Origin of the sequence: Achromobacter dolens, assembly GCF_902859745.1 — a bacterium.
Lineage (GTDB): Bacteria > Pseudomonadota > Gammaproteobacteria > Burkholderiales > Burkholderiaceae_B > Achromobacter > Achromobacter dolens.
This window is the reverse complement of the sequence record NZ_CADIJW010000004.1, coordinates 54,580-111,662: the sequence shown is the minus strand read 5'-3', so window position 1 is coordinate 111,662 and position 57,083 is coordinate 54,580. Positions and strand designations below refer to the sequence as shown.

The 57,083-nt window shown below is 66.7% G+C and carries 51 protein-coding genes (2 of these 51 only partly in view); 33 read left to right on the top strand and 18 right to left on the bottom strand.

Features of this window, described 5'->3' with window-relative positions:
- On the bottom strand, positions 1-925 hold the 5' portion of the coding sequence (locus HV783_RS05340) for a sensor histidine kinase (protein WP_175188808.1). It extends 452 nt beyond the left edge of the window; the window shows 925 of its 1,377 coding nt (coding positions 1-925); the start codon lies at positions 923-925; its stop codon lies off the left edge, out of view.
- Between the two features lie 115 nt (positions 926-1,040).
- Positions 1,041-1,730: a response regulator transcription factor gene (locus HV783_RS05335; protein WP_006393745.1), complete on the bottom strand. Its 690-nt coding sequence runs from the start codon at positions 1,728-1,730 to the stop codon at positions 1,041-1,043.
- Between the two features lie 380 nt (positions 1,731-2,110).
- On the opposite strand from HV783_RS05335, the gene recA reads away from it, so the two are divergent.
- Both recA and recX read left to right on the top strand, forming a co-directional pair.
- Entirely contained in the window at positions 2,111-3,175 is a 1,065-nt protein-coding gene (gene recA / locus HV783_RS05330) for a recombinase RecA (RefSeq protein WP_054417614.1), read from the top strand.
- 101 nt (positions 3,176-3,276) lie between these two features.
- The gene (gene recX / locus HV783_RS05325; RefSeq protein WP_116791091.1) at positions 3,277-4,014 is read left to right on the top strand and encodes a recombination regulator RecX; all 738 of its coding nucleotides are present in this window, start codon (positions 3,277-3,279) and stop codon (positions 4,012-4,014) included.
- A 68-nt stretch (positions 4,015-4,082) separates the two neighbouring features.
- Here the strand turns inward: recX and HV783_RS05320 are convergent, their stop codons facing one another.
- Positions 4,083-5,000, bottom strand: a complete 918-nt coding sequence (locus tag HV783_RS05320; protein WP_054501368.1) for a LysR family transcriptional regulator — start codon at positions 4,998-5,000, stop codon at positions 4,083-4,085.
- Positions 5,001-5,194: 194 nt separating this feature from the next.
- Between HV783_RS05320 and metE the strand changes: the two genes are divergently transcribed.
- The 13 genes from metE (at position 5,195) to ppa (ending at position 21,496) form a co-directional block, all read left to right on the top strand.
- Entirely contained in the window at positions 5,195-7,492 is a 2,298-nt protein-coding gene (gene metE / locus HV783_RS05315) for a 5-methyltetrahydropteroyltriglutamate--homocysteine S-methyltransferase (protein ID WP_144654918.1), read from the top strand.
- A gap of 161 nt (positions 7,493-7,653) precedes the next feature.
- Positions 7,654-11,625 carry a Pls/PosA family non-ribosomal peptide synthetase gene (locus HV783_RS05310; protein ID WP_175188788.1) on the top strand — a complete coding sequence of 1,324 codons (3,972 nt, stop codon included), beginning with the start codon at positions 7,654-7,656 and terminating at the stop codon, positions 11,623-11,625.
- Between the two features lie 142 nt (positions 11,626-11,767).
- Positions 11,768-12,370, top strand: coding sequence for a DUF2889 domain-containing protein (locus HV783_RS05305; protein WP_049072472.1), 603 nt, complete (start codon positions 11,768-11,770; stop codon positions 12,368-12,370).
- A gap of 10 nt (positions 12,371-12,380) precedes the next feature.
- Positions 12,381-13,541 (top strand): ADP-forming succinate--CoA ligase subunit beta, encoded by a 1,161-nt coding sequence (sucC, locus tag HV783_RS05300; RefSeq protein WP_006388409.1) that lies wholly within the window; start codon positions 12,381-12,383, stop codon positions 13,539-13,541.
- Between the two features lie 25 nt (positions 13,542-13,566).
- Positions 13,567-14,448 (top strand): succinate--CoA ligase subunit alpha, encoded by an 882-nt coding sequence (sucD, locus tag HV783_RS05295; RefSeq protein ID WP_006388410.1) that lies wholly within the window; start codon positions 13,567-13,569, stop codon positions 14,446-14,448.
- 247 nt (positions 14,449-14,695) lie between these two features.
- Positions 14,696-15,394, top strand: coding sequence for a TerC family protein (locus HV783_RS05290; protein ID WP_054501364.1), 699 nt, complete (start codon positions 14,696-14,698; stop codon positions 15,392-15,394).
- A 104-nt stretch (positions 15,395-15,498) separates the two neighbouring features.
- Complete coding sequence (locus tag HV783_RS05285) at positions 15,499-16,218, top strand: TerC family protein (protein WP_049072474.1); 720 nt, start codon at positions 15,499-15,501, stop codon at positions 16,216-16,218.
- Entirely contained in the window at positions 16,205-16,330 is a 126-nt protein-coding gene (locus HV783_RS29585; RefSeq protein ID WP_258955702.1) for a hypothetical protein, read from the top strand. Before HV783_RS05285 ends, HV783_RS29585 begins: the two co-directional genes overlap by 14 nt.
- A 6-nt stretch (positions 16,331-16,336) precedes the next feature.
- Positions 16,337-17,284 (top strand): hydroxymethylbilane synthase, encoded by a 948-nt coding sequence (gene hemC, locus HV783_RS05280; RefSeq protein WP_054501363.1) that lies wholly within the window; start codon positions 16,337-16,339, stop codon positions 17,282-17,284.
- The gene (locus HV783_RS05275) at positions 17,284-18,096 is read left to right on the top strand and encodes a uroporphyrinogen-III synthase (protein ID WP_054501362.1); all 813 of its coding nucleotides are present in this window, start codon (positions 17,284-17,286) and stop codon (positions 18,094-18,096) included. The genes hemC and HV783_RS05275 overlap by 1 nt, the downstream gene beginning before the upstream one ends.
- Positions 18,097-18,133: 37 nt before the next feature.
- Positions 18,134-19,324, top strand: coding sequence for a uroporphyrinogen-III C-methyltransferase (locus tag HV783_RS05270; RefSeq protein ID WP_054501361.1), 1,191 nt, complete (start codon positions 18,134-18,136; stop codon positions 19,322-19,324).
- Positions 19,325-19,329: 5 nt separating this feature from the next.
- Entirely contained in the window at positions 19,330-20,937 is a 1,608-nt protein-coding gene (locus HV783_RS05265) for a heme biosynthesis HemY N-terminal domain-containing protein (RefSeq protein ID WP_064522679.1), read from the top strand.
- A 28-nt stretch (positions 20,938-20,965) separates the two neighbouring features.
- A complete protein-coding gene (ppa, locus tag HV783_RS05260) occupies positions 20,966-21,496 on the top strand; it encodes an inorganic diphosphatase (protein WP_049072482.1) in 531 nt (176 codons plus the stop codon).
- Here the strand turns inward: ppa and HV783_RS05255 are convergent, their stop codons facing one another.
- The 4 genes from HV783_RS05255 to HV783_RS05240 all read right to left on the bottom strand — a co-directional run bounded on the left by HV783_RS05255 (position 21,497) and on the right by HV783_RS05240 (position 24,798).
- A complete protein-coding gene (locus HV783_RS05255) occupies positions 21,497-22,333 on the bottom strand; it encodes an IclR family transcriptional regulator (protein WP_059269646.1) in 837 nt (278 codons plus the stop codon). It abuts the gene before it with no gap.
- Positions 22,334-22,347: 14 nt separating this feature from the next.
- A complete protein-coding gene (locus tag HV783_RS05250; protein WP_054501358.1) occupies positions 22,348-23,112 on the bottom strand; it encodes an SDR family NAD(P)-dependent oxidoreductase in 765 nt (254 codons plus the stop codon).
- Entirely contained in the window at positions 23,109-24,320 is a 1,212-nt protein-coding gene (locus HV783_RS05245) for an ABC transporter substrate-binding protein (protein WP_054501357.1), read from the bottom strand. Before HV783_RS05245 ends, HV783_RS05250 begins: the two co-directional genes overlap by 4 nt.
- A gap of 79 nt (positions 24,321-24,399) precedes the next feature.
- On the bottom strand, positions 24,400-24,798 hold the full coding sequence (locus HV783_RS05240) for a cupin domain-containing protein (protein ID WP_049072486.1): 399 nt from the start codon (positions 24,796-24,798) through the stop codon (positions 24,400-24,402).
- Positions 24,799-25,014: 216 nt separating this feature from the next.
- Here HV783_RS05240 and HV783_RS05235 point away from each other — a divergent pair, with 216 nt between their 5' ends.
- The 7 genes from HV783_RS05235 (at position 25,015) to HV783_RS05205 (ending at position 30,403) form a co-directional block, all read left to right on the top strand.
- Positions 25,015-25,794: an SDR family NAD(P)-dependent oxidoreductase gene (locus HV783_RS05235; protein WP_144654915.1), complete on the top strand. Its 780-nt coding sequence runs from the start codon at positions 25,015-25,017 to the stop codon at positions 25,792-25,794.
- Between the two features lie 10 nt (positions 25,795-25,804).
- Entirely contained in the window at positions 25,805-26,566 is a 762-nt protein-coding gene (locus HV783_RS05230; protein WP_054501355.1) for an ABC transporter ATP-binding protein, read from the top strand.
- Complete coding sequence (locus HV783_RS05225) at positions 26,566-27,258, top strand: ABC transporter ATP-binding protein (RefSeq protein WP_054501354.1); 693 nt, start codon at positions 26,566-26,568, stop codon at positions 27,256-27,258. Before HV783_RS05230 ends, HV783_RS05225 begins: the two co-directional genes overlap by 1 nt.
- Positions 27,259-27,270: 12 nt before the next feature.
- A complete protein-coding gene (locus HV783_RS05220; protein WP_116791084.1) occupies positions 27,271-29,148 on the top strand; it encodes an ABC transporter permease in 1,878 nt (625 codons plus the stop codon).
- Positions 29,148-29,450 (top strand): Dabb family protein, encoded by a 303-nt coding sequence (locus tag HV783_RS05215; protein ID WP_064522687.1) that lies wholly within the window; start codon positions 29,148-29,150, stop codon positions 29,448-29,450. The genes HV783_RS05220 and HV783_RS05215 overlap by 1 nt, the downstream gene beginning before the upstream one ends.
- Positions 29,451-29,533: 83 nt before the next feature.
- Positions 29,534-30,229 (top strand): fumarylacetoacetate hydrolase family protein, encoded by a 696-nt coding sequence (locus tag HV783_RS05210; RefSeq protein ID WP_054501351.1) that lies wholly within the window; start codon positions 29,534-29,536, stop codon positions 30,227-30,229.
- Between the two features lie 42 nt (positions 30,230-30,271).
- Entirely contained in the window at positions 30,272-30,403 is a 132-nt protein-coding gene (locus HV783_RS05205; RefSeq protein ID WP_006388428.1) for an entericidin A/B family lipoprotein, read from the top strand.
- Positions 30,404-30,530: 127 nt separating this feature from the next.
- On the opposite strand, the gene HV783_RS05200 is transcribed toward HV783_RS05205, so the two are convergent.
- The 3 genes from HV783_RS05200 to HV783_RS05190 are packed head-to-tail and all read right to left on the bottom strand — an operon-like array spanning position 30,531 to position 33,215.
- Entirely contained in the window at positions 30,531-32,231 is a 1,701-nt protein-coding gene (locus tag HV783_RS05200; protein WP_054501350.1) for a PhoH family protein, read from the bottom strand.
- Positions 32,232-32,289: 58 nt separating this feature from the next.
- Complete coding sequence (locus HV783_RS05195) at positions 32,290-32,754, bottom strand: peroxiredoxin (RefSeq protein ID WP_006388430.1); 465 nt, start codon at positions 32,752-32,754, stop codon at positions 32,290-32,292.
- A complete protein-coding gene (locus HV783_RS05190) occupies positions 32,754-33,215 on the bottom strand; it encodes an Mth938-like domain-containing protein (RefSeq protein WP_006388431.1) in 462 nt (153 codons plus the stop codon). The genes HV783_RS05195 and HV783_RS05190 overlap by 1 nt, the downstream gene beginning before the upstream one ends.
- Before the next feature lie 340 nt (positions 33,216-33,555).
- Here HV783_RS05190 and alaC point away from each other — a divergent pair, with 340 nt between their 5' ends.
- From alaC to HV783_RS05170, 4 genes are all read left to right on the top strand, one after another.
- On the top strand, positions 33,556-34,740 hold the full coding sequence (alaC, locus tag HV783_RS05185) for an alanine transaminase (RefSeq protein ID WP_054417625.1): 1,185 nt from the start codon (positions 33,556-33,558) through the stop codon (positions 34,738-34,740).
- Between the two features lie 182 nt (positions 34,741-34,922).
- Positions 34,923-36,227 (top strand): homoserine dehydrogenase, encoded by a 1,305-nt coding sequence (locus HV783_RS05180; RefSeq protein ID WP_049072494.1) that lies wholly within the window; start codon positions 34,923-34,925, stop codon positions 36,225-36,227.
- Positions 36,228-36,350: 123 nt separating this feature from the next.
- Positions 36,351-37,760, top strand: coding sequence for a threonine synthase (gene thrC, locus HV783_RS05175; protein ID WP_064524183.1), 1,410 nt, complete (start codon positions 36,351-36,353; stop codon positions 37,758-37,760).
- Between the two features lie 153 nt (positions 37,761-37,913).
- The gene (locus HV783_RS05170) at positions 37,914-38,135 is read left to right on the top strand and encodes a YgdI/YgdR family lipoprotein (protein WP_006388435.1); all 222 of its coding nucleotides are present in this window, start codon (positions 37,914-37,916) and stop codon (positions 38,133-38,135) included.
- 72 nt (positions 38,136-38,207) lie between these two features.
- Here the strand turns inward: HV783_RS05170 and HV783_RS05165 are convergent, their stop codons facing one another.
- On the bottom strand, positions 38,208-39,227 hold the full coding sequence (locus HV783_RS05165) for a class 1 fructose-bisphosphatase (protein ID WP_054417627.1): 1,020 nt from the start codon (positions 39,225-39,227) through the stop codon (positions 38,208-38,210).
- Between the two features lie 10 nt (positions 39,228-39,237).
- Positions 39,238-41,943 carry an aminopeptidase N gene (pepN, locus tag HV783_RS05160; protein ID WP_175188787.1) on the bottom strand — a complete coding sequence of 902 codons (2,706 nt, stop codon included), beginning with the start codon at positions 41,941-41,943 and terminating at the stop codon, positions 39,238-39,240.
- A 151-nt stretch (positions 41,944-42,094) separates the two neighbouring features.
- Between pepN and HV783_RS05155 the strand changes: the two genes are divergently transcribed.
- On the top strand, positions 42,095-42,733 hold the full coding sequence (locus HV783_RS05155) for a DUF4136 domain-containing protein (protein ID WP_054501347.1): 639 nt from the start codon (positions 42,095-42,097) through the stop codon (positions 42,731-42,733).
- An 86-nt stretch (positions 42,734-42,819) separates the two neighbouring features.
- Here HV783_RS05155 and HV783_RS05150 read toward each other — a convergent pair whose 3' ends face one another.
- On the bottom strand, positions 42,820-43,203 hold the full coding sequence (locus tag HV783_RS05150; protein ID WP_054473936.1) for an H-NS histone family protein: 384 nt from the start codon (positions 43,201-43,203) through the stop codon (positions 42,820-42,822).
- 751 nt (positions 43,204-43,954) lie between these two features.
- Between HV783_RS05150 and tldD the strand changes: the two genes are divergently transcribed.
- From tldD to glcF, 6 genes are all read left to right on the top strand, one after another.
- Entirely contained in the window at positions 43,955-45,415 is a 1,461-nt protein-coding gene (tldD, locus tag HV783_RS05145; protein ID WP_054501346.1) for a metalloprotease TldD, read from the top strand.
- Between the two features lie 288 nt (positions 45,416-45,703).
- On the top strand, positions 45,704-46,777 hold the full coding sequence (aroG, locus tag HV783_RS05140; protein ID WP_054501345.1) for a 3-deoxy-7-phosphoheptulonate synthase AroG: 1,074 nt from the start codon (positions 45,704-45,706) through the stop codon (positions 46,775-46,777).
- A 99-nt stretch (positions 46,778-46,876) separates the two neighbouring features.
- On the top strand, positions 46,877-48,286 hold the full coding sequence (locus HV783_RS05135) for an FAD-binding oxidoreductase (RefSeq protein WP_116791078.1): 1,410 nt from the start codon (positions 46,877-46,879) through the stop codon (positions 48,284-48,286).
- A gap of 260 nt (positions 48,287-48,546) precedes the next feature.
- The gene (locus HV783_RS05130; protein WP_054501343.1) at positions 48,547-50,046 is read left to right on the top strand and encodes an FAD-linked oxidase C-terminal domain-containing protein; all 1,500 of its coding nucleotides are present in this window, start codon (positions 48,547-48,549) and stop codon (positions 50,044-50,046) included.
- A 12-nt stretch (positions 50,047-50,058) separates the two neighbouring features.
- Entirely contained in the window at positions 50,059-51,162 is a 1,104-nt protein-coding gene (gene glcE / locus HV783_RS05125) for a glycolate oxidase subunit GlcE (protein WP_175188786.1), read from the top strand.
- Between the two features lie 5 nt (positions 51,163-51,167).
- The gene (gene glcF / locus HV783_RS05120; protein ID WP_175188785.1) at positions 51,168-52,397 is read left to right on the top strand and encodes a glycolate oxidase subunit GlcF; all 1,230 of its coding nucleotides are present in this window, start codon (positions 51,168-51,170) and stop codon (positions 52,395-52,397) included.
- A gap of 81 nt (positions 52,398-52,478) precedes the next feature.
- Here glcF and HV783_RS05115 read toward each other — a convergent pair whose 3' ends face one another.
- From HV783_RS05115 to HV783_RS05095, 5 genes are all read right to left on the bottom strand, one after another.
- The gene (locus HV783_RS05115; RefSeq protein ID WP_054501340.1) at positions 52,479-53,918 is read right to left on the bottom strand and encodes an NAD(P)(+) transhydrogenase (Re/Si-specific) subunit beta; all 1,440 of its coding nucleotides are present in this window, start codon (positions 53,916-53,918) and stop codon (positions 52,479-52,481) included.
- The gene (locus tag HV783_RS05110) at positions 53,915-54,232 is read right to left on the bottom strand and encodes an NAD(P) transhydrogenase subunit alpha part 2 (RefSeq protein WP_049072509.1); all 318 of its coding nucleotides are present in this window, start codon (positions 54,230-54,232) and stop codon (positions 53,915-53,917) included. Before HV783_RS05110 ends, HV783_RS05115 begins: the two co-directional genes overlap by 4 nt.
- A gap of 4 nt (positions 54,233-54,236) precedes the next feature.
- Complete coding sequence (locus HV783_RS05105) at positions 54,237-55,355, bottom strand: Re/Si-specific NAD(P)(+) transhydrogenase subunit alpha (RefSeq protein ID WP_064524173.1); 1,119 nt, start codon at positions 55,353-55,355, stop codon at positions 54,237-54,239.
- Positions 55,356-55,540: 185 nt separating this feature from the next.
- Positions 55,541-56,416: an N-formylglutamate amidohydrolase gene (locus HV783_RS05100; protein WP_047992307.1), complete on the bottom strand. Its 876-nt coding sequence runs from the start codon at positions 56,414-56,416 to the stop codon at positions 55,541-55,543.
- Between the two features lie 70 nt (positions 56,417-56,486).
- A protein-coding gene (locus tag HV783_RS05095) for a Bug family tripartite tricarboxylate transporter substrate binding protein (protein WP_024068252.1) crosses the window boundary here: on the bottom strand, positions 56,487-57,083 show its 3' portion. It continues 393 nt past the right edge of the window; only the last 597 of its 990 coding nucleotides appear in the window; the start codon falls outside the window, past its right edge; its stop codon occupies positions 56,487-56,489.

Genomic DNA, 57,083 nt, shown 5'->3' with positions numbered 1-57,083 from the left:
CCTGTTCGTAGGCGATGGCGTTCAGGTCGGTGGCGGCCAGTCCGATGGCGCTGGGGTTTTCGGCCCGCGCCAGCAGCAGCAACTGGTTCACCAGGCGGGTGGCGCGCTCGGAGCCGGTCACCAACTGGCGCAGGCTGGCCTGCATCTCCTCGGGACTGGCATCGCGCAGGGCCAGCTCGGCCTGGGTGCGCAGGCCCGCCAGCGGGGTTTTCAACTGGTGCGCGGCATCGGCGACGAAGCGGCGCTGCGCCTGGACGTTGTCCGACAGCCTGTCGAGCAGGTCGTTCATGGCCGCGACCAGCGGGGCGATCTCGGAGGGGGCGGCGCGTTCGTCGATCGGCGACAGGTCATCCGGCCGGCGCGCCCGCAGCCGCTGCTGCAGCGCATTGAGTGGCGCCACGCCGCGCGACAGCCCGAACCATACCAGCAGCACCGCGATCGGCAGCACCACGAACTGCGGAATGATCACGCCCTTGATGATGTCGTTGGCCAGTTGGGTGCGCTTTTCGACCGTCTCGGCCACGATCAAGAGCGCCGGCTGGGTATTGGGCAGGTTCAGATCGACCCAGGTGAAGGCCAGGCGCACGCCGAAGCCGCGCAGGGTGTCGTCCTCGTACTGGACCTCGCCGGGGCGCGGCTGGCCGACGGAAGCGGGCAGGGGCAGGGCGCGGTCGCCGCCCAGGTATTCACCGCGGCTGCCGAGCGCCAGCCAGAACACGCTGTCGGTCTCGTCGGCGCGCAGCACATCGCGCGCCGGGTCGGTCATCCGCAGCACCGCGCGGCCATCCTGGGCGTGCACCTGGCGCGTCAGCACGTGCAGGTTGTTGGCCAGCGCGCGGTCGTAGGGCGCGTTGGCGATGTTCTGCGCCACCACGTAGGTGATGGCGACGCTCATCGGCCACAGCAGGAACAGGGGCGCCAGCATCCAGTCGAGGATCTCGCCCAGGAGCGAGCGTTGCGGCGGCGCGAAGCTGGGACCGCGGGCCCCGGCCTGCATCACATCCAGCGCTTCCTGGTTGAGCGCTTCCGGCTGTGGCGATTCAGCTTGCGAGGTAGGCCGCACCCTGGTCCCGTTCGAGGCAATAGCCCAGGCCGCGCACCGTCACGATCTTCACGCCGCTGGGCTCGAGTTTCTTGCGCAGGCGGTGCACGTAGACCTCGATGGCATTGGTGCTGACTTCCTCGCCCCATTCGCACAGGTGGTCCACCAGTTGGGTCTTGCTGACCATGCGCCCGCTGCGGGTCAGCAGGATTTCCAGCAGGCTGACCTCGCGCGCGGACAGGTCCAGCGTCTGGTCGTCGACCATGGCCACGCGCCCGGTCTGGTCGAACACCAGCCGGCCATGCTTGAGCAGCGTGGCGCCGCCGCCCGCGCCGCGGCGGGTCAGGGCGCGCACGCGGGCTTCCAGCTCGGACAGGGCGAAGGGCTTGGCCATGTAGTCGTCGGCGCCCAGGTCCAGCCCCTTGACGCGTTGCTCGATACTGTCAGCGGCGGTCAGGATCAGCACGGGCAGGGCGGAATTGCGGGCGCGCAGCCGGCGCAGGACCTCCAGGCCGGCCAGTTGCGGCAGGCCCAGGTCGAGGATCAGCAGGTCGAAGGCCTGGGCCGCCAGCGCCGAATCGGCCGCCAGGCCGTCGCGGACGGCGTCGACCGCGTAACCGTTGTGGCGCAACGAGCGTGACAGGCCGTCGGCCAGGATGCTGTCGTCTTCCGCGATCAGGATGCGCATGGGCAGTCGAAAAGAAGAAGGGCGCCGGGTGAGCGGCGCACGCGTGCCGCCTTCGGTGGGATGCCGGGGCGGCGTGCCGGGAGCGCAATGGGGACATAGCGCCAGTTTTTTCCTCGATTCTGTCATACGGCACCGGGCTTGCCCACTCAGGGAATACGTGGAAAACTGTGGCACACTGGTTTTTTGTACAGTACAATCCGATGCCATAATCTGCGCTATCGCTTTACCGATCACGCTTGAGCGCCACAGTTTGCACTGCCAGTTTTCTGGCAACAACTGTCAGGCAACGGCCCGATCACCCCTTGCGACAACCCGCGCGCTGACCGACACCCCGTGCCGCGCCCCGATACGTTACAGACCCAGACCTGACAGGACACTACATGGACGACAAAACCACCAAGGCCGCCGCTTCGGAAAAAGCCAAGGCGCTGGCCGCCGCGCTCTCGCAGATCGAAAAGCAGTTCGGCAAGGGCTCGATCATGCGCTACGGCGACAACGAGGTCTCGCATGACATCCAGGTGGTGTCGACCGGCTCGCTGGGCCTGGACATCGCGCTGGGCGTCGGCGGCCTGCCGCGCGGCCGCGTGGTGGAAATCTACGGTCCGGAATCCTCGGGCAAGACCACCCTGACCCTGCAGGTCGTGGCCGAAATGCAGAAGCTGGGCGGCACGTGCGCCTTCGTCGACGCCGAACACGCGCTGGACGTGCAGTACGCCTCGAAGCTGGGCGTCAACCTGGCCGACCTGCTGATCTCGCAGCCGGACACGGGCGAGCAGGCGCTGGAAATCACCGACGCGCTGGTGCGCTCGGGCTCCGTCGACCTGATCGTGGTCGACTCGGTTGCGGCGCTGGTGCCCAAGGCCGAAATCGAGGGCGAAATGGGCGATTCGCTGCCCGGCCTGCAGGCTCGCCTGATGAGCCAGGCGCTGCGCAAGCTGACCGCCACCATCAAGAAGACCAACTGCATGGTCATCTTCATCAACCAGATCCGCATGAAGATCGGCGTGATGTTCGGCAACCCCGAAACCACCACCGGCGGCAACGCGCTCAAGTTCTACGCCTCGGTGCGCCTGGACATCCGCCGCATCGGCTCGATCAAGAAGGGCGACGAGGTCGTCGGCAACGAAACCCGCGTCAAGGTCGTCAAAAACAAGGTTGCGCCTCCGTTCAAGCAGGCCGAGTTCGACATCATGTACGGCGCCGGCATCTCGCGCGAAGGCGAAATCATTGACCTGGGCGTGGCCGCCAACGTGGTGGACAAGTCGGGTGCGTGGTACAGCTACAACGGCAACCGCATCGGCCAGGGCAAGGACAATGTCCGTGAATACCTGAAGGAACACAAGGAACTGGCCATCGAGATCGAGAACCGGGTCCGTGAGAACCAGGGCATCGTCAGCCGCGCCGCGGAATTCGTGCCCACCGCTGAAGACGACAGCGACGAGTAATCGCGTCGTCGCGTCATCGGATAGCGCCGGGCTCGCCAGTCCGGCCGCCAGCGGCAGGCTCCCGTCCCGGGAGGCCTGCCGCTGGCACATAGAGGAAGCGCATGAGCTGGAAACCGCCCGTCACGTCCGCTGATCGCCTGCGCGCCAGGCTGGACGATGAATTCGAGACCGTGGCCAAGCCCGAGGGGCTGCGCCGCACGTCCGACCTGCGGCGGGCGGCCGAATCCACCGCGGCGTCGGGCCAGGATCCAGAGGGCGCGAGCGCCCCGGCGTCGCAGTGGCAGCGCAGCTCCGAACGGCGCGCGGCCAGTGGACGCGGCCGGCGTGGCAAGGACGGTGACGGCGATGGCACGGACGAAGGGGCGCGGACATCCGAAGACAAGCCCCGCACGCCCCCCAAGGGACCCTCGCTGAAAATGCGCGCGGTGGGTTATCTGTCGCGGCGCGAGCATGCCCGCAATGAGCTGGCGCGCAAACTCGCGCCCCATGCCGAAGACCCCGATGAGGTCGAGCGCGTGCTGGACGCGCTGGAAAAGGAAGGCTGGCTGTCGACCGAGCGGTTTGCGCAAAGCCTGGTGCATCGCCGCGCCTCGCGCCAGGGGGCGGCCCGCATCGTGCAGGAATTGCGCCAGCACGGCGTGGATGATGCCCAGGTGTCCGAGCTGCGCGAGCAATTGCGCGCCACCGAATACGAGCGCGCGCTCGAGGTCTGGCAGAAACGCTTCGGCGCCAGGCCCGAGGACCGCGCCTCCTATGCCAAGCAGGCCCGCTTCCTGGCCAGTCGTGGCTTTGCGCATGACGTCATCCGTCGCATCCTGGGGGCGGGCGACGACGACTGAGTCGGCCGCGTGCTTGGCGCGGCGCGCGCCGGCATGCGCCGGCCGCCGCGCCTGTTTTTCTGCCGCGCTTATTTTGCCGACTTGATGCCGCTGAGCGTTTTGAAACAAACGTCGCGCGTCAGCGTCAGGAATTCGTCGATGTACGAAGCGTCGGTATCTTCGCTGCGCACCGTCGCGTACAGCGTTCGCCACACACCCTGCGGGCCGAGGCGGCACAGGCGCAGCCAACCCTGGTTCATGTATTCGGTCAGGGCCCAGTTGGGCAGGGCCGCGACGCCGCGATTGCTGGCCACCAGTTGCGCGATGATGGGCGTGAGTTCGGCCTTGCGGATCGCGGCGGGTTCGACATCAGCGGGATCCAGGAATGCCGTGAAAATGTCCAGGCGCTGCCTGTCCACCGGATAGGTGATGAGCGTCTGGTCGGCCAACTGGTCCGGCATGACGAACTTGCTGCCGGCCAGCGGATTCGATTCGGACACGGCCAGCACGAGCTCGTATTTGAACAGCGGCAGGTATTCGACGGCGTCCAGTTGCTGGGGATCGGACGTGATGACCAGGTCCAGATCGCCGCGCACCAGCGCGGGCAGGGGGGCGAACGAGAACGCCGCCGACAGATCCAGCGCCACGTCCGGCCATTGCGCGCGGAACGCGTCCAGCGCCGGCATCAACCACTGAAAGCAGGAATGGCAGTCGATGGCCAGGTGCAGGCGGCCGGTGCGGCCGGCTGCCAGCCGCTGCAATTCGCGCTCGGTGGCGCGGATGCGCGGCAGCACTTCGTCGGCCAGCGCCAGCACGCGCAGGCCCGCGGTGGTCAGGCGGGCGGGGCGGGTGCGGCGGTTCAGCAGCGGCGTGCCCAGGCGGGTCTCCAGATCGCGCAGTTGGTGTGACAGGGCTGACTGGGTCAGGTGCAGGCGGTCGGCGGCTTCCTGCAGGCTGCCGCCTTCACGGATGGCGGTCAGCGTTTCGAGATGGCGGATTTCCAGCATGGGGCGGCAACGGCGAGGATGAGGGTGTGAAGGGCGTGGCGATCCGCGGCCGGGACTGCCAGCCCCGGAGGGAGTGTGCTCACATTATATGAGGTTTTTTCATCTTATAAATGTAGACATTGATTTTGATTCATTTTGCTTTGGCGTCAGAATGGCTGGCACTTGAACAAATTTTGTCTGACGACGGGATTGCCATGACTACGATTCATAATTTGGGGTTCCCCCGCATTGGTGCCCAGCGGGAACTGAAGCGCGCTGTCGAAGCCTACTGGGCGGGCAAGCAGACCGGCGAAGCGCTGGAGCAGACGGGCCGCGAGCTGCGCGCCCGGCACTGGAAGGTACAGGCCGACGCTGGCGTCAAGTTCGTGCCCGTCGGCGATTTCGCCTGGTACGACCAGATCCTGGAATGGACCACGCTGCTGGGCGCAGTGCCCGCGCGCTTCGGCCAGAAAGACAGCGAGCCGGTCTCGCTGGATACGCTGTTCCGCATGGGACGCGGCCGCGCCCCGTCGGGCAAGCCCGCCGCCGCCTGCGAAATGACCAAGTGGTTCGACACCAACTACCACTACATCGTGCCGGAGCTGGTGCCGGGCCAGAGCTTTCGCATCGCCCGTGAATCGCTGTTCGAGCAGATCGGGGAAGCGCAGGCATTGGGCCACGCCGTCAAGCCGGTGATCCCGGGGCCGCTGACCTGGCTGTTCCTCGGCAAGGGCGACGCTTTCGGCGAGGGCGCGGCCGATACGGCCAAGCTGCAACTGCTGGCTCACCTGGTGCCCGTGTACGAAGAGGTGCTGGCGCGCGTGGCCAAGCTGGGCGTGGAGTGGGTGCAGATCGACGAGCCGATCCTGGTGCTGGACCTGCCGCAGGCCTGGCGCGACGCCTTCAAGCAGGTGTACGCCACGCTGTCGACCAGCCCGGTCAAGCTGCTGATCGCCACTTACTTCGACGGCCTCAAGGACAATCTGAGCACGGCGCTGGCGCTGCCGGTGGCCGGCGTGCACGTGGATCTGGTGCGCGCTCCCGAACAACTGGCCGACGTGCTGGCCGGCCTGGGCTCGGACAAAGTGCTGTCCGCCGGCGTCATCAACGGCCGCAACATCTGGCGCACCGACCTGGACGCCGCCCTCGCCACGCTGACGCCGGTCAGGCAGCAACTGGGCGAGCGCCTGTGGCTGGCGCCGTCGTGCTCGCTGCTGCACGTGCCGGTGGATCTGGCCAACGAAACCGAGCTGGACGCCGAACTCAAGAGCTGGCTGTCGTTCGCGGCGCAGAAGCTGGAAGAACTGAGCCTGCTGGGTCGCGCGCTGGACGGCGCGGCTGATGCCGGCGTGCAGGAAGGCCTGGCCAGGCAGCGCGCCGCCCTGGCCGCGCGTCGCTCGTCGAGCCGCATCCACAATCCCTCGGTGGCGCAGCGCATGGCCGAGTCGGCCAGCGTGTCGCGTGACCGCGCGCCATTCGCCGGCCGCATCGCCCGTCAGCAGGAGGAACTGGGCCTGCCGGCCTATCCGACCACCACCATCGGTTCGTTCCCGCAGACCGCCGAGATCCGTGCGCTGCGCCGCGACTGGAAGTCGGGCGCGCTGACGGACGCGGCCTACGAGACCGCCATCCGCAAGGAAATCGAGGAAGTGATCCGCTTCCAGGAGAAGGTCGGCCTGGACGTGCTGGTGCACGGCGAACCCGAGCGCAACGACATGGTGGAATACTTCGGCGAGCTGCTGGCCGGCTTCGCCTTCACCAAGAATGGCTGGGTGCAGAGCTACGGCTCGCGCTGCGTCAAGCCGCCGATCATCTTCGGCGACGTGGCCCGGCCCGCGCCCATGACCGTCGGCTGGTCCTCGTACGCCCAGTCGCTGACCGACAAGCCGGTCAAGGGCATGCTGACCGGTCCGGTCACCATTCTGCAGTGGTCGTTCGTGCGCGACGACCAGCCGCGCGAACAGACCTGCCGCCAACTGGCGCTGGCGCTGCGCGATGAGGTGGTGGACCTGGAGGCCGCCGGCATCAGCGTCATCCAGATCGACGAGCCGGCGATCCGCGAAGGCCTGCCGTTGCGCCGCGCCGATTGGCAGGCATACCTGGACTGGGCGGTGGACTGCTTCCGTCTGTCGACCGCCGGCGTGCGCGACGAGACGCAGATCCACACGCACATGTGCTATTCGGAGTTCAACGACATCATCGAATCGATCGCCGCCATGGACGCGGACGTGATCACGATCGAGACGTCGCGCTCCAACATGGAATTGCTCAAGGCGTTCGAGGACTTCCGCTACCCCAACGATATCGGCCCGGGCGTTTACGACATCCATTCGCCCAACGTGCCCGAAGTGGACTGGATGGTCGGCCTGATGCAGAAGGCCGCCGCCCGCCTGCCGAAGGAGCGGCTGTGGGTCAATCCGGACTGCGGCCTGAAGACGCGCGCCTGGCCTGAAACCGAAGCCGCGCTGAGCGGCATGGTGCAAGCCGCTCGCGCGCTGCGCGACGCCGCCTGAGCCGCCACGCTCGGGCCAGTCTCCCGGGTCCGGCAGCCCGGAACCCCTGTGTTGTGCGCGGGATGCACACCACAGGGGTTTTTTTCATTGGCGCTTGAACGAATTGGCGCCTTGTGGGTCAATAGGCAAAACATCCCTTCTGCTGGATTGTCGCCGTACCTATGATTCTCCAAGGCCCCTATCGGCCGGATCTGCTTGCCGCGGAGACGCTGCCCGATATTCTGGAAGCCACGATCCTGCGGTATCCCGCCGCCGCGGCCATTCATTGGCTGGATCAGACTCTCACCTACGAAGCGCTCGGGCGGCGCGCCGACCTGGCCGCGCACCACCTGATCGAGGCCGGCGTGCGGCCGGGCGACATCGTCGGCCTGTGCCTGCCGCGCGGCGACGACCTGCTCGTGATGCAGGCCGCCATCGCCAAGGCGGGCGCGGCCTGGCTGCCGTTCGAATCCGACACGCCGCCCGACCGCATGCTGGTTTGCCTGCAGGATGCGGGCGCGCGCGGCCTGGTTGCGGGCGGCGACGTGCGCCTGGACGGCATGATCACCTGGACCACCTGGGAGCTGTCGGTGGCGGTCGATGCGCCGCTGCGCCGGCGCGACGGCCTGCTGCCGGAGCACCCGGCCTACGTGATCTACACCTCGGGGTCGACTGGCAAGCCCAAGGGCGTGCCCATCAGCCAGGCCAGCATCTGCCATTTCCTGCGCAGCGAAAACGAAGTGCTGGGCGTGCGCCACGGCGACAAGGTGTACCAAGGGTTTTCGGTGGCCTTCGACATGTCGTTCGAGGAAATCTGGATCAGCTACCTGGTCGGCGCCACGCTCTGGGTGGCGCCCAAGATGCTGACCACGGATCCCGAGGCATTGCCCGATGCGCTGGTGCGCGAGGGCGTGACTGTGCTGCATGCGGTGCCGACGCTGCTGGCGCTGTTCGCCCGCGACGTGCCTGGCCTGCGCATCGTCAACCTGGGTGGCGAGATGTGCCCGGAATTCCTGGTGCAGCGCTGGGCCACGCCGGGTCGCCGGCTGTTCAATACCTATGGCCCGACCGAGACCACCGTATCGGCCAGCCTGGCCGAGCTGCTGCCGGGCCAGCCCGTGACCATTGGCACCCCGCTGCCCAACTACGGCATGCTGATCCGCGGCGAGGACGGCGCCGTGCTGCCGCAGGGCCAGACCGGCGAGCTCTGTATCACCGGCCCTGGCGTGGCCGGCGGCTATCTGGGGCGGCCCGAACTGACGGCCGAGAAGTTCCTGGCCAATCCGCGTCCGAGCGGCGACCACGACACCCGCATGTACCGCAGCGGCGACCTGGCGCGCATCGACGAAAACGGCCAGATCCAGTGCCTGGGCCGCAGCGACGACCAGGTCAAGGTGCGCGGCTTTCGTGTCGAACTGGGCGAGATCGAGGCCGCGCTGTACCGGCAGGCCGGCATTGGCGCGGCCGCCGTGGTGCTGCGCGACCTGGCGGGCATCGACCAACTGGTGGCGTTCCTGACCCCCGAGGGTGACGCGCGGCTCGATCCGCACGCGCTGCGCGCCGCGCTGGCCGCGGAGCTGCCCGCTTACATGATTCCGGCCCGCTTCGAGTTGGTGGCCGAGGTGCCGCGCCTGACCTCGGGCAAGATCGACCGCAAGGCGCTGAAGGCACGCGAGCTGGCCACCGCCTCCGAGCCCAGCGGCGAAGACGACACGCCGGTCTCGCCCGCCGAGCACGCCTTGTTCGAAGCCCTGCGGCCGTTGTTTCCCGGCCAGCCGCTGCGGCTGGCCAGCGATTTCTTCCGCGACCTGGGCGGCCATTCGCTGCTGGCCGCGCGGCTGGTGTCGTCGCTGCGCAAGCATCCGCAGTTTTCCGCTCTGACCATGCACGAGCTCTACCAGCATTCCGTGCTGGGCGCGCTGGCGGCGCGGCTCGACACGCTGGCGGCCGAATCGGCGGCCGCGGCGGCGCCGCTCCAGCCGACGCCGATCGAGCGCGCGCCGGAATGGCGGCGTTGGGCCTGCGGCCTGGCGCAGTTGGCGGTGCTGCCGCTCCTGATCGGCGTGCGCATGCTGATCTGGCTGACGCCGTTCTTCACGTATCACTACTTCACCGGCGACGAGGGCGACTCGGTCTGGCGCGCGGTGGCGTTGTCGATCGCCAGCTACCTGGCCTGCAACCTGCTCAGCTTCGGCGTCGCGGTGGTCTGCAAGTGGGGCATCCTGGGCCGGCTCAAGGCGGGCCGCTATGCGCTCTATGGCTGGACCTTCTACCGCTGGTGGCTGGTCGACCGCATCCTCGACATTCCGCCGGCGCACCTGTTGGCGGGCTCGCCGCTGCAGGCCTGGTACCTGCGGGCGCTGGGCGCGCGCATCGGCCGTGATACCGCCATCAGCCGCATTTCGGTGCGGGCGCCCGACTTGCTGACGGTGGCCGACGGCGTCAGCGTCGGCGCGGCCGTGAACCTGGAGAATTTCGAGGTCCACGGCGCGCACTGGGAGGTGGCGCCGATCACGCTGGGCGAGAACGCCTACGTGGGCTCGTATGCGGTGGTGCAGGGCGGCGTCACGATCGAGGCCGACGGCCGGCTCGAAGGGCTGTCGTCCCTGGCGGCCGGCGCGCGCATCCCCGCCGGCCAGATCTGGAGCGGCGCGCCGGCGCGGCACGACCCGCTGGCGCGCGCCCCCGAGCTGCCGCCGCGGCCGGTGCGCGAGGGGCGCTGGGCGCGGCTCGACATGCTGGCCTACGCCGCCGGCGGCACGCTGATCGCCGCGCTGTTCTTCATGCCCGTGTTTCCCAGCTTCGTGCTGATCGACTGGATCGACGCGCGCTGGCTCGACCTGATGGGCTCGCGCGTCTGGTGGCCGAATGCGTTCCTGGCCTATCTGCTGCTGGCCTTGCCGGCCAGCGCCTTGCTGCTGCTGCTGACCGTGCTGGTCTCGGCCATGCTGCGCTGGGCGTTGCTGCCGCGCTTGAGCGGCGGGCGCTGGCCGGTCTATGGCCAGATCTATCTGCGGCGCTGGCTCACCAACCAGATCCAGGAGTCCAGCCTGAGCGTGCTGCACGGCCTGTACGCCTCGATCTATGCCGGCACCTGGTATCGGCTGCTGGGCGCGAAGGTGGGGCGCGGCACCGAAATCTCGACCGCGATGGGCATCGTGCCGGACATGCTGACGCTGGGCCGCGACAGCTTCATCGCCGATGGCGTGATGCTGGGCGACGAGGAGGTCGACCGGGGCTGGATGACCATGCGACCCACCGTCATCGGCAATCGCAGTTTCGTGGGCAACGGCGCCTACGTGCCGGACGGCTCGGTGCTGCCCGACGACGTGTTGATCGGCGTGCAGAGCCGGGCGCCGGCCAATGCCCGCATGGCCAGCGGCCAGACCTGGCTCGGCAATCCGCCGCTGGCGCTGCCGGCGCGGGAGCAGGCGGCCGGCTTTCCCGAGCACCTGACCTTCCGCCCCAGCCTGGGCCGCAAGGTGGCGCGCGGCGCGGTCGAGCTGATGCGCATGATTCTGCCGCTGGCCGTGGTGATCGCGGTGGGCTACCTGACGGTCATGAAGGTCATCCCGATCGCGGCGCGCGACGGTTTCGTGGCGGCGTTCGACGAACTGATGCTGGCCGGCGTGCTGTATGGCGTCGGCACCTTCCTGTTTCTGGTGGCGCTCAAATGGCTGCTGATCGGCCGCTACCGACCGCACGCCGAACCAATGTGGACGCCGTTCGTGTGGAAGAGCGAGGCCGTGACCAGCCTGTATGAGTCGATCGCGGTGCCGAACTTCTTCAATTTCCTGCGTGCCACGCCCTGGCTGCCGCTGGCCCTGCGCTGCATGGGCGCGCGGATCGGCAGGCGGGTGTTCATGGACACCACCGACATCACCGAATACGACTGTGTATCAATTGGGGACGATGCCGTGCTGCATGCCTGGTCGGGGCCGCAGACGCACCTGTTCGAGGACCGCGTCATGAAGATCGGGCAGGTCCGTATCGGTAACGGCGTCAATGTCGGCCCGCGCAGCACCATCCTGTATGACACCCGGGTCGAGGACGGGGCCCGCCTGGGCCCGCTGACCCTGGTGCTCAAGGGCGAAAGCATCCCGGCGGGGCAGGCCTGGATGGGCAGTCCGGCCACGCCGTGGACACAACGCTGAGGCGGCGCGGCGCGATCTGCCCTGGCGACGGGCGTTCGCGCCGCGCATTTTGACCGTCGGGGCAGGGCGGGCTGCGCTATACTTTGAAGGTTTTGTTGCCGCGCACCATGCGCCGGCCGTCTTCGCCCCGCAGGCCCCAAGCATGCCCTTGCCACCGCCGGATTGTCCTCGCCAGCCGCTGCACACGCGTTCCATACGCGTGCAGTCGTATGCGCGCGATGACGGCAACTGGGACCTGGAAGCCGAGCTCATCGACGTCAAGGCGTACGATTTTCCCAAGCGCGACGGCGAGATGTTCAAGGCGGGGCAACCCATCCACCATATGCACCTGCGCATCACCATCGATGGCGATTTCACCATCGTGGCCGCGCGGGCCGTCTATGATGCCGCTCCCTATGGCGAGCACTGCATGGCCATCGAATCCGCCTACGCTGACCTGGTCGGCATGAACCTGCTCAAGGGGTTCCGCCGTCAGGTCAAGGAACGCTTCGGCCATGTCGAGGGCTGTACGCACATGACCGAGCTGTCGCAGGTGCTTCCCACCGCGGCGGTGCAGACCATGGCCAATCGCCGGCGGCAGGAAAGCAACCCGAACCGGCGTCCGTTCCAACTGGACGGCTGTCATGCCCTGAGCACCGACGGCCCGGTGGTGGCTGAGCACTATCCCAAGTGGTACACCGGGGGTAGCGCTGAGGCATCGGCCGATTCGACCTCCGATTCACCTTCTCTTTCTCATACGTCCTGACAGGTAACACATGAAAATCCACGAGTATCAAGGCAAGGAACTGCTGAAGCAATTTGGCATCCCGGTGCCGCGCGGGATTCCCGCTCTTTCCGTCGACGAGGCCGTGGCTGCCGCTGAAAAGCTGGGTGGACCGGTCTGGGTCGTCAAGGCACAGATCCACGCGGGCGGCCGCGGCAAGGGCGGCGGCGTGAAGCTGGCGCGCTCGCTGGACGACGTGCGCAAGCTCGCCTCCGAAATCCTGGGCATGCAACTGGTCACGCACCAGACCGGCCCGGAAGGCCAGAAGGTCCGCCGCCTGTACATCGAAGACGGCGCCGACATCCAGAAGGAATACTACGTGTCGCTGGTCACCGACCGCGCCACCCAGAAGGTCGCCTTCATCGCCTCCAGCGAAGGCGGCATGGACATCGAGGAAGTGGCCCACTCCACCCCCGAGAAGATCGTCACCGAATACATCGATCCGCTGACCGGCCTGTCGGCCGAGCAAGCCACCAAGATCGCCAACGCGATCGGCCTGCCCGCCGACTCGACCGCCCAGGCCGTGGACGTGTTCCAGAAGCTCTACAAGTGCTACATGGACACCGACGCCTCGCTGGTCGAAATCAACCCCCTGAACCGCGACAGCAAGGGCAACATCATCGCCCTGGACGCCAAGTTCAACTTCGACTCCAACGCCCTGTTCCGTCACCCGGAAATCGTCGCCTACCGCGACCTGGACGAAGAAGATCCGGCTGAAATCGAAGCCTCGAAGTTCGACCTGGCCTACATCCAGCTCGACGGCAACATCGGCTGCCTGGTGAACGGCGCCGGCCTGGCCATGGCCACCATGGACACCATCAAGCTGTTCGGCGGCGAGCCGGCCAACTTCCTGGACGTCGGCGGCGGCGCCACGGCCGAGAAGGTCACGGAAGCCTTCAAGATCATGCTCAAGAACAAGAGCGTGAAGGCCATCCTGGTCAACATCTTCGGCGGCATCATGCGCTGCGACGTCATCGCCGAAGGCGTGATCGCCGCTTGCAAGGCCGTCAACCTGAACGTGCCGCTGGTCGTGCGCATGAAGGGCACCAACGAAGAACTCGGCAAGAAGATGCTGGCCGAGTCGGGCCTGCCGATCATCAGCGCCGACACGATGGCCGAAGCCGCCACCCGCGTCGTCGCCGCCGTCAAGTAAAGAGAAAAAATCCAAGGATTCACAAATGTCGATTCTGATCAACAAGGACACCAAGGTCATCACCCAGGGCATCACGGGCAAGACCGGTCAGTTCCACACTCGCATGTGCCGCGAGTACGCCAATGGCAAAGCCGCCTTTGTGGCCGGCGTGAACCCCAAGAAGGCCGGTGAGGACTTCGAAGGCGTGCCGATCTTCGCGTCGGTCAAGGACGCCAAGGCCGACACCGGCGCCACCGTGTCGGTCATCTACGTGCCGCCCGCCGGCGCCGCCGCCGCCATCTGGGAAGCCGTCGAGGCCGAACTGGATCTGGTGATCTGCATCACCGAAGGCATCCCGGTCCGCGACATGCTGGAAGTCAAGAACCGCATGAAGGCCAAGGGCAGCAAGACGCTGCTGCTGGGCCCGAACTGCCCCGGCCTGATCACCCCGGACGAAATCAAGATCGGCATCATGCCCGGTCACATCCACCGCAAGGGCCGCATCGGCATCGTCAGCCGCTCGGGCACCCTGACGTACGAAGCCGTGGCGCAAGTCACCGAGCTGGGCCTGGGTCAATCCAGCGCCGTCGGCATCGGTGGCGACCCCATCAACGGCCTCAAGCACGTCGACGTCCTGAAGATGTTCAATGACGATCCCGACACCGACGCCGTCATCATGATCGGCGAGATCGGCGGTCCGGACGAAGTCAACGCCGCCCAGTGGGCCAAGGACAACATGAAGAAGCCGGTCGTCGGCTTCATCGCCGGTGTCACCGCCCCTCCCGGAAAGCGCATGGGCCACGCCGGCGCGCTGATCTCCGGCGGCGCCGACACGGCCGACGCCAAGCTGGAAGTCATGGAAGCCTGCGGCATCCGCACCACGCGCAACCCCTCCGAAATGGGCAAGCTGCTCAAGTCGGTGCTGTAAGGTTGTGCGCATGAAGAAGGCCCGCCTCGGCGGGCCTTTTTTTCGTTCCAGCCTAGGGAAATCCCGTGTCCATGATGCGGCCGGCGAAACATACGGAAAGCTGAACGAAACTATAATGAAAGAAATTCTGCACGTACCCAGCAAGAATGCCGTCGGGCTCGCACCAAGACGGTCAGTACGTCTTTTTGTCTTTTCCACCCATTCATTTGGTTTGTCCTAGGGGGATCACGTCCTAGGAAAGAGAGGTATGGAACTCAGTTCAGCGGCATTCTGGTTAGCGTTGCTCCAGATCATTTGGGTCAACATTCTGCTGTCGGGCGATAACGCCGTGGTGATTGCGCTGGCCGCGCGCTCGCTGCCGCCGGCGCAGCAAAAGAAAGCGATCGTGATCGGCTCGGCCGCCGCGATCATCATGCGTATCGTGCTGACGCTGGTGGCCGCCAAGCTGCTGATGCTGCCGTGGCTCAAGCTCATCGGCGCACTGCTGCTGGTGTACATCGGCGTGACCCTGTTGCTGCCGGAAGGCGAGGAAGAGGGGGACGGCAAGACCCATGGCAATCTGCTGACCGCAATCCGCACTATCATGATCGCCGACCTGGTCATGAGCCTGGACAATGTGGTGGCCGTCGCCGCCGCGGCGATGGGCGACACCACGCTGCTGGTGCTGGGCCTGGCGATCAGTATTCCGCTTGTGATTTTCGGCAGCACGCTGCTGCTCAAGGTCATCGAACGCTTCCCGCTCATCGTCTGGGTGGGCGCGGCGTTGTTGGGCTTCATCGCCGGCGAATTGCTGGTGGGTGATCCCGCCCTGCAGGAGCCGGTGGCGCGCATCGATGCGGCATTGGGCGTGACCCAGCACAGCTTCGCCCTCATGACCGGAGCGTTGGGCGCGGTGCTGGTACTGGCGATCGGCAAAGTTTTGCTGATGCGCCAGAAAGCTGACTGAAAGCTGAACTACAATAATACGTTGTTCCAAGCCCGCCGCCACGGCGGCGGGCCGGCCGGCACGGGGCCGGCCTTTATTTTGATAAATGCCTTCGGGGGTTCAAATTGCTTGAGTTTTTCCAGACGCTGAGTTGGGCAGCGGTATTCCAGATCATCCTCATCGACATCCTGCTCGGCGGCGACAACGCGGTGGTGATCGCGCTGGCGTGCCGCAACCTGGAGCCCAAGCAGCGCATGCAGGGCATCCTGTGGGGCACCGCCGGCGCCATCCTGCTGCGCGTGGTCCTGATCGCCTTTGCGCTGACCCTGCTGTCGATCCCGTTCCTGAAGGTGGTGGGCGGCCTGTTGCTGGTCTGGATCGGCGTCAAGCTGCTGGTGCCCGAGGATGACGCCCATGGCAACGTGAAGGGCGGCACATCCATCATCGCCGCCATCAAGACCATCATCATCGCCGACTTCGTGATGAGCCTGGACAACGTCATCGCCATCGCCGGCGCGGCCCAGAATGCTCACGCTGATCATCAGATCGGTCTGGTAATTTTCGGCCTGGTCGTGAGCGTGCCCATCATCATCTGGGGCAGCACGCTGGTCCTGAAGCTGATCGACCGCTATCCGCTGGTGGTGACTTTCGGCGCGGCGCTGCTCGGCTGGATCGCGGGCGGCATGCTGGTCACGGACGTGTTTGTCGAAGGTCAATTCGGCGTCCAGCCCACTGCGGTTAAAATCGGCGTAGAAATCTTCGGCGCCTTGCTCGTTGTTGTCCTTGGACGGTGGCTGGCAAGCCGCAAAACCGCCTCCAAGGAATCCGTACATGAGTCTGCGTAGATCCGCCGATCCCCAGCAATCCGAATCAGGCCTGAGCCTCCTGCAGGGCCTGTTCGTGCTGGCCATCCTGGGCGTCGTGGCGACGGTCATCGTCTCCCACTTCGTTCGATGACGCCTCGTGTCTCTGCCGCAACGCTTGGTCATCGCGACCCGCGCCAGCCGGCTTGCCCTGTGGCAAGCCGAGCATGTGCGCGATCGACTGCGCACGCTGTACCCGGCGTGCGCGGTTGAACTGCTCACCCTGACGACCCGAGGCGACCAGATCCTCGACCGCACCCTCTCCAAGGTGGGCGGCAAGGGGCTCTTCGTCAAGGAACTCGAAAACGCCCTGCTCGACGGGCGCGCCGATCTGGCCGTGCATTGTCTGAAGGACATGCCGGTCGATCTGCAGGCGCCGTTCGAACTGTGCGCCGTGCTCGATCGCGCCGATCCGCGCGATGCCTTCGTCTCCAATCGCTACGACACGCTGGCCGACCTGCCGGCCGGCGCCGTCGTCGGCACCTCCAGCCTGCGCCGCGAATCGCAGATCCGCGCGCGTTATCCGCACCTGGCGGTCAAGCCGCTGCGCGGCAACCTCGATACCCGTCTGGGCAAGCTCGACCGCGGCGAATACGATGCCATCGTGCTGGCCGCCGCCGGCCTGAACCGGCTGGGCCTGACGGATCGCATCCGTTGCCTGCTCGATCCTTCGGATTGCCTGCCGGCGGCCGGGCAGGGCGCCCTGACCATCGAGATCCGCGACGATCGCGACGATATGCGTGCCTGGCTGGCGCCGCTGAACGATGCCACCGCGACCGCGATCTCGCTGGCCGAACGCGCGGTGTCGCGCCGGCTGGGCGGCTCCTGTCAGGTGCCGCTGGCGGCCTATGCCGAAATCCACGGCGGCAGCCTGACGCTGCGCGCGCTGGTGGCGTCGCCCGACGGCACGCGCACCCTGCGCGCCGAACGCAGCGGTCCGGTGGGCCAGGCGCAGGCGATCGGCGAGGCGGTCGCCGCCGAGTTGTTCGATGCCGGCGCCCAGGCCATTCTCGACGAGCTGTTGCAAGACGCATCCCCCGAGGACTGATGGACAGGGCCGCCGCCCAAGCGCCGCGCGTGGCCGTGCTGACACGGCCCGCCGGTCGCAACGAGGCCCTGGCCGACCGCTTGCGCGCCGCGGGCTGGACGCCCTGCATCCTGCCCGCGCTCGATATCCACCCCCTGTCCGTCGCCGCCACGGACCTGCCGCGGCCGGCGGACTACGACATGGTGGTGTTCGTCAGCGGCAATGCCGCCCGGCAATACCTGGATCAACTGGCCCGAGCGGATGGTCCGGCGCCCTGGCCCGTGGGCGTGGCCGTCGCCACGGTCGGACCGGCCAGCGCCGCAGGGCTGGCGGGGCTGCCGGGTTTTGGCGCGAATACAACAGTCCTGCATCCCGGCGACCAGGCCGCCAGCCACGATTCCGAGGCGCTCTGGGAGGTCCTTTGCGGCCTGCCACGGCTGCCGTCGCGGGTGTTGGTGGTGCGCGGCACGCAGGGCCGGGACTGGCTCAGCGAACAATTGCAGTCACATGGCGTCTCCGTGACACGTCACGCGGCCTACCGGCGCCTGCCGGCACAATGGGACGAGTTCGAGCTTGCGCGCCTGCGGAGCTGGGCCGCGCAGGGCGTGCCGGCCACCTGGCTCATCACCAGCGGCGAGGGCGCGGACTCGGTGCGCGACCAGTTGCAGGCGGCCGGGCTGGCCGCCTGGTGGGGCGGTTGCGGCTTTGTCCTGACCCATCCTTCGCTGGCGCGGCGCGTGCCGTCGCCGGCATCTGATCCGGGTTCGCAAGCAATGGTAAAAATCTGCATGCCCAACGACGAGTCGATTTTCCAGGCTTTTGTTGCTGCTTGATTCGTTGCTTCGGACTGACACCGAATACAATCGCGTCATGACAGACAAGACTCCCGCTACCGATCCGGCCGTTAACCCGGCCGCCCCGGGCGCCAGCGCGCCCGCATCGGCCCCGGCCGATTCCGTCACGGCCCGTCCGGCCAAGCGCGGCAGTGGCCCCCTGGTCACTGCCCTCATCATCGTCATCCTGCTCGCCGTCGGGCTGGGCTATGCCCTGTGGCAGCAACGCACGCAGTTCGTCGCCGCCGGCCGTGAGGTCGCCTCGCGCCTGGACACGCTGGCCGCCGACGTGGCGCAGGCGCGCAAGGACACTCGCGAAGCCCTGGCCCTGGCGCAAGCCCAGGCCGGTCGCCTGGGTGACCTCGAAGACAGCGTGCGCGAGACCCAGAGCCAGTACAACGCCCTGCAACAGGCCTGGCAGAACTTCAACGACAGCGCGAGCGACGAACTGCTGGCCAACGACGTCGAGCGCCTGCTTACCATCGGCAGCCAGCAACTCCGGCTGGCCGGCAACGTCTCCAACGCCATCGTCGCGCTGGAAACCGCGCAATCGCGCCTGGCGCGAGCCGACCGCCCGCGCTTCTCCAGCTTGCAGCAGGCCATCAACGGCGACCTGGACCGCCTGCGCGCCGTGTCCACCGTCGACATTCCGGCGCAGTCAGCCCGCATCGAGCGCCTGACGGCCCTGGTCGGCAAGGCGCCGCTGCTGGTGCCGGACGCCGCCGCGCCCGGCATCGCCGCCGGCGAGACTCGCCCCGCGACCCCGGCCCCCGCCCCGGTCGACCCTCAGGCCGGCCTGCCGGCCGACGCGGCCTGGTGGCAGCGCTGGCGAGCCGAAGTGGCCTCGTGGCCGGGCCGCGCCGGCTCGGCGCTGGCACATGAGCTTGGCGGCCTGATCTCGATCCAGCGCGTTGACGAACCCGCGGCGCTGCTGCTGTCGCCGGAACAGGCCGACCAGGTGCGCGGCACGCTGCGCCAGCGCCTCTTGACCGTGCAACTGGCCATGCTGATGCGCCAGCCCGCGGTCTGGAAAAGCGAGCTCGACAACGTCGGCGCCACGCTGGCCAAGTACTTCGACACCCGTTCGCCTGACACGGTCGCGGCCCAGAACCTGGCCCGCGAACTGGCGCAGACCGATATCGCGGTGCGCATGCCCGACGTGTCCGACAGCCTGAACGCCGTGGCCGCGCTGCGCGCCGCCGGCTTCAAGACCAGCGATCAGGACTGAGGCCCATGCGTACCTGGTTCTGGACACTGCTGCTCGCCGTCATCGCCGTCGCCCTGGCGGTGGTGCTGCGTTCCCATTCCGGCAACGTGCTGCTGCTGGTCTGGCCGTGGCGCATCTCGATGTCGCTGACGCTGGCCGTGCTGCTGATCGTGGCCGCCTTCGTCGTGCTGTACGTCGGCCTGCGCCTGTTGGCCTGGCTGCTTGCCATCCCTGATCGCGTCCGCGCCTGGCGCGGCAAGCGCGCCCAGGCGCGCGATCACGAGTTGCTCGAGCGCGGCTGGATCGGCCTGCTCGAAGGCCGTTATTCGCACGCCGAAAAAGACCTGACCAAGTTGCTCGAGCAGACCAAGGTGCAGACCCGCCGCGTGCTGGCCGCGCTGTCGGCCGCCCGTGCCGCGCATGGCCTGGGGGAATTCGACCGCCGCGACCGCCTGCTGGCGACCGCGCAGGAGCAGGCCGGCACCGACCCCGGCCTGGTGGAAGCCACCGCGACGGTGTCGGCCGACATGCTGCTGGACCAGGGCCGCGCCGAGCGCGCGCTGGCCGTGCTGGCGCCGCTGGCCGACGGCGGCGCGCGCCACCTGCATACCATGCGCCTGCTGCTGCGCGCGCACACGGCCCTGCATCATGACGAACAGGTCTTCACGCTGGCGCGCGGCCTGCTGCGCCGCAATGCCCTGGCGCGCACCGAGGGCGACCATCTGATCGACGTGGCCGGCGCGGCGCGCTTGCGTGCGGCGGCCGCCAACGACGGCTGGCGCGCCATCTGGAAAGACCTCAAGGCCGAGGAGCGCCTGCTGCCCGAGATCGCGCTGGCCGGCGCCGCCTCCTTCGAAGCGGCCGGCGAGGCCAACGAAGCCGCCAAGGTGCTCGAGGCCGCCATCGCCGTCAAATTCAACCCCGCCCTGGTGGCCGCCTACGCGCGCTGCGACGCCGAGCAGGTCTCGCGCCGGCTGGCCAAGGCCGAGACCTGGCTGCAGCAGCGTCCCACCGATCCAGACCTGCTGACCGCGCTGGGCATGCTGTGCCTGAACGGCCAGTTGTGGGGCCAGGCCGAACGCTACCTGCTGCGCAGCCTGTCGCGCCGTAGCGATGCGCAGACGCACGCGCTGCTGGGCAGCCTGTACGACCGTCTCGACCGTCCGGCCGATGCGGTGCGCCACTGGCGCCTCGCCACCGCCGCCAGCATGGCGCTGCCCGTGCTGGCCGCCGACGCGGCGCTGCCGGCGGCGGATACCGGCTCGGACCCGTACCGCCTGGACGCCGAGGGCGGGTACGCGGTCGGCCTGTCGGATATCGACGCCGATATCGGCGGCGACTATCCCGCGTTGCCGCCGGCCGTGGCCGCGTCGGCGTCGGACTACGTGCTGGACCCGGACGCCCGCGCCAACAAGGAGCAGCAGGCGCGCGCGCTGGCGCCGGAAGATGCGCCGGTCGTCGGCGGCACCTCCGACATCGACGAATATTTCGACAGCGCGCCGATCCCGGCCGCGGCGTTCGACAGCCCCGTGCCGACGTATTCGCCGGCCCCGCCGGCCACTCCCAAGCCGGCCGCGCCCGCGGTGCCGGCCCCGACCACCAAGCCGCCGTTCAAGGACGACGGTTCGCTTTGATCCTCTTTCAGACTGACAAGGTTCCATCATGAGTTATGACCGCGTGTCCCCCGGCAAGAAGCTGCCGGAAGACTTCAATGTGATCATCGAGATCCCCATGAACGCCGACCCGGTGAAGTACGAGGTCGACAAGGAATCGGGCGCGATCTTCGTCGACCGCTTCATGCTGACGGCCATGCACTACCCGTGCAACTACGGCTATATCCCGCAAACGCTGTCGGAAGACGGTGACCCCGCCGACGTGCTGGTGCTGACGCCGTTCCCCATCCAGATCGGCGCCGTGGTGCGCTGCCGCGCCATCGGCGTGCTGGAAATGGACGACGAGTCGGGTGGCGACGCCAAGCTGCTGGCCGTGCCGATCGAAAAGCTCTACCCCCCGTACCGCAACATCAAGTCGTACGAAGACCTGCCGGCCGAAGACACGGCCCGCATCCAGCACTTCTTCGAGCACTACAAGGACCTGGAGAAGGGCAAGTGGGTCAAGGTCAAGGGCTGGAAGGGCGTTGATGCCGCCCACGAGGAAATCCTCAAGAGCGCCGAGCGCTACAACAAGGGCTGATCAGGCCTTGCGTCGCGCCGGTGTCGCACCGGCGGGCGCCTTCAAGCGGCGCGGCCGCGACGGCATGATGCCGATCGCCGCCGCGCCGTTGTCTTGCAGGCCCTGCAGATTCTGCGTCACCTGCGCCGCCGCCTCCTGGATGCGTTCCTGCAGCAGCGCCAGCCGCTTGGCGGGCGTGCGCGCCTCGGCGGCGATGAACACCAGGCTGCCCACCACCTTCTGGTCGGGCGTGAAGATCGCCGAGCCGATCCCCATCAGGCCCGGGTCGACCTCGCCGTGCGACACGCACACGCCGGCCGCCCGCAATTGCTTGAGGTTGGCGCGGAACGCATCCCAGTCCTCGCCCAGGCCGGCCTCGCGGATCTCGGCGGCGTGCCACAGCATCAGGTTGCGCAACTGGTAAGGCGGCAGATTGGCCAGGATGGGCTTGGCGGTGGCGCCGCGGAACATGGGGAAGGGGCGGCCGCGCGCGTAGCTGGATTCGATGGAATGGTCGGTCCAGTAGCGGTCCACGCACATGACCTTGTCGCCGTAGTAGCTGCACAGCATCAGGTTGGCGTTGAGTTCGTCGCCCGTGGCGCGCATGACCTCGCGGGCCGCGCGCATCAGCGGGTCGTGCTGGCGCAGGTGCCGGTCGAGCTCGATGATGCGCGAGCCGAGCACGTAGGCGCCGCCGGCGGTCGGCGCCAGCAGGCCGCTTTCGGTGAGTGACTTGAGATAGCGGTAGGCGGTGGCGCGCGAGCACTCCAGATGCGCCATGACGTCCTCCTGGAACGCGGCGGTGGTGTCGTCGCGGAAGAGGTCGAGGATGGACAACATGCGATCGGGAGTGCTCATTGCTGCTGACGCGCCTAGTGAATGTGGAAGCCGCCGTTGACGTCGACCACGATGCCGGTTGAGTAGGAGGACAGGTCCGAGGCCAGGAACAGAATGGCCTGCGCCACTTCGGCCGGGGAGCCGAAGCGTTGCAGCGGAATGCCCTGTTTGAGTTCTTGTTCCCAATTTTCGCCGAATTTGCCGAGCGTCATGTCGGTCTCGATGATGCCCGGCGCCACGCAGTTGGCGCGCACGCCGCGCGGGCCCAGTTCGCGCGCCAGCGCCTTGGTGAAACTGATCACGCCGCCCTTGGAGGCGGCATAGTGCGAACCGCCCAGCAGGCCGCCGCCGCGCAGGGCGGCGGTCGACCCCAGGTTGACGATGGCCGGGCGTCGCCCGCTTTCCAGCAACTGGGGCAGGGCGGCGCGCGTCACGTTGTACGTGCCTGTCAGGTTGACGTCGATCATGCGGCGGAACTCGTCCTCGGGCAGGTCCCAGATGCGGGTCGCGGCGACGATGCCGGCGTTGTTCACCAGCACGTCGATGCCGCCCAGCGCCCGCGCCGCCTGCGCCACGGCCTGCTCGCAGGAGGCGCTGCTCGACACGTCGCAGTGCAGATTGACGCGGCCGCCGACGAGGCCGGCGTTGGCGCGGTCGGGGTACTCGCGGTCCAGCACCGCGACGCTGGCGCCTTGCGCCAGGAATTGCGCGACGATGGCGGCGCCGATGCCACGGGGGTTGGCGCCCCCCGTGATCACGGCGCGCTTGCCTGCCAGCAGGCCGGGCGCGCCGCCGCTCATGGCTTCACCAGCGCGCAGCCGCCCTGGTCCAGCGGACGGAACGCCTGTTCGGCGGGAATCTTGCGCACCAGCTTGTAGTAGTCCCAGTCGCGCTTGGATTCCGACGGCTTCTTCACCTGGAACAGGTACAGGTCGCGCATCACGCGGCCATCCTCGCGGATGCGGCCGTTCTCGGTCATGAAGTCGTTGATGGGCGTTTCGTGCATCTTCTTGAGCACCGCCTCCGAGGCGTCGGTGCCGGCCGCCTTGATCGCGTTCAGGTAGTGCAGGGTGGCGCTGTAGTTGCTGGCCTGCACCATCGACGGCATGCGGCCGGTGCGTTTGAAATAACGCTCGGACCACTGGCGCGCCTTGTCGTCCTGGTCCCAATAGAACGGCTCGACCAGGTTCAGGCCCTGGGCGTATTCCAGCCCGACGCTGCGCACGTCGACGATGCTCATGAAGAGCGCGGCCACGCGCTGCTTGCTGCCCATGATGCCGAATTCGAACGCCTGCTTGATGCTGTTGATGGTGTCGCCGCTGCCGTTGGCCAGGCCGATCACCTGCGCCTTGGAGGCCTGCGCCTGCAGCAGGAACGACGAGAAGTCGGCGCTGGCGATGGGGTGGCGCACGCTGCCGACCACCTGGCCGCCCTTGGCCTTGACCACCGCCATGGCGTCGCGTTCGAGTGAATGGCCGAAGGCATAGTCGGAGGTGATGAAGAACCAGCTCTTGCCGCCGTCTTCCATGACGCCGCTGGCCACGCCGGTGGCGTAGGCGTAGGTGTCATAGGTCCAGTGCATGCCGTTGGGCGAGCAGGCCTTGCCGGTCAGGTCGGCCGAGCCGGCGCTGGTGAAGATCACCACGCGCTTCATCTGGCGGGTCAGGTCCTGCACCGCCAGCGCGATGGCCGAGTTCGGCACATCCAGGATCAGGTCGACCTTTTCGTTCTCGTACCAGCGCCGCGCGATCGAGACGCCGATGTCCACCTTGTTCTGGTGGTCGGCGGACACCACCTCGATGGGTTTGCCCAGCACCTTGCCGCCGAAATCCTCGACGGCCATCTTCACGGCCTCGACGCCGAACTTGCCGGACAGGTCGGCCATCATGCCGGACTGGTCGCCCAGCACGCCGATCTTGACGACGTCGTCGGATACCTGGGCCTGGGCCGACAGTGAAACGGCGCCCAGCGCGCAGGCGGCCAGGCAATGCTTGAAACGAATCTTCATGGTTTTGTCTCCTCGGGGGCTTGTATCTTGGCGCGCCGCCCTGTGCCGGGCGGTCGCGCGGGGTCTTGCCGGGGCGTGCCTATTCCAGCGTCTGGCCGGCGTAGGCGTCGATGAACAGGTTGGGTTTCAGGAAGAAGCTCAGCACCAGCGCGCCATGCGGAGCCCGGGCCACGTGGCGGTTGCCGCGCGGGCGCCAGACGTAGTCGCCGGCGCGCACTTCGCCTTCGGCGTCGACGATCGAGCCTTCCAGCACGTAGGTCTGCTCGACCTCGACATGTTCATGCAGCGGCAGCTCGGTGCCGGGCTGCCAGCGGAACAGCGCGGTCAGCAGGCCGGACTCCTTGTCCTGCATCAGCACCTTCATGTCGATGCCTTCGACCTGCGTGGGTTTCCAGGGCAATTCATCCACTTTCAGGAAGCGCGATGCCAGTGGGGGCAGCGCGTTGGCCGCAGGGCAGCCAGGGGTTTCGAGGGCCATGATGTCTCCTAGCCAAAACTCGTTATGGAAGAAAAACTAAAAATCTTGTTATTGAGTGTTTAAAAATAGTCGCGTATATTGAGATTTATGTCAATCACGTTTTCCAGCAGGGACGGCGGATCGACACGAGCCGGGCCAGGGATGCCGAGCCTCGGGAAGCCTTTCCCGACGCGGATGTTCCGAGAGATCCGGCGCCTATAAGACAAGGAGACAAGCTTGAATCAGGACTATCTGGGCCAGACCTTCGGGTTGGCCGGGCGCACGGCGCTGGTGACGGGGGGCGCGCGCGGGCTGGGGTATGCGATCGCCGCCGGCCTGGGCCGGGCGGGCGGGCGCGTGGTGATCAACGATCTGTCGCAGGCCGCCTGCGACGCCGCTTGCGCGCAACTGGCCGCGGCCGGCATCCCGGCGCGCAGCGCGGTGTTCGACGTGGCCGACGGCGCCGCCGTGGCCGCGGCCATCGCGCAACTGGAAACCGATGGCGTGGCCATCGACGTGCTGGTCAGCAATGCCGGCAACCAGAACCGCAAACCGGTGGTCGAGATGGCGCCCGCCGAATGGCAGGCGCTGCAGAACGTGCACGTGAATGGCGCTTTCCATTGCGCCCGCGCGGTGCTGCCGGCGATGGCGGCGCGCGGCTTCGGCCGCATCGTGCTGATGTCATCCGTCGCCGGCCAGGCCACCATGCCGAACATCGCGGCCTACGCCACCGCCAAGGGCGCCATCGCGGCGTTTACCCGCGCGCTGGCGGTCGAGTATGGCGGCCAGGGCATCACCTGCAACGCATTGGCGCCGGGCTTCGTGCGCACCGACTTCACCCAGGGGCTGCAGGACAATCCGCAGTTCCAGTCGTTCCTGTCGACGGCGGTGCCGGTGGGGCGCTGGGCCACGCCTGAGGACATCGCGCCGGCGGTGGTGTACCTGGCTTCGCCGGGGGCTTCGTTCGTCAATGGCCACGTGCTGGCGATCGACGGCGGCCTGCTGGCCCGCATGTAGGAGGACGGCCATGAGTACCCAAGCGGTTCTGTCCGCCCAGGGGCTGGTCAAGCGGTTCGGCGGCTTCAATGCCGTCGACGGCGTGTCCCTGGCCCTGCGGGAAGGTTCCATTCATGCCTTGATCGGCCCCAACGGCGCCGGCAAGACCACCTGCTTCAACCTGCTGACCAAGTTCCTGACGCCCGACCAGGGCGCAATCCATTATCGCGGCCGCGACATCACCGCGCTGGCGCCTGAGCAGATCGCGCGCCTGGGCATCGTGCGCTCGTTCCAGATTTCGGCGGTGTTCCTGGGGCTGACCGTGCTGCAGAACATGCGCGTGGCGCTGATGCGCCAGCATGGCGACGGGATGCGGTTCTGGCGCAGCCGTCGCAGTGTCGATCGCCTCAACGACCAGGGCCTGGCCCTGCTGGAGGCGGTCGGTCTGGCGGGCCTGGCCGACACCACGGCGGCCCTGTTGCCCTACGGCCGCAAGCGGGCGCTGGAAATCGCCATGACGCTGGCCCTGGAGCCTGAAGTGATGCTGCTGGACGAGCCGATGGCCGGCCTCGGCCAGGAAGACGTGGCGCGTATCGCGGCGCTGATCCGGCGCGTGTCGGCCAATCGCAGCATCCTGATGGTGGAGCACAACCTGTCGGTGGTCGCCGACCTGTCCGACACCATCACGGTGCTGGCGCGCGGCGCGGTGCTGGCGCAGGGCGACTACGCCACGGTATCGCGCGATGAGCGCGTCATTACCGCCTACATGGGCGCTGAAGAGGGGGACGACTGATGCTGTCGATCAAGGATCTCAACGCCTGGTATGGCGAATCGCATGTGCTGCACGGCGTCGACATCGACGTGCGGCGCGGCGAACTGGTCACGATCCTGGGCCGCAACGGCGCGGGCAAGACCACCACGCTGCGCGCCGTCATGGGCATCCTGGACAAGCGCCGCGGCTCGATCCTGTTGAATGGCCAGGAAACCGTGGGCATGGCGCCGCACCGCATCCCGCGGCTGGGCGTGGTGTATTGCCCGGAGGAACGGGCGGTGTTCCGCAGCCTGGACGTGACCGAGAACCTGCTGCTGCCGCCGCGCCTGGCCGACGGCGGCATGTCGCTGGACGAGATCTACACCCTGTTTCCCAACCTGCGCGAACGCAGCGCCAGCTCTGGCGGCAACCTGTCGGGCGGCGAGCAGCAGATGCTGGCGATCGCCCGCATCCTGCGCACCGGCGCCCAGTTGATCCTGCTGGACGAGCCCACCGAGGGGTTGGCGCCGGTGATCGTGCAGCAGATCGGGCAGGCCATCCGCACGCTCAAGGAGCGCGGCTTCACCATCGTGCTGGTCGAGCAGAATTTCCGCTTCGCCACCAAGGTGGCCGACCGCCACTACGTGATGGAGCATGGCCGCGTGGTCGACCAATTGTCGGCGCAAGAGGCGCGCAACGATCCCGAGCGGATCGCGCGCCGCCTGGGCGTCTGAGGGGAGAATCCTGTGTTCGAAATTTTTGGCGTGCCGTCCACGGCACTGTTCGGCCAGCTCCTGCTCGGCCTGATCAACGGTTCGTTCTACGCCTTGCTCTCGATCGGGCTGGCGGTGATCTTCGGCCTGTTGAACATCATCAACTTCGCCCATGGCGCGCAGTACACGGCGGGCGCGTTCCTGGCCTGGATGCTGCTGAACTACCTGGGCGTGAACTACTGGGCCGCGCTGGTGCTGGTGCCGCTCATCATGGCGGCGTTCGCCATCGTGGTCGAGCGCGTGCTGATCTCGCGCACCTACCGCATGGACCATCTGTACGGGTTGCTGCTGACCTTCGGGCTGGCGCTGCTGATTGAAGGTGGGCTGCGCCAGGCCTATGGCGTGTCGGGATTGCCATACACCATCCCCAAGGCGCTGACGGGCGGGGTCAACCTGGGCTTCATGTTCCTGCCGTGGTACCGCGGCTGGGCGGTGGTGGTGTCGCTGGTGCTGTGCCTGGCGGTGTGGGTGCTGATCGAGAAGACCCGGGTCGGCGCCATGCTGCGCGCGGCCACCGAGAACCCGACCATCGTGCGCTCGTTCGGCATCAACGTGCCGCTGTTGATCACGCTGACCTACGCGCTCGGCGTGGCGCTGGCGTCGGTGGCCGGCGTGATCGCCGCGCCCATCTACCAGGTCAGCCCGATGATGGGCTCGAACCTGGTGGTGGTGGTGTTCGCGGTGGTGGTGATCGGCGGCATGGGTTCCATCATGGGCGCCATCGTCAGCGGTTTCGGGCTGGGCATCATCGAGGGGCTGACCAAGGTGTTCTATCCGGAGGCCGCCAACCTGGCGATCTTCCTCATCATGGTGCTGGTGCTGCTGTGCAAGCCTGCCGGCCTGTTCGGCAAGCCGCTGCAGGTGCAGAACGTGCTGGCGGCCGAAGCCACGCGCGAACCGGTGCAACTGGGCCGTCGCGCCATGCGCTGGTGCATGGCGATCCTGGCGCTGGCTGCGCTGGCCGCGCCCTGGTTCGTCTATCCCACGTTCCTGATGAAGGTGCTGTGCTTCGCGCTGTTCGCCGCAGCCTTCAACCTGCTGGTGGGCTACGTCGGCCTGCTGTCGTTCGGCCATGCGGCCTTCTTCGGCGCGGCGGCCTATGCCACCGGCATTGTCATGAAGCTGCTGGGCGCCACGCCCGAACTTGGCCTGCTGGCCGGCGTGCTGACCGGCGGCCTGCTGGGACTGGCGTTCGGCGCCATCGCGATCCGGCGCCAGGGCATCTACTTCGCGATGATCACACTGGCGCTGTCGCAATTGGTGTACTTCATCGCGGTGCAGGCGGGTTTCACCGGCGGCGAGGACGGCCTGCAGAGCGTGCCGCGCGGCAAGCTGTTCGGTCTGTTCGACCTGGACAGCGTGATGCCGATGTATTACTTCACGCTGGCGGTGTTCGCCCTGGGATACGCCTTCGTGCTGCGGGTGTTGAACTCGCCGTTCGGCGAGGTGATCCGTTCCGTGCGCGACAACGAGCAGCGGGCCCGCTCGCTGGGCTATTCGACGTCGCGCTACAAGCTGCTGGCGTTTACGTTGTCGGCCTCGGTAGCGGGGTTGGCCGGCGGGCTCAAGGTGCTGGTGTTCGGCGTGGCCTCGCTGACCGACGTGCACTGGCACGCCAACGGCGAAGTGGTGCTGATGGCGCTGCTGGGCGGCATTGGCACGGTGTTTGGTCCGCTGGCCGGCGCCTTCACCTTCGTGTCGCTGCAGAATTACCTGGCGCCGCTGGGCTCCTGGGTGCTGATCGTGCAGGGGGCTATCTTCATCCTGTGCGTCCTGTTGTTCCGCGACGGCATCATGGGGCTGGTGTCGCGCGCCTGGCTTGCCGTCGCCCGTTCGAAAAAGGAGTCGTGATGTTCCTGCATGTCGTAATGCTGCAATTGTCCGGCGCCGCCGATGCGCGCTTTCATGACCGGGTGCGGGGCTACTGCGACCGCATCCTGGCCGAATGCGACGGCGTGGCGGGCTATGCCTTCCGGCCCAACCAGGCCGGCCGTTCGGACGGACTGACCCACGCGGTGGTGGCGGCGTTCAGTGACGCCGCCGCCCACGACCGCTACCAGGTGTCGGCCGCCCACCAGGAAATGAAGGCCTACATGGCGGATTTCATCGAGCGCCTGGTGGTGTTCGATGGGGAAATCCCTACAATTTGCTGAATATTTCCGCCGTCCCGGAACGGGATACACTCGCGAATGATTTTTGCCATCGGACCGTTCCACCCGTCATAGGTTGATAGATCATGGACTACGTATTGCCTCCCCAGCCGCTGACCGCGGTTCCCGTTGCCGGCAGCGCCGCGCTGTTTCCGGTGCGCCGCGTCTACTGCGTCGGCCGCAACTATGCCGAGCACGCCAAGGAAATGGGCTTCACCGGCCGTGAAGATCCGTTCTTCTTCTGCAAGCCCGCCGACGCCGTGCTGAGCGTGGCCGACGGCGAAACCGGCAAGATGCCGTATCCGCCCAAGACCTCCAACCTGCACTACGAAATGGAGCTGGTGGTGGTGCTGGGCAAGGGCGGCCGCGACATCCCGGTGGAACAGGCCAACGACTGCGTCTGGGGTTACGCCCTTGGCCTGGACATGACCCGCCGCGATCTGCAGGGCGAGATGAAGAAGCAAGGCCGTCCCTGGGAAGTGGGCAAGGCCTTCGATCTGTCGGCGCCGCTGGGCCCGATCCATCCGCGCAGCGTGGTCGGCACGCTCGACAAGGGCGCCATCTGGCTCGACGTCAATGGCCAGCGCAAGCAGGCCAGCGACATCTCGCAGATGATCTGGAACGTGCCGGAAAGCATCGCCTACCTGTCGGGCCTGTTCGAACTGCAGCCTGGCGACATCATCTTCACCGGCACGCCGGAAGGCGTTGGCGCCGTGGTGCAGGGCGATGTCATCACCGGCGGCGTTGAGGGACTGGGTGAACTGCGGGTGCAGATCGTTTAAAGTACGCCCCGGAATCTTTTCCCCACATTTCAGGAGCGCAGCATGCGCAGCAAGATCGTGCTGACCGCCTTCGTCGTGTTCGGCTTCGTACTCGCCGGTTGCAATACCGTGGCGGGCATGGGCAAGGACATGTCGCGGGCCGGCAACGCCATCACCAACGCCGCCGACAAGTAATCGTCAGGCACCGGTGATAAAAAAGCCCCTTGATCGCTCAAGGGGCTTTTTCTTTGGAGACGCCGTCCCGGGGAGGCGGCGTCCGCCCACGGCGGTGGGCGCGGGGTGGAGACTCAGCCGCGAGGGTTCACAGCACGTCCCCGGCGTAGTCCGCCAGGCGCGAGCGCTCGCCGCGCTGCAAGGTTACGTGGCCCGAGTGCGGCCAGCCCTTGAAGCGGTCGACCACGAACGTCAGGCCCGAACTGCCTTCGGTCAGGTACGGCGTGTCGATCTGGGCGATGTTGCCCAGGCAGATCACCTTGGTGCCGGGGCCGGCGCGCGTCACCAGCGTCTTCATCTGCTTGGGCGTCAGGTTCTGGGCCTCGTCGATGATCAGGTACTTGTTCAGGAAGGTGCGCCCGCGCATGAAGTTCAGCGACTTGACCTTGATGCGCGACCGGATCAGGTCCATGGTGGCGGCGCGCCCCCAGTCGCCATTGCCTTCGCCTTCGCCCATGTTCAGCACGTCGAGGTTGTCTTCCAGCGCGCCCATCCAGGGGAGCATCTTCTCTTCCTCGGTGCCGGGCAGGAAGCCGATGTCTTCACCAACGGGCACCGTGACGCGGGTCATGATGATCTCGGTGTAGCGCTTGGTTTCCAGCACCTGGGTGATGCCGGCCGCCAGCGCCAGCAGCGTCTTGCCCGTGCCCGCCTGGCCCAGCAGCGACACGAAGTCGCATTCCGGGTTCATCAGCAGGTTCATGGCGAAGTTCTGCTCGCGGTTGCGCGCGGTGATACCCCAGACGTTGTTCTTGCCGTGGGTGTAGTCGCGCAGCGTCGCCAGCACCGCCATCTTGCCGCTGACCTCGCGCACCTGGGCGTACAGCGGCATCTGGCCTTCGAAGTAGACGAACTGGTTGACCACGAACTGCGAACACAGCGGGCCGTGGATGCGGTAGAAGGTGGTGCCGCCCTGTTGCCAGGACTCGACGTCCTTGCCGTGCTTGTTCCAGAAATCCTCGGGTAACTGCATCACGCCCGAGTACATCAGGTCCGAGTCTTCCAGGACGTGGTCGTTGAAGTAGTCTTCCGCGGCCATGCCCAGCGCGCGCGCCTTCAGGCGCATGTTGATGTCCTTGGACACCAGCACGACTTCACGCTGCGGGTATTTTTCCTGCAGCGCGCGCACCACGCCCAGGATCTGGTTGTCGGCCTTGCCCATGGGCAGGTCCGACGGCAGGGTGCTGTGGATGGCGGTGGTCTGGAACATCAGGCGCCCGGTGGCGTCCTTGTTGCCCAGCTTGGCCAGTTCCAGGCCTTCGTCCAGTTGGGTGGCGTCCTGCACCAGGGCGTCGAGCGAACGACTGACCTGGCGAGCGTTGCGCGCCACTTCGGACATGCCCTTTTTCTGGTGGTCCAGTTCTTCGAGCGTCATCATCGGCAGGAAGATGTCGTGCTCTTCGAAGCGGAACAGCGAGCTGGGGTCGTGCAGCAGCACGTTGGTGTCCAGCACGAACAGCTTGCGCGGCTCGTTCTGGGCGCGCGGCTTGGCGCGCTTGGCCGGGGTCGCGGCGGGCTTGGCCTGGCGCGCCTGGGCGCGCGGCGCCGGTGCGGCGGGGGCCGGCGGCGGCACCTGGCGGGCCGGGATCTGGGCCTTGCGGGCGGGAGGGGCCATGCCGTCGAGTTCGGGCTGGACCAGCAGCTCGTCCTCGTCGTCTTCGGCCAGGACGGCCTGGGTGTTCGACCGCGCAGCGGCGGTCTTGGTGCTGCGGGCCTGCGCCCGGGCGTTATCGCCCGAGGGGAAGGTCAGGATGGCTGCGGGGCGGGTGGGCAACTTCGGAAGCGGCATATGCGTCACTCTCCAGTATGGGCCGGCTATGGCACCTGACGGGTATTCCTGTGCACGGCTAACCGATGCTCTTGGCGGCCTGCAGGACTTCCTTGGCGTGGCCCGGGACCTTCACCCCGCGCCACTCCTGCACCAGCACGCCATAAGCGTCGATCAGAAAGGTGCTGCGCTCGATGCCGCGCACCTGTTTGCCGTACATGTTCTTCTGCTTGATGACGCCGTACAGATTGCACACGGTTTCGTCGGCGTCGGAGATGAGAGGGAAAGGAAGCTCGTACTTGGCCTTGAAGTTCTCGTGCGACTTCAGCGAATCGCGCGAGATTCCGACCACCACGGCGCTGGCCGACAGGAAGTCGGCGTGCAGGTCGCGGAAATCCTGGCTCTCGGTGGTGCAGCCAGGGGTGTTGTCCTTGGGATAGAAGTACAGGATCACGGCGCGACCCTGGCACTGCTCCAGGCTGATCGGCCCGATGGTGCTTTCAGCGGTGAACAGCGGGGCGGGCTTGCCGATGATGGGCATCATCATGTCTGGGGGTCTCCGTTGGGGGGGATGAGGGCGACGACCACGCGCCGGCCCTCCGCCATCAGGATGTTGTAGGTGCGCGAGGCGGCGTGGGTGTCCATGATTTCCACGCCGATGCCGGCCGCCAACAGGGGACGCAGCACCTCGGGGCGCAGGAACTGTTGCCGGCCGCCCGTGCCGACCAGCAGCACTTCCGGCGCATTGGCCGGGCGGCTGGGGGTGGCTTCGGGTTCGTCCAGGAACGCCAACGGGTCGCGGACGGGTTCGGACAATCCGGCCGCCTGACGCAAGAGGGTGGGGGTGATGTCGGCCGGCGACTGAACGGGCCAAGGGGTAACTTCGCCTTCGGGGCCAAAAGCGACCGAGGAGGAAAAACGTACCTGGTTGACCTCGATATAACCGTCACCGTAGGCGGTGACGGTGTTCAGGGCGGCCGTCGCAGGATCGGTATGCAGCTTCAATAAATACTCCGGCTTTATGGCTCCGATAATAGCGCATCAGGATGGCCGTATGTTGCAAAGGGAATACCCCCACGCTTCACTCGCTGCGCTCGCTCTCTGCCCCCCGCGGGGAGGCTGCCCGCCGTTGGGGGCGGCCCGGCGGGAGGGCGGGCATTTTTGCCACCAAATTTGCCATCAAGCAGGCCCTATTTTTGTTCCATTTGCCGCCCAGGCGTCCTTGCGCTAGATTACAGGGTTTTGCTGCGCCGCAAACGTGTGCTGGCGCGGCTTTTGAGCCCGTTTCCCCTTCGCGCCCTCGCGCCCTGGATTTTTGCCCCTTCGCCCCCTAAGGATTCCCATCATGAGGAAGTTCTCTCGCATTGAGCGTTTGCCCCCGTACGTTTTCAACATTACCGGCGAGCTCAAGATGGCAGCCCGTCGGCGCGGCGAGGACATCATCGACATGTCGATGGGCAATCCGGACGGCGCCACTCCCAAGCACATCGTCGACAAGATGGTCGAGGCCACCATCCGCCCGACCACCCACGGCTACTCGGTGTCCAAGGGCATCCCGCGCCTGCGCAAGGCCATCTGCGACTGGTACCAGCGCCGCTATGCGGTCGAGTTCGACCCCGATTCCGAAGCCATCGTCACCATCGGCTCCAAGGAAGGCCTGGCGCACCTGATGCTGGCCACCCTGGACCGCGGCGACACGGTGCTGGTGCCCAACCCCAGCTACCCGATCCACATCTACGGCGCGGTCATCGCCGGCGCCAACATCCGCTCCGTGCGCATGACGCCGGGCGTGGACTTCTTCGAGGAACTCGAGCGCGCCGTGCGCGAATCGATTCCCAAGCCCAAGATGATGGTGCTGGGCTTCCCCAGCAACCCGACCGCCCAGTGCGTCGACCTGTCGTTCTTCGAGCGCGTGGTGGCCCTGGCCAAGGAACACGACATCCTGGTGGTGCACGACCTGGCCTATGCCGACATCACCTTCGACGGCTACGTCGCCCCCTCGATCATGCAGGTGCCCGGCGCGCGCGATGTCGCGGTCGAGTTCTTCACCATGAGCAAGAGCTACAACATGGCGGGCTGGCGCATCGGCTACATGGTCGGCAACCGCGAGCTGGTCGGCGCGCTGGCGCGCATCAAGAGCTATCACGACTACGGCACGTTCACGCCGATCCAGGTGGCTTCGATCGCCGCCCTGGACGGCCCGCAGGACTGCGTGAACGAGATCGTGGCGCAGTACCAAAGCCGCCGCGACGTGCTCGCGCGCGGTCTGCACGAAGCAGGTTGGAATGTGGAAATTCCCAAGGCGTCCATGTACATCTGGGCGCAGATCCCCGAACCCTACCGGGCGATGGGCTCTTTGGAGTTTGCCAAGCGCGTCCTGTCGGATGCGAAAGTGGCCGTGTCCCCCGGGATCGGCTTCGGCGAGTATGGCGACGAATACGTGCGCTTCGCTCTTATCGAAAACGAGCAGCGCACCCGCCAGGCGGTGCGCGGCATCAAGGATATGTTCCGCAAGGACGGCTATAGGTAAGGTCCCCCCCGAAGCGCTGCGCGCTTCCCCCCGGGGGGGGGCATGCTGGCGGACCGGCGGAGCCGGATCCGCGGCATCCCGCTCGGGGAGGGCGCCCGTGGACTGTATGCAGCCGTTATTGCGTGAGTGTTTGGAGAACTGAAATGAATTCCCCTCAACGCCCGCCCGCCGAGGGCGCCGCGATGAATCCCATGAAAGTGGGCCTGCTCGGCCTGGGCGTGGTTGGCGGCGGCACCTGGACGGTGCTGTCGCGCAATGCGGAAGAGATCGCGCGCCGCGCCGGTCGCCGCATTGAAGTGACCCGCGCCGCCGTGCGCGACGTGCCCAAGGCGCGCGCCCGCGTCGGCGACACGCTGCCCGTGGACACTGACGTGCACGCGCTGGTGCGCGATCCCGAGATCGACATCGTGGTCGAGCTGATCGGCGGCGATACCCTGGCGCGCGAGCTGGTGCTGGAAGCCATCGCCAACGGCAAGCACGTGGTCACCGCCAACAAGGCGCTGCTGGCCAAGCACGGCAACGAGATCTTCGCCGCGGCTTCCGAGCGCGGCGTGATGGTGGCGTTCGAAGCCGCCGTCGCCGGCGGCATCCCCATCATCAAGGCCATCCGCGAAGGCCTGACCGCCAATCGCATCCAGTGGGTCGCCGGCATTATCAACGGCACCACCAATTTCATCCTGTCGGAAATGCGCTCGCGCGGCCTGCCGTTCGCCGACGTGCTGGCCGAAGCCCAGCGCCTGGGCTACGCCGAGGCCGATCCGACCTTCGACGTGGAAGGCGTCGACGCCGCGCACAAGCTGACGCTGCTGGCCTCGCTGGCCTTCGGCGTGCCGGTGCAGTTCGACCGCGCCTACATCGAAGGCATCTCGCAACTGGCCGCCGAGGACATCGAGCACGCCGAGCGCCTGGGCTACCGCATCAAGCTGCTGGGCATCACCAAGCGCCGCGCCGACGGTATCGAGCTGCGCGTGCATCCCGCGCTGGTGCCGGCCGAGCGTCTGCTGGCCAACGTCGAAGGCGCCATGAACGCGGTGCTGGTCAAGGGCGACGCCGTCGGCCCGACGCTGTACTACGGCCAGGGCGCCGGCGAAGAGCCGACCGCTTCGGCGGTGGTGGCCGACCTGGTCGACGTGACCCGCCTGCATACCGCCGATCCGGGCAATCGCGTGCCGCATCTGGCGTTCCAGCCGGACGCCATGGCCGACACGCCGATCCTGCCGATCGAGCAGGTCAGCACCTCCTACTACCTGCGCCTACGCGTGGACGACCAGCCGGGCGTGCTGGCCGACATCGCGCGCCTCCTGGCTGACCGGTCGATCTCGATCGGCTCGATGATCCAGCAGCCCTCGCACATCGGCGGCGCGGACATCATCTTCCTGACGCACGAAGCGGTGGAAGGCAATGTCAACCAGGCCATCGAGCGCATCGAGGCCTTGCCGTTCGTGCGGTCCAAGGTCACGCGCCTGCGCGTGGAGCATTTGGCATGAGGAAGGCCCACCCCCGAAGCGCCTGCGGCGCTTCCCCCTCAAGGGGGCGCCGGCGGCGGCCCGGCGGAGCCGGCTCCGCGCGGCCTGGCCTGGCGGGACGCAGTGCATTGTGGAGTCAATGACATGAACTACATTTCTACGCGGGGGGGCATGGCGCCCCAGCCGTTTTCCGACATCCTGCTCGAAGGGCTGGCGCCGGACGGCGGCCTGGCCGTGCCGGAGCAACTGCCGCAGATTTCCGCCGAGACGCTGGAATCGTGGCGCGGCCTGCCGTACGCCGACCTGGCGTTCGAAGTGCTGTCGCGCTTTGCCACCGATATTCCGGCCGAGGACCTGCGCCGCCTGACCCGCGCCGCCTACACCTCGCAGATCTTCAACAGCGAAGACATCGTCCCGCTGCGCCCGCTGAACGACGGCCTGTCGCTGCTGGGGCTGTCCGAAGGCCCGACGCTGGCCTTCAAGGACATGGCCATGCAGTTCCTGGGCCAGGTGTTCGAGTACGTGCTGACCCGGCGCGGCACCACGCTCAACATCGTTGGCGCCACCTCGGGCGACACCGGTTCGGCGGCCGAATACGCGCTGCGCGGCAAGCGCGGCGTGGCCGTGTTCATGCTGTCGCCGCACGGCCGCATGAGCGCGTTCCAGCGCGCCCAGATGTACTCGCTGCAGGACGAGAACATCCACAACATCGCCGTGCGCGGTGTGTTCGACGAAGCGCAGGACATCGTCAAGGCGCTGGCCGGCGACCTGGCTTTCAAGGCCAAGTACCGCCTGGGCGCGGTCAACTCGATTAACTGGGCGCGCATCGCCGCCCAGGTGGTGTACTACTTCCACGGCTGGCTGCGCGCCACCGACAAGCCGGGCCAGCAGGTCTCGTTCACGGTGCCCTCGGGCAACTTCGGCAATATCCTGTCGGGCCACATCGCCCGCGGCATGGGCCTGCCGGTGCGTCGCCTGGTGCTGGCCACCAACGAGAACAACGTGCTGGAAGAGTTCTTCCGCACCGGCATCTATCGCCCGCGCCCGGCCGAGCAGACCTACGCCACCTCCAGCCCGTCGATGGACATTTCGCGCGCCTCGAACTTCGAGCGCTTCGTGTTCGACCTGGTCGGCCGCGATGCCGACCGCGTCAAGGCGCTGTGGGCCGACATGGCGCGCGACGGTTTCTTCGACCTGTCGGCGCTCAAGCCGCGGTTCGAGGCGCAGTACGGCTTCGTCTCGGGCGCCAGCTCGCACGAAGACCGCCTGGCCACGATCCGCTCGCTCTACGACCAGACCGGCGTGCTGGTCGATCCGCATACCGCCGACGGCGTCAAGGTCGCGCGCGAGCACGTCGAGCCCGGCGTGCCGATGCTGGTGCTGGAAACCGCCTTGCCGGCCAAGTTCTCGGAAACCATCGAGGCCGCCCTGGGCCGTCCGGCCACGCCGCCGGGCAACCTGGCAAACCTGGAATCCTTGCCGCAGCGCGTCGAAGTCATGGACTGCGACGCCGCCGCCGTGCGCCGCTATATCGAGGCGCACGCCAAGGTGTAAAGGCAGCTTGCGGTTGTATGGGGTTGCAACCCCTCGCGGTGTGAACCGCGAGGGGTTTTTTACTTTCATACGCATTTTGGCCACATGCCGTCACTTTTTTTGGGCGCGCATCCGATACAGTGAATTCACCATTCACACTCGGAGAACACGCCCATGAACCTGAAGACCATGACGTTGGCCCTGGTGGTGACCGGAGTAGGGGTGCTGGCCGGATGCTCGTCGCCCTCGGTTATTCAGCAACGGGACGGGACCTCGACCGTGACGCCCGACGAGCCGACCTATGACAAGAAATCCGGCATGTACGAGTACGACAAGGACGGCAAGAAGGTCCAGATCAACAAGGACGATGTGAAGTCCATCGAAGAGGTCAAGTAAGCCCTTCGCCGGATCCCGACGAAAAAAAAGCCCCGGCTCAGGCCGGGGCTTTTTGTTGGGCGAACGCCGGGCTTACTTGCCCGCGTCCTCGGCGTGGTAGCGGCCCACGCGCTCGACTTCGTTCTTCGAGCCCAGGATCACGCTGACGCGCTGGTGCAGCTTGTCCGGCTGGATGTCGAGGATGCGCTGCGTGCCGTTGATCGCCGCGCCGCCGGCCTGTTCGATGAGGAAGCTCATCGGGTTGGCTTCGTACATCAGGCGCAGCTTGCCGGCCTTGCCCGGCTCGCGCGCATCCCAGGGGTACATGAAGATGCCGCCGCGGGTCAGGATGCGATGCACGTCGGCCACCATCGAGGCGATCCAGCGCATGTTGTAGTCCTTGCCCAGGGGGCCGGTGGAACCGGCCAGGCAGTCGTCGATGTAGCGCTTGACCGGGGCGGCCCAGTGGCGCATGTTCGACATGTTGATGGCGAATTCCTTGGTGTCTTCGGGCACGCGGATGTTTTCGTGGGTCAGCACCCACGAGCCCATTTCGCGGTCCAGCGTGAAACCGACCACGCCGTTGCCGATGGTCAGCACCAGCATGGTCTGCGGGCCGTAGACGGCATAGCCGGCCACCACCTGCTTGTTGCCCGGCTGCAGGAAGTCGGCCTCACAGACCGGCGCGCCCGACACGTTGTGCGGGGCGTGCAGCACCGAGAAGATGGTGCCGATCGACACGTTCACGTCGATGTTCGAGGAGCCGTCCAGCGGATCGAACAGCAGCAGGTATTCGCCCTTGGGGTAACGGTTCGGAATCAGGTGGATGGTCTCCATCTCTTCCGAGGCCATGGCCGCCAGGTGGCCGCCCCATTCGTTGGCTTCGAGCAGGATCTCGTTGGACAGCACGTCCAGCTTCTTCTGCACTTCGCCCTGCACGTTCTCGCTTTCGAGGCTGCCCAGGACGCCGCCGAGCGCGCCCTTGCTGACCGCGTGGCTGATCGCCTTGCAGGCGCGCGCCACCACTTCGATGAGCAGCCGCACTTCGGGGGCCAGGGCCTGCGCGGAGCGTTGCTGCTCCACCAGGTATTGGGTAAGTGTTTTACGTTTCAAGAGGTTCTCCCTATGCTGCGAATTCTAAAGCCTTGGATACGATTTCCTGCACGTTGCGCGACAGCCCCTCGTGGCCGCGCACTCGCTGCAGGGCTTCCTGCATGGGACCGCGCAGGGCCGGCACGTAGCGCGACCAGTTGTCCAGCGCGCGCGCCAGGCGTGCGGCGATTTCCGGATTGAGCGCGTCCAGCGCCAGCACCTGGTCGGCCCAGAAGGCATAGCCGGACCCGTCCGGGTGGTGCATGCCGCGGGCGTTGTTCAGGCAGAACTGGAAAATCAGCGCGCGCGCCCGGTTCGGGTTGCGCAGCGTGAACGCCGGGTGCTTCATCAGTTCGCGCGCGGTCTGCACCGTGGTGTAGCGCGCCGCGGCCTGCAACGCGAACCACTTGTCCACCACCAGCGCGTTGTCGCGCCACTTGTCGTAGAACGCCGCCAGCGCCTGCTGCGGGAAATCGCCCTGGCCGTAGTTGATCAGGGCCGACAACGCGGCCATGCTGTCGGTCATGTTGCCGGCGTGCTCGTATTGCTGTTCGGCCAGGCGCTGCGCCTCGTGCTCGCCGGCCGCCATCAGGTGGCTGAGCGCCAGGTTCTTCATCGCGCGCTTGCCGGCCGGCACCGGCGCGGGGCTGTATGCGCCCGGTGTCTGGTTGTCATCGAAGGCCTGGCGGAATTCGGCCGAGAGTTGGCGGCCCAGCTCGGCGCGCAGGAAATCGCGCGCCACCGCCAGCGCCGGAGGATCGACGGCCTGCATGCGTTCGGCCAGGGTCTTTTCCGAGGGCAGCGCCAGGGCGCGGGCGCGGTACGCGGCATCCAGCGCCGGGTCGGTCAACAGCGCGCGCCACGCGGCGATGAAGGCCGGGTCGGCGTGCAGCGTGCGGCCGGCCTGGCGCGCCTCGGCCAGCGCCAGGATCTGGCGGGTGGCCAGTTCCTGGCCGGCTTCCCAGCGTGCGAAGGGGTTGTCGTCGTGGGCCGACAGCAGCGCCAACTCCTCGTCGGTCCAGTCGTAATCGACGATCACCGGCGCGGAAAAATCGCGCAGCAGCGACGGCACCGGCATTTCGTCGATGTCGTCGAAATGCCATTGCTGGCTCTGCGTGGTCAGTTCCAGCAGTGCGGTGTCCTTGACCATCCCGTCATGGCGCAACGGCAGGGCGCGGCCGTTGCGGTCCAGCAGGCCGATGGCGAAGGGGATATGGTAGGGCGCCTTGACGAAGCCGGCAGGGGCCTTTTTCTCGACGCCGACCGGCTGGCATTCCTGCGACAACGTCACGGTGCAGCGGCGGGCGGCGGCGTCGTGCGTCAGCCTGACCGTCACGCGCGGCGTGCCCGCCTGGCGGTACCAGTTGCGAAACACCGACAGATCGCGGCCCGGGTGCTGGCGCGTGTAGACGGATTCCATGGCGGCGACGAAGTCGTCGCAGGTCACGGCCTGGCCGTCGTGGCGGCGGAAATATTCGTCCATGCCGGCGCGGAAACCGGCCTCGCCCAACAGCGTGTGCTGCATGCGGATGACCTCGGCGCCTTTCTCGTACACCGTGGCGGTATAGAAGTTGCCGATTTCCTGGTAGCTGTCGGGACGGATCGGGTGGGCCATCGGGCCCGCGTCCTCGGGGAACTGCGCCGCGCGCAGCGTCACCACGTCGTCGATGCGCTTGACCGCGCGGGCGCTCGCGGCAGCGGCCTCGTCCATGTCCTGCGCCATCATGTCGGCGCTGAATTCCTGGTCGCGGAATACGGTCAGGCCTTCCTTCAGGCTCAATTGGAACCAGTCGCGGCAAGTGACCCGGTTGCCGGTCCAGTTGTGGAAGTACTCGTGGCCGATGACGGATTCGATGCCTTCGTAGTTGGCGTCCGTGGCGGTATCCGCGTCGGCCAGTACGTAGGCGGCATTGAAAATGTTCAGGCCCTTGTTCTCCATCGCGCCCATATTGAAATCATGGACGGCAACGACCATGAAGCGGTCCAGGTCCAGTTCCAGGCCGAAGCGGGTTTCGTCCCAGCGCAGCGCGCGCACCAGGGAATCCAGCGCCCATTCGGTCTTGGTCTCTGCGCCCGGGTCGCTGTAGACCTGCAGCAGCACGTCGCGGCCGCTGGCGGTCTTGACCGTGGTTTCGCGGTGAGTCAGGTTGCCGCCCACCAGGGCGAACAGGTAGCAGGGCTTGGGGAACGGATCCTCCCATTCGACCTCGTTGCGGCCGTCGGGAAGTTGCCGCGAGGCGACCAGGTTGCCGTTGGACAGCAGCACCGGGTAGGCCGGCGCGGCACGCAAGGTCACGCGGTAGCGCGACATGACGTCCGGACGGTCGGCGAACCAGGTGATGCGGCGAAAGCCTTCGGCTTCGCATTGGGTGAAGAAATTGCCGCCCGAGACGTACAGGCCCATCAGCGTGGAGTTGGCCGAGGGCTTGCAGCGGCTGACGATCTCCACGCTGGCCTCGGCGGGCAGGCCGTACAGCGCCAGGCTGTGCTCGGACAGGTGGAAACGGTCGGCCGGCAGCGCCTGGCCATCCACCCCTACCGAGACGAGCTCCAGCTCTTCGCCGTCCAGCACCAGCGCGGCGTCGGCGCTGGCGTCCGCCTTGCGCCGGACCTGCATGACGCAGCGGACCTCGGTGCTGTCGGGCGCGAGGTCGAAGGCCAGGGAAACCTGCGGGATGTCGTAGGGGTAGGGCTGGTAATCCTTGCGGTATACGGTAACGGGCGTGTCTGTGCGCATGGGATTGCAGTCCTGTATGAACGAGAGTCCTATTGTAGTGTGAGGCCTGACAGACACAGGCGCCGGACGCACCCGCCCGGCGTAAACTTTTGGGGGCCCGCGCGGTCAAAGCTCAGTATGATGGGCGCCGTCGCGCAATGAGGAGTTGCAAATGTCTCGTTCTTCCCCGTTCAATACCGGCCGTTGGGCGGCCGTCCTGGCTGTATTGGGGGCGCTGGTGCTGAGCGGATGTGCCACCCCCACCGTGTCGGCGCGCGTCACCTCCTTCCAGCAGTGGCCGACAGGCGTCGAAGGCCAGACTTACCAATTCGTGCCGGCCGAGCCATCGCAGGCCAATAATCTCGAATACCAGTCATACCAGGACATGGTGCGCGCCGGCATCGGCGCCACCGGGCTGGTGGAAGCCCAGCCGGGCGCCAAGGCCCGTTTCGATGTCTCGTTCCGTTATGGCACGAGCCAGACGCAGGTGATGGTGCGGCGTCCGTACGATCCGTATTTCAATGGCGGTTATGGCTATGGCGGTTTCTACGGTCCGCGGCCGTGGGGCGGCTACTACGGCTATTGGGGCCCGGATTGGGTCGACGTGCCCATGGTGGTCCAGCGCAACACGCTCACGCTGCAGATCCACGACAGTCAGCGGGGCGGAGCCGAGGTCTACCGTTCCAGCGCCTTCATACTCAGCGAACGGGACAATTTCGTGCGGATGATGCCGTATCTGGTACGGGCAATATTTGACGGATTCCCGGGAAATAATGGCGCCGAGCGCGAAATCCAGTTCCCGGTCCAGTAGTTTTTGCCACGCCAAAAGACAGTCATAAAATAAAAAATGCGCACCAATTTGGTGCGCATTTATTTTTTCTTACTGAATAATAGGTTTTATTCTTTGATGAGGAAACTGTCGCGCGTGGCGCCGGATGCTTCTTCGGCGGCGAGCCAGCGGGGGGCCTTGCCACGACCGCTCCAGGTCTCCCCGGTTTGGGGATGACGGTACTTGGGCGCAACGGCGCGTTTGGCGGCGTTGGCCGGGCGGACAGCGGCGCCAGCCTTGCGGCGGCCGCTGGGGGTGGCACGGACGGGCTTGCCGGCGCCAAAGGCGGCGGCGATTTCTTCGGGGGTGATGTCGTACTCGCGCATCGACGTGATGATCGAGGCGATGACCGGCTTGCGGCGCTTGGTTTGGAGGACTTCAGCCTTCTTTTGGAGCTTGTTGATTTCCTTTTCGATCTTTGCTTGCAGAGCTGCGTAGGTTTCTCGGGCCATGGTTATTCCTGATTATGGAACTGCTTTAATCGCCGGCGGAGTTATGTTTATTTGTTGTGCTTCGCATAATACAGAATTTGACGTCCCTTTGCCGCTGTTTTGGTCTAATTACTTTGTATCAAAACGGCCGGAAAGTCTTTAGGCTAGCGGGTTTGCGCCATGAACAAGTATTGGGAATGATATTCCCAAATTTGGGACTAAATGAAACAACCGCCCGTTTGGTTCACAGGGCGGACGAATGCAACATTGCGTGTTGGGAAATGCGCGTTTTTGTTTCACGAAGCGAGCGGATGGGCAGAGGATGCCCACTTTTCAGTGTGTAGTAAGCCTGTAATTTTCGTATGCCGGGTCGATGCCGGCGGCAAATACACGAGTTTCCACAAGTGGTAGGACGACTGGACGCGATCCCTATGACACGGGGATTTCCAGGGGTATGCGGATTTTCATTCCCAGCCATCGGGAATGATATGCGCGGCCGTTTGCGGGGAGGACTTTTTTACGCCATTTTCATTTTGCTGTTGCGTTGTATGACAAGTTCGATAGGGCGTCCGGCCGGTGAGCAAAGGGGCTGGCGCCCGGGCAGAGGTTATTTTTTCGGAACGCCCCTCGCGGGTATGGGAGCGGTTCCAATTGGTTAACTTGATAGACAATAAACGGCGGCCGCGACGCCACCCCCTTGTCGGCGGTACGATATAGCCTTGAGCGTCCTGGCTGCCGCGTTCGTCGCACCGGCGCCCCCGAACAGAGTCCTATGAAAATCATCGATCCCGCTATTGCATCCCTGGCTACCGCCAAATCGCTCCTGCTCGACCCGTGGGGGTTGACCGAGGCCGATATGGCGCGCGCCCTTGGCGAAATCTTCACCCACAAGGTCGACTATGCCGACCTGTATTTCCAGTACACCCGCAGCGAGGGCTGGAGCCTGGAAGAGGGCATCGTCAAGACCGGCAGCTTCTCCATCAGCCAGGGCGTTGGCGTGCGCGCCGTCAGCGGCGAGAAAACCGCGTTCGCCTATTCCGATTCGCTCTCGGCCGATGCCTTGTTGTCCTCGGCGCACGCGGTGCGCGGCATTGCCCGCCGCGGCGCCGGCAAGGTCAAGGTGGCGGCGCAGGTCGAAGCCGAAATGGGCCGCAGCCTGTATGCCGACATCGATCCGGTGGCGACCCTGAGCGCCCCCGAAAAGGTGGCGCTGCTCGAACGCGTCGAACGCATGGCGCGGGCCCGCGATCCGCACGTGATCCAGGTCATGGCCGGCCTGGGCGCCGAGTATGACGTGGTGCTGGTGGCGGGCAGCGATGGCCGCCTGGCCGCTGACGTGCGGCCGCTGGTGCGCCTGTCGCTGACCGTCATCGCCGAACGCAATGGCCGCCGCGAAATGGGCCATGCCGGCGGCGGTGGCCGCCTGGGGCTGGCATATTTCACGGACGAAATGCTGCAGGGCTACGTTGAGCGCGCCGTGCACGAAGCGCTGGTCAACCTGGAGGCGCGTCCGGCGCCCGCGGGTGAAATGACGGTGGTGCTGGGTTCGGGCTGGCCCGGCATTCTGCTGCACGAAGCCGTCGGCCACGGCCTGGAAGGCGATTTCAACCGCAAGGGTTCCAGCGTGTTCTCCGGGCGTATCGGTGAACGCGTCGCCTCCAAGGGTGTCACGGTGGTCGACGACGGCACCATTCCGGATCGCCGCGGTTCGCTCAACATCGACGACGAGGGCAACGCCACCCAGCGCAACGTGCTGATCGAGGATGGGATCCTGCGCGGCTACATGCAGGACACGCTGAACGCGCGGCTGATGAAGACCGCGGCCACCGGCAACGGCCGCCGCGAATCGTTCGCGCACCTGCCCATGCCGCGCATGACCAATACCTACATGCTGGCCGGCGACAAGGCGCCCGAGGAGATCATCTCGTCCGTCAAGCGCGGGCTGTATGCGGCCAATTTCGGCGGCGGCCAGGTCGACATCACCAACGGCAAGTTTGTGTTCTCGGCCTCCGAGGCATACATGATCGAAGACGGCAAGATCACCTATCCGGTCAAGGGCGCCACCCTGATCGGCAACGGTCCCGACGCCATGACCCGCGTCAGCATGATCGGCGACGACCTGAAGCTGGATTCGGGCGTGGGCACGTGCGGCAAGGACGGCCAGAGCGTGCCGGTGGGCGTGGGCATGCCTACGGTCCGCATGGAAGGCCTGACCGTCGGCGGGACGGCCTGACCGGTCGCCAGGCAGCCTGCGGGGCCGCCACGCCGCGCCGCAAACTGGCGTGACGGCCCGAAAAAAGTGTGCTAGAGTCTTTTCCCATGAAATTCGCTTCCCCCGCCTTTTACTTTTATTTTTTTGGTTTTCTGAAGCCGCTGGCGGAGGAAGGGAAGCGCTCAATCTGAAGTTTGGAAAGAATCCCCCCAAAAAAGCCGCCAGCGAACTGGCGGCTTTTTTTGTGCCGTCAGTTTGAGGAACCCCCCGGGATGCAATCCCGGTGGCGGGAAACCCAGGAGCAGTACCGTGTCACACAATACCGACGACCTTCGCATCCGAGAAATCAAAGAGCTCAATCCGCCCGCGCACGTCATGCGTGAGTTCGCCTGCACCAAGGAAGCTTCCGACACCGTGTTCGCCGCCCGGCAGTCGATGCACCGCATCCTGCATGGCATGGACGACCGCATGATCGTCGTGATCGGCCCGTGTTCGATCCACGACACCCGCGCCGCGATCGAATACGCCAAGCGCCTGAAGCCGGTGCGCGACCGCCTCAGCGCGGATCTGGAAATCGTGATGCGCGTGTATTTCGAGAAGCCTCGCACCACTGTCGGTTGGAAGGGGCTGATCAACGATCCGGACCTGGACGGCAGCTTCGACATCAACAAGGGCGTGCGCGTGGCGCGCGAGCTGCTGCTGGACATCAACAGCCTGGGATTGCCGGCGGGGTGCGAATTCCTGGACATGATTACGCCGCAGTACATTGCGGACCTGGTCTCCTGGGGGGCGATCGGCGCGCGCACGACGGAGAGCCAGGTGCATCGTGAACTGGCATCCGGCCTGTCGTGTCCGGTGGGTTTCAAGAACGGCACGGACGGCAACGTGAAGATCGCCGTGGACGCGATCAAGGCGGCGTCCCAGCCGCACCATTTCCTGTCGGTGACCAAGGGCGGGCATTCGGCCATCGTTTCGACCGCGGGCAATGAAGACTGTCACGTCATCCTGCGCGGCGGCAAGACGCCCAACTACGACGCCGCCAGCGTCGAGGCGGCCTGCCAGGACATGTCCAAGGCGGGCCTGGCCCAACGCGTCATGATCGACGCCAGCCACGCCAACAGCAGCAAGAAGCCCGAGAACCAGCCGCTGGTCATCGAGGACGTGGCGCGCCAGATGGAAGCGGGCGATGCGCGGCTGGTCGGCGTGATGGTCGAAAGCCATCTGCTGGGAGGCCGTCAGGACATGGTGCCGGGCGAACCGCTGGTCTACGGCCAGAGCATCACGGACGGCTGCATCGACTGGGACGCGTCGGTCGCCGTGCTCGATCGCCTGGCCCAGGCCGTGCGCGAGCGCCGCCGGGTCGCGCTGACCTCCGGCAAGTAAGTCCTGATTGCTGCAAGCCGCCCCGTCCGGGCGGTTTGCAGCGCAGCAAGGCGGGCGGCGTAGAATATCCGGATTCCCCCATCCGAGAACCCGCTGATCATGAACGCTCCCTTGCACGCCGAATCGTTGCGCCGCGCGGTGCCAGCCGCTTGTCTCGAGGCCCTGCGCGCCCGTTTTGGCGACCGTTTCTCCGAATCCGCCGCGGTGCGCGAGCACCATGGCCGCGACGAGTCGCCGTATCCCGCGATGCTGCCCGACGCGGTGGTCTTCGCCCAGAGCACCGAGGAAGTCGCCGAGGTCGCCAAGCTGTGCAACCAACACCGCGTGCCGCTGATCCCCTACGGCGCGGGTTCGTCGCTGGAAGGCCACATCCTGGCGATCCAGGGCGGTATCAGCCTGGATCTGTCGCAGATGAACAAGGTGCTGGCCGTCAACGCCGAAGACCTGACCGCCACCGTGCAGGCCGGCGTGCTGCGCAAGCAACTCAATGAAGAGATCCGCAGCACCGGCCTGTTCTTTCCGATCGATCCGGGTGCCGACGCCAGCCTGGGCGGCATGGCCGCCACGCGCGCCTCCGGCACCAACGCCGTGCGCTACGGCACCATGCGCGAAAACGTCATGTCGCTGACCGTGGTCACCGCCGATGGCCGCATCGTGCGCACCGCCGGCCGCGCCCGCAAGTCCTCGGCCGGCTACGACCTGACCCGCATCTTCGTCGGCAGCGAAGGCACGCTCGGCATCATCACCGAAGTCACCGTGCGCCTGTATCCGCAACCCGAGGCCGTGTCGGCCGCGGTCTGCAACTTCCCCACGCTCGATGCCGCGGTGCAGAGCGTGATCGAGATCATCCAGATGGGCGTGCCGGTGGCGCGCGTCGAGTTCATGGACGCGGCCAGCGTGCGCGCCGTCAACCTCCACAGCAAGCTGACGCTGCGCGAGACGCCGCTGCTGGTGTTCGAATTCCACGGCAGTCCGGCGGGCGTGCAGGAGCAGGCCGAGACCGTGCAGGCCATCACCGCCGAGCATGGCGGCATGGATTTCGAATGGGCCGAGCGCCCCGAGGACCGCAGCCGCCTGTGGACCGCGCGCCACAACGCCTACTTCGCCGGCCTGCAACTGCGCCCCGGCTGCCGCGCCAGCACCACCGACGTCTGCGTGCCGATCTCGCGCCTGGCTGACTGCGTGCGCGACACCGTCGAGGAACTGGACCGCGCCAGCTTCCCGTACACCATCGTCGGCCACGTCGGCGACGGCAACTTCCACGTGCTGATGCTGCTGGACGCCGACAGCGAGCGCGAATGGCAGGAGTCCGAGGCCATCAACCACAACCTGGTGCGGCGCGCCATCGCCGCGGATGGCACCTGCACCGGCGAGCATGGCATCGGCCTGCACAAGATGCAGTTCATGGCCGAAGAGCATGGCGATGACGCGCTGGATCTGATGCGCAGCCTCAAGCATGCGTTCGATCCGAACAACATCCTCAACCCGGGCAAGATCGTTTCCTGGTGAGTCGTCCGGAGGGACGCGGATCAAGGCCGGCGGGGATGACCCGCCGGTTTTTTTTCGGCCAGCGGGAACGGGCAGCCCGCGCGGCCGACGGGCGTTCTCAATGAGTGGGAATGGTGCGGGGGCGCGACGCGCTTGTCCACGCGATGCGCAGGGGCTTTACGGCTGGTTACTTCTGCGGGGCCGCGCGGCCGTTGGCTGTACGCAGGATGCGGGTAAATCCCGGCCTGCGTCCAGCCAGCGGTCGCGCTATTGTTGCGCTCATGAATTCACTGGTCGAAACCGGCCTGGCACAAGCGCAGGCGCCTTATTCGTTGCAGCAACTCGTCGAGGCGTTGTCGGCCGCGCTGCCGTCGCATTGCGTGCTGTTTCGTGAAGAGGACACGCGCCCCTACGAGTGCGACGGCCTGTCGCTCTACCGCGCATTGCCCGCAGTGGTGGCCTTGCCCGAGACCGAGGAACAGGTGCAGGCGGTGATGCGCATCTGCAAGCGCCTGAATGCGCCGCTGGTGGCGCGCGGCGCCGGCACCGGTCTGTCGGGCGGCGCGATGCCGCACAGCCAGGGCGTGCTGCTGGGCCTGTCCAAGTTCAATCGCATCAAGCACATCGACCTGGCCAGCGCGACCGCGGTGGTCGAACCCGGGGTGCGCAACCTTGCCATTTCGGAAGCCGCGGCGCCCTACGGGCTTTATTACGCGCCCGATCCGTCGAGCCAGATCGCCTGTTCGATCGGCGGCAACGTCGCCGAGAATTCGGGCGGGGTGCATTGCCTGAAATACGGCCTCACAGTGCACAACGTGCTGCGGGTGCGCATGGTCACGATCGACGGCGACGTGGTCGAGCTGGGCTCGGAGGCGCCGGACGCGCCGGGGCTGGACCTGCTGTCGGTGTTCATCGGCTCGGAAGGCATGCTGGGCGTGGTGACCGAGGTGACGGTCAAGCTGATTCCCAAGCCGGCCTGCGCCCAGGTGGTGATGGCCAGTTTCGCCAGCGTCGAGGCCGCGGGCAACGCGGTGACGCGGGTGATCGCCGATGGCATCATTCCCGCCGGGCTGGAGATGATGGACCGGCGCGCGACGCATATGGTCGAACCCTTCGTGCGCGCCGGCTACGACATGGATGCGCAGGCCATCCTGCTGTGCGAATCCGACGGCACGCCAGAGGAAGTGGCGCACGAGATCGCGCGCATGGAAGCCATCTTCCGCGCGGCCGGCTCGACCCGCTGCCAGGTGTCGGCCTCGGAGGCCGAGCGGCTCAAATTCTGGGCGGGGCGCAAGAACGCGTTTCCCGCCGCCGGGCGCGTGTCGCCCGATTACTACTGCATGGACGGCACGATTCCGCGCCGTCATCTCGCCCGGGTGCTGGGCGCCATCGAGCAAATGGAAGACGAGTTCGGCCTGCGCTGCGCCAACGTGTTCCATGCGGGCGATGGCAACCTGCATCCGTTGATCCTGTTCGATTCGAATAAACCGGACGAAGTGGAACGCGCCGAGAAGTTCGGCGCGGCCATACTCGAACTGTGCGTGCAGGTGGGAGGAACCGTGACTGGAGAGCACGGTGTGGGAATGGAGAAAATAAATCAAATGTGCGTGCAATTCTCTCGCGAAGAACTCGACGCGTTCCTGGCGGTCAAGCGGGCATTCGATCCGCCGTGCCTGCTCAACCCCGAAAAGGTCATCCCTACGCTGGCCCGCTGCGCCGAGTACGGCAAGATGCACGTACACGCGGGCGAGCTGCGCTTTCCGGATCTCGCACGCTTCTAGGACGTCCCTCCCATGGATTTCGTCCTGTCGGAATTGTGCGACCAGGTCATGACGGCTCGCGCCGGTCACAAGCCGCTGTTCGTCATGGGCGGCGGCAGCAAGGCGTTCTACGGCAACTACCGGCCAGTGACGCCGCAGGATGGCCATTGCCTGCTCGACATGACCCCGTATCGCGGCATCGTCAGCTATCACCCGTCGGAACTGGTGGTGACGGTCAGGGCCGGCACGCCGCTGGCGGAGCTGGAGGCGGCGCTGGCCGAACACGGCCAGATGCTGGCCTTCGAGCCGCCGCATTTCTCGCCCGCCGCCACCGTTGGCGGCTGTGTGGCCGCGGGCCTGTCGGGACCGCGCCGCATGAGCGCCGGCGCCTTGCGCGACTTCGTGCTTGGCGCGCAGTTGCTGGATTCGGACGGCCGTGTGCTGTCGTTCGGCGGCGAGGTCATGAAGAACGTGGCGGGCTACGACGTGTCGCGGCTGCTGGCCGGTTCGCATGGCATCTTCGGCGCGATCCTCGAAGTGTCACTCAAGGTCGTGCCTCGGCCGATGGAGGAACTGACGCTGGCGTTGCCGGCGACGCAGGCCCAGGCGCTGGCCAGCTTCGCCCTGTGGCGCGGCAAACCCTTGCCGATTTCGGCGACCAGTTGGGTCGGCGGCGCTGACGAGGAAGGCCAGATGCATGTGCGCCTGTCGGGCGCGCCGCCGGCCATCGCCGGCGCGCGGCAGGTGATCGGCGGCGATCACCTGCCGCCGGAGGCGGCGCAGGCCTGGTGGACCGGCTTGCGCGAACAGACCCATCCGTTCTTCGCGCCGGGACAGCCCTTGTGGCGGCTGGCTTTGCCGCCGACGGCGGCAGCGATCGGCAGCGGGCAGGCCCTGCTGGAGTGGGGCGGCGGCCAGCGCTGGCTGTCGGGGGCGCGGGACGCCACCGAGCTGCGCGAACTGGCGCAACGGCTGGGCGGCCATGCAACGCTGTTCCGTCCGGCCGGCACGCGGCCGCCGGCCGACGGCGTGTTCCATCCGCTGTCGCCGGGCGTGGCGTTGATCACGCGCCGCCTCAAGCAAGAACTCGATCCGGCGGGGTTGTTCAATCCCGGCCGGCTGGTCCTGGAGCTATAGGCATCATGCAAACCAATCTGGCAGCCTGGGCCCGCGATACCGATCTGGGCAAAGAGGCCGATGCGATCCTGCGGCGCTGCGTGCATTGCGGCTTCTGCACGGCCACCTGTCCGACCTACCAGGTGCTGGGCGACGAGCTCGACAGCCCGCGCGGCCGCATCTACCTGATCAAACAGGTGCTGGAAGGCGCCGAACCGACGCAATCGACCCAACAGCATCTGGACCGCTGCCTGACCTGCCGCAATTGCGAAACCACCTGCCCGTCGGGCGTGGAATATGGGCATCTGGTGGACATCGGCCGCCAGATCGTCGAGGAGCGGGTGCCGCGGCCGTGGGCCGAGAAGGCCAAGCGCAAGATGCTGCGCCGGGCCATGCTGTCGCCGCTGTTCGGGCCGGCCATGCGCCTGGGGCAGGCGGTGCGCGGCGTCCTGCCGGAATCGCTCAAGCGCAAGGTGCCCGAGCGGCGTCCGGCCGGCGCGTTGCCGCAGGTGGAGGGCCACACGCGCCAGGTGCTGATGCTGGCCGGTTGCGTGCAGCCGTCGATGATGCCGTCGATCGACGCCGCCACCATCCGCGTGCTCAACGCCATCGGCATCGGCGCGCGCATCGCGCCCGACGCGGGCTGCTGCGGCGCGGCCAGTTTCCACCTGGACGCGCAGGCGGCCGCGCTGGACCAGATGCGCGCCAACGTCGACGCGTGGTGGCCGCTGGTGCGCGATGGCGCGGTCGAGGCCATCGTCATGAATGCGTCGGGCTGCGGCGCCATGGTCAAGGAATACGCCCATCACCTGCGTCACGATCCGGCCTACGCGCAGCGCGCCGCGGACATCGTGGCGCTGGTGAAGGATGTGGCGGAAATCGTCGCGCCGCAGGCCGATGAGCTACGCCAGCGACTGTCGGAAAAGCGGGTGCGGGCGGCGTTCCATCCGCCCTGCACGCTGCAGCACTGGCAGGGCCTGCGGCCTTTGTCGGAGCGGTTGCTGGCCGATCTTGGCTTCGAGCTGCAGCCGTTCGCTGAACAGCACCTGTGCTGCGGCTCGGCCGGGGCCTATTCGGTGCTCAATCCGGAGATCGCGCTGGCGCTGCGCGACCGCAAGCTGGGCGCCATCGCGCCGGCCGCGCCGGATGTGATCCTGTCGGCCAACATCGGTTGCATCGGCCATTTGCAGAGCGGCACCGGCACGCCGGTGCGGCACTGGATCGAAGTGGTGGACGAGCAACTGGCCCGCGCCTAGGCCGGCCGCCGCGTCGCGGGAATCCTCTGGAGCGCGTCGGGGAAAGACGCCGCGATGCGCACGCATCGCGGCGCCGGCGCATCATTCCACCGCCTTGACCATGTCTTCCAGCACTTTCTTGGCGTCGCCGAAGACCATCATCGTGCGGTCCATGTAGAAGAGCTCGTTGTCCAGGCCGGCGTAGCCCGAAGCCATCGAACGCTTGTTCACGATCACGGTGCGGGCCTTGTAGGCTTCCAGGATCGGCATGCCGGCGATCGGCGACTTGGGATCGTTCTTGGCCGCCGGGTTGACCACGTCGTTGGCGCCCAGCACCAGCACCACGTCGGTCTGGCCGAACTCGCTGTTGATGTCTTCCATCTCGAAGACCTGGTCGTAAGGCACTTCCGCCTCGGCCAGCAGCACGTTCATATGGCCCGGCATGCGGCCGGCGACCGGGTGGATCGCGTACTTGACCGTCACGCCGCGCTCGGTGAGCTTTTCGGCCAGTTCCTTGAGCGCGTGCTGGGCGCGCGCCACCGCCAGGCCGTAGCCCGGCACGATGGTGACGCTCTCGGCGTTGGTCATCAGGAAGGCCGCGTCGTCAGGGCTGCCCGACTTGACGCTGCGTTGCTGGCCGCCGCCCGCCGCCGCGGCCTCGCCGGCCTGGCCGCCGAAGCCGCCCAGGATCACGTTGAAGAACGAGCGGTTCATCGCCTTGCACATGATGTACGAGAGGATGGCGCCGGACGAACCCACCAGCGAGCCGGCGATGATCAGCATCGGGTTGTTGAGCGAGAAGCCGATGCCCGCCGCCGCCCAGCCCGAATAGCTGTTCAGCATCGACACCACCACCGGCATGTCGGCGCCGCCGATCGGGATGATGATCAGCACGCCCAGCACGAAGGCGATCAGCGTCATGATGATGAACGGAGTCCAGGCCTGGGTCAGCATGAACCACACGCCCATCGCCAGCATCAGCAGCGCCAGCGCCAGGTTCAGCATGTGCTGGCCGGCGAACACCACCGGCGCGCCCTGGAACAGCCGGAACTTGTACTTGCCCGACAGCTTGCCGAAGGCGATCACCGAGCCCGAGAAAGTAATGGCGCCGACGAAGGTGCCGATGAACAGTTCGAAGCGGTTGCCGGTGGGGATCAGCGTGCCGGCGGCGACGATGCCGAAGGCGTGCGGCTCGGCCACCACCGCGACCGCGATGGCGACCGCCGCCAGGCCGATCATGCTGTGCATGAATGCGACCAGCTCGGGCATCTTGGTCATTTCGACGCGCTTGGCCATCAGCGTGCCGATGGAGCCGCCGACCAAGAGGCCCAGCAGCACCCAGCCCAACCCGATGCCGGCGGTGCCGCTGCGCGCCAGGCCGACGATGAGCGCGCCGGTGGTCAGCACCGCGATCGCCATGCCGGCCATGCCGAAGGCATTGCCCAGGCGCGACGTTGTTGGATGCGACAGGCCCTTGAGCGCCTGGATGAAGCAGACCGACGCAATCAGGTAAAGCAGCGTGACGAGGTTCAGCGAGATCATTTCGCGTCCTCCTTGGCCGGCTTCTTCTCTTTCTTCTTGAACATCTCCAGCATGCGCCGCGTGACCAGGAAGCCGCCGAACACGTTGACCGCGGCCAGCGCCACGGCGAACACGCCCATGCCGCGCGCCAGTCCGCCTTCGGTCAGCGCCGCCGCCAGCATGGCGCCGACGATGATGATGGCCGAGATCGCGTTGGTCACCGCCATCAATGGCGTATGCAGCGCGGGGGTGACGTTCCAGACCACGTGGTAGCCGACGTAGATGGCCAGCACGAAGATGATGAGATTCATCAGGGTGGGGTTGATCGCTTCCATGCTGTCAGCTCCTGCGCGTCACATTGCCGCCTTCGCACACCAGGCAGGCCGCCACGATTTCATCGTCGCGCTGGATCGCCAGCGCGCCGTCCGCATTGATGATGAGTTTCAGGAAGTCGAGGATGTTGCGGGCGTAGAGCGCCGACGCGTCCGTCGCGACCAGGCCGGGCAGGTTGGTCAGCCCCACCAGGGTCACGCCGTGCTTTTCGACCACCTTGCCTTTTTCGGACAGCGGGCAGTTGCCGCCGCGCTCGACCGCCAGGTCCACCAGCACCGAGCCGGGCTTCATGGCCGCGACGGTTTCGGCCGACACCAGCGTCGGCGCGGGCCGGCCCGGGATGAGCGCGGTGGTGATGACGATGTCGGCCTGCTTGCAGCGCTCCGACACCAGCGCCGCCTGCCGCGCCATCCAGGCCGGCGGCATGGGGCGGGCGTAACCGCCCACGCCCTGCGCGATCTCGCGTTCTTCGTCGGTCTCGAACGGCACGTCGATGAACTTGGCGCCGAGCGATTCGACCTGCTCGCGCGCGGCCGGCCGCACGTCGGAGGCCTCGACCACCGCGCCCAGGCGCTTGGCCGTCGCGATGGCCTGCAGGCCTGCGACGCCGGTGCCCAACACCACCGCGCGCGCGGCCTTGAGGGTGCCGGCGGCGGTCATCATCATGGGGATCAGGCGGCCGTAGTGGTGGGCCGCCAGCAGCACGGCCTTGTAGCCGGCCAGGTTGGCCTGCGACGACAGCACGTCCAGGCTCTGCGCGCGGGTGATGCGGGGCGCGGCTTCCAGCGCGAAGCCGGTCAGGCCGGCCGTGGCCATCTGCGCGAGGCCCTCGGCGTCGAAGGGATCGAGCATGCCGATGACCACGGCGCCGGCCTTCATCTGCGGCAGTTCGACCGCGGAGGGCGCGCGAACCTTCATGACCAGCTCCGCCCCCAGGGCCTCCTGGGCGCTGCCGAGCGTGGCGCCGGCGGCCTCGTAGGCTTCATCCAGATAGCGCGCCGCGGTGCCCGCGCCACGCTCCACGACAACGGTGTGTTTGCCGCCCACGTACTTCTTGACGGTCTCCGGTGTTGCTGCGACACGGGTTTCCCCGTCTCGGGTTTCCCTTGGTATCCCGATGTGCATCGACGCCTCTCCTCAGAAGGTTCGCCGTAGTTATAACGGATATACGCGCCGGGGAGGAGTTTGCGCGCCGTCCAAAAGAAAAGCCCCATGGGGTTAACCATGGGGCTTTTGGGGCTCGCGCCCCGGTCATACCGGCCAGACTGACAACGGGCTGCTGGCCGGCACTGGCGCGCAGGCGTCCGGCGTCAGGCCGTCTGCGCGCGAGTCCAGTCGATCAGCGCGGCGGTGAGGTCGCGCAGGTCTGCCTTGAGGCGGCCATAATTGGCCGACGGACGCAGGCTGACCTCGTCCATGTAGAGCTTGCGGTTGATCTCGATCTGCAGGCTGTGGCGGCCTTCTTCGGGGCGGCCGAAGGCGCGCACCAGTTCGACGCCCTTGTAGGGATCGTTCACGGTCACGTTGTAGCCGCGCTCGCGCAGCCAGGCCGCGATGAATTCGCGGAAGGCCGGGTCGCTGGTGCTGCCGTCGCGGTCGCCCAGCACGAAGTCGGGGTGGACCAGGCCGGGACGGTCGGTGGCGTAGGCACCGGCGACGCTGGGCATGGAGTGGCAGTTGATGTGCCAGACCTTGCCGAACTTCTGGTGGGCGCTGTCGAGCACCTGGCCGAGGGCGGCGTGGTACGGCTTCCAGCAGGCCTCGATGCGGTGCGTCACTTCCTCGACGCTCAGCTTGCGGTCGTACAGCGGCGTGCCGTCATCCAGCATGCGCCAGATCAGGCCCTTGCCCAGCTTGACCTTGGGCGAGGCGTTGACCGCGCCGGGCCAGGCCTGGTCCAGCAGCAGTTCGTCGATTTCGTCGGGGGCGCGATTGGCGTCGATATAGGCGCGCGGAAAGCTCGCGGCGATCATGGGCACGCCCATGTCGATGGCGTCGCCCCACAGATCGTCAACCCAGGTGTCCTCGGCCGTGCGCAAGGCGCCAAAATCGACCGCGGGCGCGAAGTCGGGCGGGTAGGTGGTGCCGCTGTGCGGGGAGTCCAGCACCAGCGGGGCCGAGGGCGCCGAGTTCGGATATTGCTGCGGGAGGTCGAGCCGATAGGACAGGGGTTGGGTAATTCGCATATAGGGGTATTGCGTTCGTGAATCGGAGATCCCCGCGCGCCGCGCGGGCGCGGCGGGGATCGAAGATCGCTCAGTCGATCTTCACATTGGCTTCTTTGGCGATGCGCTTGTTCTTGGCGATCTCGGCCGAGATCTGCTTGGCAAACGCTTCCGGGCTGTTGGCGGCCGGTTCGGCGCCCAGCGCTTCCAGGCGCGACTTGACGTCGGCTTCGGCGCTGACCTTCTGCACGGCGGCGTTCAGCTTGGCCAGGATCGGGGCGGGCAGCTTGGCCGGGGCGACCAGGCCGAACCACGAGGCGTCGTTGACGGCGGGCAGGCCGACTTCGGCGAAGGTGGGCACGTTCGGCAGGCTGGCCACGCGCTTGGGCGCGGCGACAGCCATGGCGATCAGGCGGCCGGACTGCACGTGCGGCAGGGTGGACGGCAGGTTGTCATACATGACGTCGACCTGGCCGGCCAGCGCGTCGTTCAGCGCCGGGCCCACGCCACGATAGGGCACGTGCATCAGGTCGGTGCCCGAGGCCATCTTGAACAGTTCGCCCATCATGTGCGAGACCGAGCCGTTGCCGGCCGAGGCGTACGTCAGCTTGCCCGGCTGGCTCTTGGCCAGCTTGATGAACTCGGCCATGTCCTTGGCCTGCACCTTCGGGTTGATGGTCATGATGTT

Coding starts and splice junctions, on each gene's coding strand:
- HV783_RS05110 (WP_049072509.1), bottom strand. CDS start 54,232: ATGGAAGCGATCAACCCCACCCTGATGAATCTCATCATCTTCGTGCTG.
- HV783_RS05195 (WP_006388430.1), bottom strand. CDS start 32,754: ATGATGCCCATCATCGGCAAGCCCGCCCCGCTGTTCACCGCTGAAAGC.
- recX (WP_116791091.1), top strand. CDS start 3,277: ATGAGCTGGAAACCGCCCGTCACGTCCGCTGATCGCCTGCGCGCCAGG.
- sucD (WP_006388410.1), top strand. CDS start 13,567: ATGTCGATTCTGATCAACAAGGACACCAAGGTCATCACCCAGGGCATC.
- HV783_RS05270 (WP_054501361.1), top strand. CDS start 18,134: ATGACAGACAAGACTCCCGCTACCGATCCGGCCGTTAACCCGGCCGCC.
- glcE (WP_175188786.1), top strand. CDS start 50,059: ATGGATTTCGTCCTGTCGGAATTGTGCGACCAGGTCATGACGGCTCGC.
- HV783_RS05210 (WP_054501351.1), top strand. CDS start 29,534: ATGGACTACGTATTGCCTCCCCAGCCGCTGACCGCGGTTCCCGTTGCC.
- alaC (WP_054417625.1), top strand. CDS start 33,556: ATGAGGAAGTTCTCTCGCATTGAGCGTTTGCCCCCGTACGTTTTCAAC.
- HV783_RS05250 (WP_054501358.1), bottom strand. CDS start 23,112: ATGAGCGGCGGCGCGCCCGGCCTGCTGGCAGGCAAGCGCGCCGTGATC.
- HV783_RS05230 (WP_054501355.1), top strand. CDS start 25,805: ATGAGTACCCAAGCGGTTCTGTCCGCCCAGGGGCTGGTCAAGCGGTTC.
- HV783_RS05255 (WP_059269646.1), bottom strand. CDS start 22,333: ATGAGCACTCCCGATCGCATGTTGTCCATCCTCGACCTCTTCCGCGAC.
- ppa (WP_049072482.1), top strand. CDS start 20,966: ATGAGTTATGACCGCGTGTCCCCCGGCAAGAAGCTGCCGGAAGACTTC.
- HV783_RS05170 (WP_006388435.1), top strand. CDS start 37,914: ATGAACCTGAAGACCATGACGTTGGCCCTGGTGGTGACCGGAGTAGGG.
- HV783_RS05205 (WP_006388428.1), top strand. CDS start 30,272: ATGCGCAGCAAGATCGTGCTGACCGCCTTCGTCGTGTTCGGCTTCGTA.
- sucC (WP_006388409.1), top strand. CDS start 12,381: ATGAAAATCCACGAGTATCAAGGCAAGGAACTGCTGAAGCAATTTGGC.
- HV783_RS05225 (WP_054501354.1), top strand. CDS start 26,566: ATGCTGTCGATCAAGGATCTCAACGCCTGGTATGGCGAATCGCATGTG.
- HV783_RS05310 (WP_175188788.1), top strand. CDS start 7,654: ATGATTCTCCAAGGCCCCTATCGGCCGGATCTGCTTGCCGCGGAGACG.
- HV783_RS29585 (WP_258955702.1), top strand. CDS start 16,205: ATGAGTCTGCGTAGATCCGCCGATCCCCAGCAATCCGAATCAGGCCTG.
- HV783_RS05100 (WP_047992307.1), bottom strand. CDS start 56,416: ATGCGAATTACCCAACCCCTGTCCTATCGGCTCGACCTCCCGCAGCAA.
- HV783_RS05105 (WP_064524173.1), bottom strand. CDS start 55,355: ATGCACATCGGGATACCAAGGGAAACCCGAGACGGGGAAACCCGTGTC.
- HV783_RS05240 (WP_049072486.1), bottom strand. CDS start 24,798: ATGGCCCTCGAAACCCCTGGCTGCCCTGCGGCCAACGCGCTGCCCCCA.
- HV783_RS05130 (WP_054501343.1), top strand. CDS start 48,547: ATGAATTCACTGGTCGAAACCGGCCTGGCACAAGCGCAGGCGCCTTAT.
- tldD (WP_054501346.1), top strand. CDS start 43,955: ATGAAAATCATCGATCCCGCTATTGCATCCCTGGCTACCGCCAAATCG.
- HV783_RS05200 (WP_054501350.1), bottom strand. CDS start 32,231: ATGCCGCTTCCGAAGTTGCCCACCCGCCCCGCAGCCATCCTGACCTTC.
- HV783_RS05305 (WP_049072472.1), top strand. CDS start 11,768: ATGCCCTTGCCACCGCCGGATTGTCCTCGCCAGCCGCTGCACACGCGT.
- HV783_RS05265 (WP_064522679.1), top strand. CDS start 19,330: ATGCGTACCTGGTTCTGGACACTGCTGCTCGCCGTCATCGCCGTCGCC.
- HV783_RS05150 (WP_054473936.1), bottom strand. CDS start 43,203: ATGGCCCGAGAAACCTACGCAGCTCTGCAAGCAAAGATCGAAAAGGAA.
- glcF (WP_175188785.1), top strand. CDS start 51,168: ATGCAAACCAATCTGGCAGCCTGGGCCCGCGATACCGATCTGGGCAAA.
- HV783_RS05135 (WP_116791078.1), top strand. CDS start 46,877: ATGAACGCTCCCTTGCACGCCGAATCGTTGCGCCGCGCGGTGCCAGCC.
- thrC (WP_064524183.1), top strand. CDS start 36,351: ATGAACTACATTTCTACGCGGGGGGGCATGGCGCCCCAGCCGTTTTCC.
- HV783_RS05335 (WP_006393745.1), bottom strand. CDS start 1,730: ATGCGCATCCTGATCGCGGAAGACGACAGCATCCTGGCCGACGGCCTG.
- metE (WP_144654918.1), top strand. CDS start 5,195: ATGACTACGATTCATAATTTGGGGTTCCCCCGCATTGGTGCCCAGCGG.
- HV783_RS05275 (WP_054501362.1), top strand. CDS start 17,284: ATGGACAGGGCCGCCGCCCAAGCGCCGCGCGTGGCCGTGCTGACACGG.
- HV783_RS05180 (WP_049072494.1), top strand. CDS start 34,923: ATGAATCCCATGAAAGTGGGCCTGCTCGGCCTGGGCGTGGTTGGCGGC.
- recA (WP_054417614.1), top strand. CDS start 2,111: ATGGACGACAAAACCACCAAGGCCGCCGCTTCGGAAAAAGCCAAGGCG.
- HV783_RS05155 (WP_054501347.1), top strand. CDS start 42,095: ATGTCTCGTTCTTCCCCGTTCAATACCGGCCGTTGGGCGGCCGTCCTG.
- HV783_RS05215 (WP_064522687.1), top strand. CDS start 29,148: ATGTTCCTGCATGTCGTAATGCTGCAATTGTCCGGCGCCGCCGATGCG.
- HV783_RS05320 (WP_054501368.1), bottom strand. CDS start 5,000: ATGCTGGAAATCCGCCATCTCGAAACGCTGACCGCCATCCGTGAAGGC.
- HV783_RS05115 (WP_054501340.1), bottom strand. CDS start 53,918: ATGATCTCGCTGAACCTCGTCACGCTGCTTTACCTGATTGCGTCGGTC.
- HV783_RS05290 (WP_054501364.1), top strand. CDS start 14,696: ATGGAACTCAGTTCAGCGGCATTCTGGTTAGCGTTGCTCCAGATCATT.
- HV783_RS05245 (WP_054501357.1), bottom strand. CDS start 24,320: ATGAAGATTCGTTTCAAGCATTGCCTGGCCGCCTGCGCGCTGGGCGCC.
- pepN (WP_175188787.1), bottom strand. CDS start 41,943: ATGCGCACAGACACGCCCGTTACCGTATACCGCAAGGATTACCAGCCC.